Source organism: Pantoea sp. X-Soil-YNGN-844 (genome assembly GCF_059730595.1).
This window is the reverse complement of sequence record NZ_AP036007.1, coordinates 1606989-1662860: the sequence shown is the minus strand read 5'-3', so window position 1 is coordinate 1662860 and position 55872 is coordinate 1606989. Positions and strand designations below refer to the sequence as shown.

Annotated in this window: 58 protein-coding genes and 2 pseudogenes (2 of these 60 running past the window's edge); 30 read left to right on the top strand and 30 right to left on the bottom strand. The window is 55.2% G+C overall.

Annotated features, from left to right (window positions below):
* From tssM to exaC, 6 genes are all read right to left on the bottom strand, one after another.
* Nucleotides 1-3101 carry the 5' portion of a type VI secretion system membrane subunit TssM gene (gene tssM, locus AC6I8C_RS07735; RefSeq protein WP_497822081.1) on the bottom strand. 529 nt of this gene lie to the left of the window's left edge, so the window shows 3101 of its 3630 coding nt (coding positions 1-3101); its start codon is at nt 3099-3101; the stop codon falls past the left edge of the window.
* A 3-nt stretch (nt 3102-3104) separates the two neighbouring features.
* Nucleotides 3105-4343: a DotU family type VI secretion system protein gene (locus tag AC6I8C_RS07730; RefSeq protein ID WP_013357570.1), complete on the bottom strand. Its 1239-nt coding sequence runs from the start codon at nt 4341-4343 to the stop codon at nt 3105-3107.
* Nucleotides 4344-4360: 17 nt separating this feature from the next.
* Nucleotides 4361-5701: a type VI secretion system baseplate subunit TssK gene (tssK, locus tag AC6I8C_RS07725; RefSeq protein WP_161736259.1), complete on the bottom strand. Its 1341-nt coding sequence runs from the start codon at nt 5699-5701 to the stop codon at nt 4361-4363.
* Between the two features lie 5 nt (nt 5702-5706).
* Complete coding sequence (gene tssJ, locus AC6I8C_RS07720) at nt 5707-6201, bottom strand: type VI secretion system lipoprotein TssJ (protein WP_033732334.1); 495 nt, start codon at nt 6199-6201, stop codon at nt 5707-5709.
* A 23-nt stretch (nt 6202-6224) separates the two neighbouring features.
* A complete protein-coding gene (locus AC6I8C_RS07715; protein WP_033732333.1) occupies nt 6225-6821 on the bottom strand; it encodes a hypothetical protein in 597 nt (198 codons plus the stop codon).
* 1048 nt (nt 6822-7869) lie between these two features.
* Nucleotides 7870-9390: an acetaldehyde dehydrogenase ExaC gene (gene exaC, locus AC6I8C_RS07710; protein WP_013357566.1), complete on the bottom strand. Its 1521-nt coding sequence runs from the start codon at nt 9388-9390 to the stop codon at nt 7870-7872.
* 233 nt (nt 9391-9623) lie between these two features.
* Here exaC and AC6I8C_RS07705 point away from each other — a divergent pair, with 233 nt between their 5' ends.
* Complete coding sequence (locus tag AC6I8C_RS07705; RefSeq protein WP_135909155.1) at nt 9624-10187, top strand: class I SAM-dependent methyltransferase; 564 nt, start codon at nt 9624-9626, stop codon at nt 10185-10187.
* Here the strand turns inward: AC6I8C_RS07705 and AC6I8C_RS07700 are convergent.
* The gene (locus tag AC6I8C_RS07700) at nt 10175-10900 is read right to left on the bottom strand and encodes a glutamine amidotransferase (RefSeq protein ID WP_497822080.1); all 726 of its coding nucleotides are present in this window, start codon (nt 10898-10900) and stop codon (nt 10175-10177) included. The genes AC6I8C_RS07705 and AC6I8C_RS07700 overlap by 13 nt on opposite strands.
* Nucleotides 10901-11072: 172 nt before the next feature.
* On the opposite strand from AC6I8C_RS07700, the gene AC6I8C_RS07695 reads away from it, so the two are divergent.
* Both AC6I8C_RS07695 and AC6I8C_RS07690 read left to right on the top strand, forming a co-directional pair.
* Entirely contained in the window at nt 11073-11957 is an 885-nt protein-coding gene (locus AC6I8C_RS07695) for a DMT family transporter (protein ID WP_013357563.1), read from the top strand.
* A 46-nt stretch (nt 11958-12003) separates the two neighbouring features.
* A complete protein-coding gene (locus AC6I8C_RS07690) occupies nt 12004-13383 on the top strand; it encodes a CoA transferase (protein ID WP_497822079.1) in 1380 nt (459 codons plus the stop codon).
* Nucleotide 13384: 1 nt separating this feature from the next.
* On the opposite strand, the gene AC6I8C_RS07685 is transcribed toward AC6I8C_RS07690, so the two are convergent.
* The 3 genes from AC6I8C_RS07685 to ghrA are packed head-to-tail and all read right to left on the bottom strand — an operon-like array spanning nt 13385 to nt 15698.
* Nucleotides 13385-13951 (bottom strand): TorD/DmsD family molecular chaperone, encoded by a 567-nt coding sequence (locus AC6I8C_RS07685; RefSeq protein WP_497822078.1) that lies wholly within the window; start codon nt 13949-13951, stop codon nt 13385-13387.
* 28 nt (nt 13952-13979) lie between these two features.
* Nucleotides 13980-14717: a phosphatase gene (locus AC6I8C_RS07680; RefSeq protein WP_497822077.1), complete on the bottom strand. Its 738-nt coding sequence runs from the start codon at nt 14715-14717 to the stop codon at nt 13980-13982.
* A 39-nt stretch (nt 14718-14756) separates the two neighbouring features.
* A complete protein-coding gene (ghrA, locus tag AC6I8C_RS07675; protein WP_497822076.1) occupies nt 14757-15698 on the bottom strand; it encodes a glyoxylate/hydroxypyruvate reductase GhrA in 942 nt (313 codons plus the stop codon).
* A gap of 210 nt (nt 15699-15908) precedes the next feature.
* Between ghrA and treA the strand changes: the two genes are divergently transcribed.
* Together treA and AC6I8C_RS07665 are read left to right on the top strand one after the other, a co-directional pair.
* On the top strand, nt 15909-17594 hold the full coding sequence (gene treA / locus AC6I8C_RS07670) for an alpha,alpha-trehalase TreA (protein ID WP_497822075.1): 1686 nt from the start codon (nt 15909-15911) through the stop codon (nt 17592-17594).
* A 191-nt stretch (nt 17595-17785) separates the two neighbouring features.
* Entirely contained in the window at nt 17786-19885 is a 2100-nt protein-coding gene (locus tag AC6I8C_RS07665; protein ID WP_497822074.1) for a TonB-dependent siderophore receptor, read from the top strand.
* A gap of 66 nt (nt 19886-19951) precedes the next feature.
* Here AC6I8C_RS07665 and AC6I8C_RS07660 read toward each other — a convergent pair whose 3' ends face one another.
* A complete protein-coding gene (locus tag AC6I8C_RS07660; RefSeq protein WP_013357556.1) occupies nt 19952-20200 on the bottom strand; it encodes a GlsB/YeaQ/YmgE family stress response membrane protein in 249 nt (82 codons plus the stop codon).
* A 209-nt stretch (nt 20201-20409) separates the two neighbouring features.
* On the opposite strand from AC6I8C_RS07660, the gene AC6I8C_RS07655 reads away from it, so the two are divergent.
* On the top strand, nt 20410-21144 hold the full coding sequence (locus AC6I8C_RS07655; protein WP_497822073.1) for a flagellar brake protein: 735 nt from the start codon (nt 20410-20412) through the stop codon (nt 21142-21144).
* 96 nt (nt 21145-21240) lie between these two features.
* Nucleotides 21241-22371: a mechanosensitive ion channel family protein gene (locus tag AC6I8C_RS07650; protein ID WP_497822072.1), complete on the top strand. Its 1131-nt coding sequence runs from the start codon at nt 21241-21243 to the stop codon at nt 22369-22371.
* Nucleotides 22372-22434: 63 nt separating this feature from the next.
* Here AC6I8C_RS07650 and AC6I8C_RS07645 read toward each other — a convergent pair whose 3' ends face one another.
* From AC6I8C_RS07645 to AC6I8C_RS07635, 3 genes are read right to left on the bottom strand one after another with little or no spacing between them, the layout of a single operon-like run.
* The gene (locus tag AC6I8C_RS07645) at nt 22435-23922 is read right to left on the bottom strand and encodes an FGGY family carbohydrate kinase (RefSeq protein ID WP_497822071.1); all 1488 of its coding nucleotides are present in this window, start codon (nt 23920-23922) and stop codon (nt 22435-22437) included.
* A 2-nt stretch (nt 23923-23924) separates the two neighbouring features.
* Complete coding sequence (locus AC6I8C_RS07640; RefSeq protein WP_497822070.1) at nt 23925-24869, bottom strand: transketolase family protein; 945 nt, start codon at nt 24867-24869, stop codon at nt 23925-23927.
* Entirely contained in the window at nt 24862-25692 is an 831-nt protein-coding gene (locus AC6I8C_RS07635; protein ID WP_033732315.1) for a transketolase, read from the bottom strand. The genes AC6I8C_RS07640 and AC6I8C_RS07635 overlap by 8 nt, the downstream gene beginning before the upstream one ends.
* A 390-nt stretch (nt 25693-26082) precedes the next feature.
* Here AC6I8C_RS07635 and AC6I8C_RS07630 point away from each other — a divergent pair, with 390 nt between their 5' ends.
* Nucleotides 26083-27039 (top strand): sugar-binding transcriptional regulator, encoded by a 957-nt coding sequence (locus AC6I8C_RS07630; RefSeq protein WP_013357545.1) that lies wholly within the window; start codon nt 26083-26085, stop codon nt 27037-27039.
* Between the two features lie 10 nt (nt 27040-27049).
* Here AC6I8C_RS07630 and emtA read toward each other — a convergent pair whose 3' ends face one another.
* The gene (gene emtA / locus AC6I8C_RS07625) at nt 27050-27679 is read right to left on the bottom strand and encodes a membrane-bound lytic murein transglycosylase EmtA (protein WP_081093833.1); all 630 of its coding nucleotides are present in this window, start codon (nt 27677-27679) and stop codon (nt 27050-27052) included.
* Between the two features lie 166 nt (nt 27680-27845).
* Here emtA and ldcA point away from each other — a divergent pair, with 166 nt between their 5' ends.
* Both ldcA and AC6I8C_RS07615 read left to right on the top strand, forming a co-directional pair.
* Nucleotides 27846-28769: a muramoyltetrapeptide carboxypeptidase gene (gene ldcA / locus AC6I8C_RS07620; protein ID WP_497822069.1), complete on the top strand. Its 924-nt coding sequence runs from the start codon at nt 27846-27848 to the stop codon at nt 28767-28769.
* Nucleotides 28770-28791: 22 nt separating this feature from the next.
* Entirely contained in the window at nt 28792-29454 is a 663-nt protein-coding gene (locus AC6I8C_RS07615) for an MBL fold metallo-hydrolase (RefSeq protein WP_033782762.1), read from the top strand.
* Here the strand turns inward: AC6I8C_RS07615 and AC6I8C_RS07610 are convergent, their stop codons facing one another.
* The 3 genes from AC6I8C_RS07610 to AC6I8C_RS07600 all read right to left on the bottom strand — a co-directional run bounded on the left by AC6I8C_RS07610 (nt 29455) and on the right by AC6I8C_RS07600 (nt 30632).
* A complete protein-coding gene (locus tag AC6I8C_RS07610; protein ID WP_013357541.1) occupies nt 29455-29868 on the bottom strand; it encodes a GNAT family N-acetyltransferase in 414 nt (137 codons plus the stop codon). It lies immediately after the preceding gene.
* Nucleotides 29869-29882: 14 nt separating this feature from the next.
* Nucleotides 29883-30266 (bottom strand): hypothetical protein, encoded by a 384-nt coding sequence (locus AC6I8C_RS07605; protein ID WP_107319547.1) that lies wholly within the window; start codon nt 30264-30266, stop codon nt 29883-29885.
* Nucleotides 30267-30452: 186 nt separating this feature from the next.
* Entirely contained in the window at nt 30453-30632 is a 180-nt protein-coding gene (locus tag AC6I8C_RS07600; protein WP_013357539.1) for a hypothetical protein, read from the bottom strand.
* Between the two features lie 214 nt (nt 30633-30846).
* Between AC6I8C_RS07600 and AC6I8C_RS07595 the strand changes: the two genes are divergently transcribed.
* The 3 genes from AC6I8C_RS07595 (at nt 30847) to AC6I8C_RS07585 (ending at nt 32829) form a co-directional block, all read left to right on the top strand.
* Entirely contained in the window at nt 30847-31176 is a 330-nt protein-coding gene (locus AC6I8C_RS07595; RefSeq protein WP_497822068.1) for a hypothetical protein, read from the top strand.
* A gap of 61 nt (nt 31177-31237) precedes the next feature.
* Complete coding sequence (locus tag AC6I8C_RS07590; RefSeq protein ID WP_497822067.1) at nt 31238-31795, top strand: hypothetical protein; 558 nt, start codon at nt 31238-31240, stop codon at nt 31793-31795.
* A 23-nt stretch (nt 31796-31818) separates the two neighbouring features.
* Nucleotides 31819-32829, top strand: coding sequence for a Ppx/GppA phosphatase family protein (locus tag AC6I8C_RS07585; protein ID WP_497822066.1), 1011 nt, complete (start codon nt 31819-31821; stop codon nt 32827-32829).
* Nucleotides 32830-32848: 19 nt separating this feature from the next.
* Here the strand turns inward: AC6I8C_RS07585 and AC6I8C_RS07580 are convergent, their stop codons facing one another.
* Nucleotides 32849-33061, bottom strand: coding sequence for a DUF2767 family protein (locus AC6I8C_RS07580; RefSeq protein WP_013357535.1), 213 nt, complete (start codon nt 33059-33061; stop codon nt 32849-32851).
* A 180-nt stretch (nt 33062-33241) separates the two neighbouring features.
* On the opposite strand from AC6I8C_RS07580, the gene AC6I8C_RS07575 reads away from it, so the two are divergent.
* The 4 genes from AC6I8C_RS07575 to AC6I8C_RS07560 all read left to right on the top strand — a co-directional run bounded on the left by AC6I8C_RS07575 (nt 33242) and on the right by AC6I8C_RS07560 (nt 35570).
* Nucleotides 33242-33490, top strand: coding sequence for an ElaB/YgaM/YqjD family protein (locus AC6I8C_RS07575; protein WP_013357534.1), 249 nt, complete (start codon nt 33242-33244; stop codon nt 33488-33490).
* A gap of 163 nt (nt 33491-33653) precedes the next feature.
* Nucleotides 33654-33824 carry a hypothetical protein gene (locus AC6I8C_RS07570; RefSeq protein WP_013357533.1) on the top strand — a complete coding sequence of 57 codons (171 nt, stop codon included), beginning with the start codon at nt 33654-33656 and terminating at the stop codon, nt 33822-33824.
* A gap of 355 nt (nt 33825-34179) precedes the next feature.
* Complete coding sequence (locus tag AC6I8C_RS07565) at nt 34180-35241, top strand: glycosyltransferase family 9 protein (protein ID WP_497822065.1); 1062 nt, start codon at nt 34180-34182, stop codon at nt 35239-35241.
* A complete protein-coding gene (locus AC6I8C_RS07560; RefSeq protein WP_497822064.1) occupies nt 35241-35570 on the top strand; it encodes a DUF1493 family protein in 330 nt (109 codons plus the stop codon). The genes AC6I8C_RS07565 and AC6I8C_RS07560 overlap by 1 nt, the downstream gene beginning before the upstream one ends.
* Here AC6I8C_RS07560 and AC6I8C_RS07555 read toward each other — a convergent pair.
* The 5 genes and pseudogenes from AC6I8C_RS07555 to AC6I8C_RS07535 form a co-directional block, all read right to left on the bottom strand.
* Nucleotides 35564-36574 carry a glycosyltransferase family 9 protein gene (locus AC6I8C_RS07555; RefSeq protein WP_497822063.1) on the bottom strand — a complete coding sequence of 337 codons (1011 nt, stop codon included), beginning with the start codon at nt 36572-36574 and terminating at the stop codon, nt 35564-35566. The two genes, AC6I8C_RS07560 and AC6I8C_RS07555, sit on opposite strands and share 7 nt — an antisense overlap.
* 297 nt (nt 36575-36871) lie before the next feature.
* Nucleotides 36872-37072 (bottom strand): hypothetical protein, encoded by a 201-nt coding sequence (locus tag AC6I8C_RS07550; RefSeq protein WP_497822062.1) that lies wholly within the window; start codon nt 37070-37072, stop codon nt 36872-36874.
* 164 nt (nt 37073-37236) lie between these two features.
* Nucleotides 37237-37434, bottom strand: a complete 198-nt coding sequence (locus AC6I8C_RS07545) for a hypothetical protein (RefSeq protein WP_013357527.1) — start codon at nt 37432-37434, stop codon at nt 37237-37239.
* A 342-nt stretch (nt 37435-37776) separates the two neighbouring features.
* Nucleotides 37777-37956: pseudogene (locus tag AC6I8C_RS07540) on the bottom strand (NADP-dependent isocitrate dehydrogenase); the annotation flags it as partial.
* Between the two features lie 441 nt (nt 37957-38397).
* Nucleotides 38398-38562: a con-10 family general stress protein gene (locus AC6I8C_RS07535; protein WP_497823318.1), complete on the bottom strand. Its 165-nt coding sequence runs from the start codon at nt 38560-38562 to the stop codon at nt 38398-38400.
* 703 nt (nt 38563-39265) lie between these two features.
* Between AC6I8C_RS07535 and AC6I8C_RS07530 the strand changes: the two genes are divergently transcribed.
* Nucleotides 39266-39523, top strand: a complete 258-nt coding sequence (locus AC6I8C_RS07530) for a hypothetical protein (protein ID WP_497822061.1) — start codon at nt 39266-39268, stop codon at nt 39521-39523.
* Between the two features lie 380 nt (nt 39524-39903).
* Nucleotides 39904-40149: a hypothetical protein gene (locus AC6I8C_RS07525; protein ID WP_497822060.1), complete on the top strand. Its 246-nt coding sequence runs from the start codon at nt 39904-39906 to the stop codon at nt 40147-40149.
* 24 nt (nt 40150-40173) lie between these two features.
* Here the strand turns inward: AC6I8C_RS07525 and AC6I8C_RS07520 are convergent, their stop codons facing one another.
* Nucleotides 40174-40392: a hypothetical protein gene (locus AC6I8C_RS07520; RefSeq protein WP_266308265.1), complete on the bottom strand. Its 219-nt coding sequence runs from the start codon at nt 40390-40392 to the stop codon at nt 40174-40176.
* A 362-nt stretch (nt 40393-40754) separates the two neighbouring features.
* On the opposite strand from AC6I8C_RS07520, the gene iraP reads away from it, so the two are divergent.
* Entirely contained in the window at nt 40755-41099 is a 345-nt protein-coding gene (gene iraP / locus AC6I8C_RS07515; RefSeq protein WP_266308266.1) for an anti-adapter protein IraP, read from the top strand.
* A 318-nt stretch (nt 41100-41417) separates the two neighbouring features.
* Here iraP and AC6I8C_RS07510 read toward each other — a convergent pair whose 3' ends face one another.
* The 3 genes from AC6I8C_RS07510 to AC6I8C_RS07500 form a co-directional block, all read right to left on the bottom strand.
* Complete coding sequence (locus AC6I8C_RS07510; RefSeq protein WP_497822059.1) at nt 41418-43079, bottom strand: methyl-accepting chemotaxis protein; 1662 nt, start codon at nt 43077-43079, stop codon at nt 41418-41420.
* A 184-nt stretch (nt 43080-43263) separates the two neighbouring features.
* The gene (locus AC6I8C_RS07505) at nt 43264-43584 is read right to left on the bottom strand and encodes a hypothetical protein (RefSeq protein ID WP_497822058.1); all 321 of its coding nucleotides are present in this window, start codon (nt 43582-43584) and stop codon (nt 43264-43266) included.
* The gene (locus AC6I8C_RS07500) at nt 43581-45125 is read right to left on the bottom strand and encodes a methyl-accepting chemotaxis protein (protein WP_497822057.1); all 1545 of its coding nucleotides are present in this window, start codon (nt 45123-45125) and stop codon (nt 43581-43583) included. Before AC6I8C_RS07500 ends, AC6I8C_RS07505 begins: the two co-directional genes overlap by 4 nt.
* 251 nt (nt 45126-45376) lie before the next feature.
* Between AC6I8C_RS07500 and AC6I8C_RS07495 the strand changes: the two genes are divergently transcribed.
* Both AC6I8C_RS07495 and AC6I8C_RS07490 read left to right on the top strand, forming a co-directional pair.
* Entirely contained in the window at nt 45377-45871 is a 495-nt protein-coding gene (locus AC6I8C_RS07495; RefSeq protein WP_497822056.1) for a MarR family winged helix-turn-helix transcriptional regulator, read from the top strand.
* 72 nt (nt 45872-45943) lie between these two features.
* A pseudogene (locus tag AC6I8C_RS07490) lies at nt 45944-46249 on the top strand (tyrosine-type recombinase/integrase); the annotation flags it as partial.
* A gap of 109 nt (nt 46250-46358) precedes the next feature.
* Here the strand turns inward: AC6I8C_RS07490 and icd are convergent.
* Nucleotides 46359-47609, bottom strand: coding sequence for an NADP-dependent isocitrate dehydrogenase (icd, locus tag AC6I8C_RS07485; RefSeq protein WP_033782681.1), 1251 nt, complete (start codon nt 47607-47609; stop codon nt 46359-46361).
* Nucleotides 47610-47713: 104 nt separating this feature from the next.
* On the opposite strand from icd, the gene rluE reads away from it, so the two are divergent.
* The 8 genes from rluE (at nt 47714) to AC6I8C_RS07445 (ending at nt 55566) form a co-directional block, all read left to right on the top strand.
* The gene (gene rluE, locus AC6I8C_RS07480) at nt 47714-48376 is read left to right on the top strand and encodes a 23S rRNA pseudouridine(2457) synthase RluE (RefSeq protein WP_497822055.1); all 663 of its coding nucleotides are present in this window, start codon (nt 47714-47716) and stop codon (nt 48374-48376) included.
* A gap of 44 nt (nt 48377-48420) precedes the next feature.
* Entirely contained in the window at nt 48421-48894 is a 474-nt protein-coding gene (locus tag AC6I8C_RS07475; RefSeq protein ID WP_497822054.1) for an NUDIX domain-containing protein, read from the top strand.
* Nucleotides 48895-48936: 42 nt separating this feature from the next.
* A complete protein-coding gene (gene mnmA / locus AC6I8C_RS07470) occupies nt 48937-50049 on the top strand; it encodes a tRNA 2-thiouridine(34) synthase MnmA (protein ID WP_013357493.1) in 1113 nt (370 codons plus the stop codon).
* Nucleotides 50050-50091: 42 nt separating this feature from the next.
* Complete coding sequence (gene hflD, locus AC6I8C_RS07465; RefSeq protein WP_033732295.1) at nt 50092-50733, top strand: high frequency lysogenization protein HflD; 642 nt, start codon at nt 50092-50094, stop codon at nt 50731-50733.
* Between the two features lie 44 nt (nt 50734-50777).
* The gene (gene purB / locus AC6I8C_RS07460; RefSeq protein WP_497822053.1) at nt 50778-52148 is read left to right on the top strand and encodes an adenylosuccinate lyase; all 1371 of its coding nucleotides are present in this window, start codon (nt 50778-50780) and stop codon (nt 52146-52148) included.
* Nucleotides 52149-52252: 104 nt separating this feature from the next.
* Nucleotides 52253-52921: a two-component system response regulator PhoP gene (gene phoP, locus AC6I8C_RS07455; protein WP_003849836.1), complete on the top strand. Its 669-nt coding sequence runs from the start codon at nt 52253-52255 to the stop codon at nt 52919-52921.
* Nucleotides 52922-52923: 2 nt separating this feature from the next.
* Entirely contained in the window at nt 52924-54384 is a 1461-nt protein-coding gene (phoQ, locus tag AC6I8C_RS07450) for a two-component system sensor histidine kinase PhoQ (RefSeq protein WP_013357490.1), read from the top strand.
* Nucleotides 54385-54441: 57 nt separating this feature from the next.
* Nucleotides 54442-55566 carry a ribosomal protein uL16 3-hydroxylase gene (locus AC6I8C_RS07445; RefSeq protein ID WP_497822052.1) on the top strand — a complete coding sequence of 375 codons (1125 nt, stop codon included), beginning with the start codon at nt 54442-54444 and terminating at the stop codon, nt 55564-55566.
* A gap of 73 nt (nt 55567-55639) precedes the next feature.
* Here AC6I8C_RS07445 and pepT read toward each other — a convergent pair whose 3' ends face one another.
* Nucleotides 55640-55872 carry the final stretch of a peptidase T gene (gene pepT, locus AC6I8C_RS07440; protein ID WP_497822051.1) on the bottom strand. It continues 997 nt past the right edge of the window, so 233 of the gene's 1230 nt are visible here — the last part of the coding sequence; its start codon lies off the right edge, out of view; the stop codon is at nt 55640-55642.

The following is a 55872-nucleotide window of genomic DNA, read 5'->3' as shown; positions in this document are numbered from 1 at the left end:
AAGAAGCTGTCCATCATGCCGCTGCCGGGGGCGAACATCCGCGCCAGATCGTCTGGCGTCACCTCACTGCGCGCGGAGCGCACCAGCGGATAACGGCCGGCGATCGCCTGACGACAGAAACTGCCGACTTCCATAGTGATGCGTTTACGGACGTTATCCATGTCGCGACGCTGCGCATCGCTGCTGGCCCCGACCGCCATACTGGAGACCATATTCTGCAGCGAACCGGGCAGACGTCCGGCGCTGGCCTGCAAACGACTGATCGCATCGCTGGCCGGTGGCGGCATCCCGCTGTTGGCGGCATCCTGCACCGCCGTGAGGTAGCGATAGAGATCGTCAATCTGGTGCAGGAAATCATCCACCGCCAGCACCTTGCTGCCTTGCTGTAACGGCTGAGCCAGCTCAAGCACGGGCGCAAAATGCACGGCAACCGCCTGCTCCGGTGACGCCTGCGCTGCCGCCTGTCCACGCGCCGCAGCCGCTTCAGGCGAGGTAAACAGCGCTTCAAGGGTGCGGGTAGCGCTGTTATCCGACGGCTTTGCCGACTGCGCGGTTTTCTCATCGGGCTGCGCCCGGTTCAGCGTCAGCAGGTTACTGAGGTTGATGACCAGCTGGCGCAGCGGCGAGTGGTTGCCCGACAACAAGCGCGCGGTGTTAATACGCTGCGAGAGATCGGCGCTGCTGTTGAGCTGGATATCGCTCAGGAACTGCTCCCACTGGCGGATGTAGTCCTGCACATAGAGCTGACGCACCGCAAGATCGGTCTGCTCACTTTTCTGCTGCGGCGCAGCGCCGTCCAGCACCCAGAGATCGTCCTGATAAAGCGCCTGCGTCACCGGACCAATCTGCTTGTCCACATGCTGCCAGTAGCCGTCCGGCGTATAGAGACCTGCTACGCCATCATTCACCGATTTACCGCTTTTGCGGGAAAACACCAGCTCGCTCTGGGGACCGCCCAGCGCCGCCAGCGTCACGGTCTGCAGACTGTCATCACGTTGCAGCAGGCGCTTCAGGCGTCCATAGACGCGCTGTGACAGCGGCATCTGATTAATCAGCGCCTGCTCGCGCTTTACCAGCGCGTCATCCTTCGCATACGGCGACGAGTGAATCTGCGTCTCCAGCAGCTGTTGCAGATGCCACGCCAGCTGTTTTACCTGCTGCTGCGTCACGTTCTGCGGCAGCTCGCGCGACAGGTTAAGCATCAGCCACGCCTGCAGAAACTTGCCATCGTAGTGCTTCGGCTGGTAGAGCATCTGATACGCCTTCAGCGCTTCATAGCTGTAGTCAGCGTCGCTGCCATTGTCATTGCGCAGCCAGCGGGTGATGTTCTGCGCTACCTGCGGCAACAGCAGCTGCTTCAGCGCTTTGTCGTAGAGCGCACGCGTCGCATCGCTGACCTCGGTGCCACGATAAAGGCCCATACGACGCGTCAGCGGCGGCGATTCCAGCGAGAAGTCGGCGCTTTCCGGCAGGTGCAACAGGGTGTTGAGATAAGGCACCAGCGCAAAGAGATCGCCGTTGACCTGCTTCTGAAGCTGGTCGCCCAGCTGCTCCACCTGCGGCGCTTTAGCGGCCATCTCCTGCAGGTAGACTTTGTTCTTGCTGTAGCTGGTGAGCCACAGACCGCCCGCGACCAGTAGCAGCAACAGCAGCGCCAGATAGCCCGACCAGAGTCCGGCGCGATTGCGCAGCTCCCACCAGCGGTTACTGCCCGCCAGACCCGACTCCTGGAAAACCACGTTTTCCAGCACGCCTTTCAGGAAGAAACTCTGCCCTTTGTTCTGCGGAATCGGGGCATCCTTATCGACCTGATCCCAGCTGCCTGATTCGCCCGCCTGCTGGCCTGGCAGATTCAGGGCGCGGTTCAGCTCGCCCATTACCCGATCAAACGGCAGACCTTCCTGGGTGCCGCTGGCAAAGTAGATGCCGCGTGGCGCGAACTGGGTTTCAAAATCCGAGCGGGCGAACAGCGTGTCGAGCGCGTCGGCCAGCAACGGACGCAGCGCAGCAAACTCCTGCGGGAAGAGATAGCTTTCGGCACGCGCCTGCGCGTCGCTCTCCGTCAGCAGCCGATCGGCCAGTCCGGCATCGAGCCGCTGTTGCAGCAGGGAATACTCCTGCTGGAACTGGCTGTTAAGTTCGAAATCGGCGGCGGATGCCTTCGCCCACGGAAAGGTGAATCCCCAGATCTGCTCACGCTGCGCTTTATCCAGCGAGGCGAAGTAGCTGCGGAAGCCTTTGAGGAGGTCTGCTTTGGTGACCAGCACATAAACCGGGAAACGGATGCCGAGACGATCGTGCAACTCCATCAGACGCTGACGCAGCGCCAGCGCCTGGTTGCGCAGTGCCTCGGGCGACTGACTCAGCAGATCGGAGACGCTCAGGGTGACGATGACGCCGTTGATCGGCTGACGTCCGCGATATTTACGCAGCAGGTCAAGGAAATGGTGCCATTCGCTGGCATCCCGCTCCTGCTGACTCTCCTGGGTGCTGTAACGCCCGGCGGTATCGAGCAGCACGGCGTCGTTAGTAAACCACCAGTCGCAGTTGCGGGTGCCGCCAATGCCGCGCAGGGCAGACTTTCCAAACTTATCCGCCAGCGGGAACTGCAGGCCGGAGTTGACCAGCGCGGTGGTTTTACCAGCACCGGGTGCACCGATAATCATGTACCACGGCAGCTGATAGAGATACTGCCGACCAAAGCGCTGCGCCCAGAACGGCGTGCCTTTGCTGCTGTGGCGCTGGAAGTGCGCCTTTCTCAGCATTTCAGTAGCTTCGGAGAAACGGCCCGCCAGCACCTGCTCTTCACTGGTCAGACGCTGACGATCGGCTTCCGGCGCATCGCTTTTGCCGGTTTCCAGACTCGACATCAGCTTGCGGTTAAGCCAGTAATTGTAGAGCCGCGGGATCGCCTGCCCCAGTCCCCAGACCAGATAGAGCAGCGCGATACTGATCATGCGGTTTTGCTCTGGCTCAAGCGGCCGCGAATCAACGATAGAGAAGACCGGGCCAATCACCCAGATAATAAATGAGAGCGCAGTGATGCCGACAAAGCCCCACGCAAGGCGGCTGGTCAGCACCGCAAACAGAATATTCAGCATGGATCAGTTCCCTCTCGCCAGGCCGTTGAGTTCGGCATGCGTCGCATCCGGCGCCACCAGCAGTGTGATTTCAACACGACGGTTACGCGCGCGATTCTCTGCGCTGGTGTTTGGCACCAGCGGATTGCTCTCGCCGCGCCCTTCCGCTTTCACCCGTGACGGCTGCGCCAGCTGCTGTTGCAGCAGGGTCTGCACCGAACGGGCGCGCGCCAGCGACAGCTCAAAGTTGGAGGCGAAGCGCGCGCTGCGGATCGGCACGTTGTCGCTGTAGCCAATCACCTGAATCTGGCCGCTGACGTTGTTCATGGCCGCCGCGATGCGCCGGATCACGTCAATGTAGCCGCCGCGCACTTCGGTTGCCGCCGAAGCAAACAGCCCATCCCCTTTCAGCGTCACCACGCTGCGGTCCGCTTCATCACGCACCGCCACCAGCCCGGCATCAATTTCCGGCTTCAGGAAGGCGCGCAGATTCAGCGTGGCAGGCGGAGGCGGCGCCGGGTTGCCGATCTTCACTTCCGGCAGCGCCGTCTGATAGATGCGGGCCAGCACCGGCGAGGTGTAATCACCCAGACGCCAGTTGAGCACGATGTAGAACAGACAGGCGGCCAGCCCGGCCACAGCCGCACAGGCCCACAGCGGGATCATCGGCCGCCACAACTTGCGCAGCACCGGCTGGTCGGTGGGATGCGGTGACAGCGCTGCGGCGTAACTGCCGCGTACGCTTTTGATCATCTGCAGCAGGCGCTGTTTGATGGTCTCCAGCTGCGAGCGGCCATTGTCCAGCACCCGGTAGCGTCCTTCGAACCCCAGCAGCAGGCAGAAGTAGATCAGCTCCAGCATCAGAATGTGACGTCTTGGGTTTTGCGATAGCTTCGCCAGCAGCTGGAAAAACTTCTCGCCGCCCCAGGTTTCGTTGTGAAAGGTGACCAGCAGACCGTTGCTGGTCCAGACGCCGCGACTGCCCCACGGCGTCAGCGCCGCTGCCTCATCCAGCGCGGTACAGAGACAATAGCGCGCGCCGATGATCACTTCGTAGCCGAGGCCCGACTGCTGGCAGCTCAGCTCAAAGCGCCGAATCTGGTCGATCAGCTGCTGACGCAGTTGCGCCGGGTCTTCATGCGACACCGAATGGCGGATCTGTGGAATCGCGTTAATCAGGGGGTTGGCCGCCGCAACCAGCACATTCTGGTGGCTGGCATCCGGCGCAAGATCGCTGTGTGAATGTTGTTGTTCCTGCATCATGCTGCGTGCTCAGTTTATTATTCTGACTGACTGCGGATGGCCCAGAACTCCATGTTCAGGCCCGGAAACTCACCGGCAAGATGCAGCGCAAAAGCGCCCGAGCGCTCCATCTCTTTCCATAGCTCGCTGTTCTTATCCAGTTCGAAATAGCTGTATCCGGCATGCCACGGGATCTGCGGGGGCGCGCCGGGCATCGCCCGAAGTGCCAGACCCGGCAACTGCAGCTGCACCAGATCGCGGATTTTGCTGACCGGCGCGACTTTCATCTGTGCCGGGAAATGGGTTTTCAGGGTGTCGGCCGGCACGCTGGCTTTCACCGCCAGCACAAAGCCGAACTCATGCACCATGCTGCTCTCCGGCACGGTAGCGACGTTAAGGCCGTGCGAGCGCTGCGTCAGCGGCAGCTGAATGGCGCTCTCCTCCATCACCTGCGACAGACCCTGACGCAACAGCAGCGACAGACGGCTGAAGCAGTTATGCAGGTCGTCGTGATCGTAGAGCGGCAGTCCTTCCGGCGCGCGTGCGGGTGTCCAGGTACTCAGCTCTGCAGCCAGTTGCAGCCAATGGCTGTAGAGGGTTTCAGGATGCAGCAGCGGCAGATGTTGCAGATGGCTGTGCAGGCCAAGCTGACGATTGAGCAGCGCCAGCAGCATAAAATCGACCATATCGGCGCTGTTGAAGCGGCCGGTGCCGGGTGCACGCTGACTCAGCTGCTGGCTGCGCTGCTGAATCAGCCCGTGCAGGTCGTTAAACATGTTTTGCAGCGGACGGCTGCTGTTCAGAGTCAGCATCGGCGGGATGTAGTCGCTGTCGAGCCGGATATGGTTGTCGCTGCGTTTTTCAATCACCTGCGCAACGCCCATCGCGGTCCACTCGGCGGTCAGATCCTGCTCCAGCATCAGCCGCAGGCGCAGCTTGCCGAACTGTACCGTCGCGCTGCCCACGGCCTGGGCATTATCATCTTCCACGTCCGCTTCCCAGGCCAGATAGCGCGCCAGAGAATCCTGCGATTCCTGGAAGGCGACGGCTTCGCGGCCATTGCGACGGGTCGGTATCGCCAGCACCACTTTGCTGCGGTCAACAGAAGCTGGCAGATCAAGCGGTGCCGGGCCATGTTGCGGCTGGCTGAAGGCGAAAAACGTGCCGTCTGGCAGACAGCCGCTGGCTGCACTCAGCGCCAGTTTGCCCTGACGCAGCAGCGCTTCATCAAACTCCAGATCGTAAAAACCCCAGGTGTAGACGCGCTGTGACTGACCCCATTCACGCAGGGTGCTGAGAAGATAATTTTCTGACTGCTGGAAATGGTGAGGACGCAGAAACATCCCCTCGGTCCAGACGACCTTTTCGGCTCTGTTCATCGGCATCACTGTTTTTCCACGCGAAGGCCATTAATTCCCGCCACGATGCGCGCATTCAGCTCGCTATCGTCACGTTTCCAGAATGCCCAGAATGAGGGCGACTCCCCTTCGGGCACCGGCAGCGACAGTCGCCACACCTTGCCATCCAGCGCCTGATATTCCGCCATGATGCCGATGAAGCGCGCCTCAGGCAGGCTCTTAATCCGCAGCGTTTTGCTGCGCTGCTCTGGCGTCAGGAAGAATTGCTGGGTGTTAAGCTGCGCACTGCCCAGCACCGTTGCGGACTGGTTTTGCAGGGAGAAGAAGTCTGCTGACATGAACTCCGCATCGGAGCTCAGCAACACCACACGGACCTTCAGCGGCGCACCGCCGTTAAGCTGATTCTGCCCCTGAACGTCCAGGTTGTAGTAAGCCACCGGCGGCGTACTGCTGCTGCAGGCCGTCAGCAGCCACATCAGCAGCACGATCAGCCCACCGCGCAGTTGTGTTGTTCTCATCATCCAGCCCTCCCTGCTCAGTGCGATTAGTTAATGATCCAGGTTCCGTTGGTGCTGTTCTGACAGGCGGTGCTGTCACCGTTAACCGCGACGCAGGTTTTCTTCTTGCTGCTGCTGCGCACGCGGCGTTTCGGCTGATCGGCTTTGACGGTCTGATCGTAGAGTGCGCTTTTCACCACGGCGCGGAATGGCACATAGCCTGTCAGCTGAACGGTTGACTGCGGCGCGGCAGACTGAGGCGCATCTTTGACACTGGCAGTAGCGTTGTCCGGTTGAGGCTCTGCTGCCTGAGCCGGTTCACCCAGCGCCAGCCAGTTGTTCTCGACCTGACCAATCACGGTGTAGCTTTCGCCGGTTTTCAGCGTCTCCACCACCTTGCCGCCGTAGCCTGGCTGGCTCATTACCGAGCCGGGATAGAGCGCGCGATAGGTTTCATTGACCGGGCTGAACTGCGCTGGCGGTTTTACGGCATAACGGTGACTGATCGCCACACCGTCTACCGTGCTGGTGACCAGGGTGTCATCGGTCATTTTTGGCGGGGTTTTACAACCGGCGACTGAAAAAACAAACATCAGGCCTAACGCAACGCGGAGCTTCACCATTTTTTTCATGTTGTGTTCCATTCGTACCTTGGAGAGTGGCCAGAGGCCGGGTGTCAGTAATGAAAATCGGAGATGTCATCTGCACAGGAAGCCACTTAGTGCCAGATTAAAAAATAATCCTTAAACAAAAAGCGCCTAATCGTCTTGCTGCGAAACGTTAACCGATCAGCAAAAGTTAAGTATAAAAAAGCAACAGCGGGGACGTAAACGGGAAAAGGGAGGAATCTGACCTGGCAAACAACGATCAGAAACATGATCAATTTTTTCCCGGCAAATTTAAGAAGGTGGGGTAAACCCAAGCTTTCCTTATGCCATCCCTGGTCGAAAAACCGTCGGATTGAATTAAGCCGATAACAGTGAGTCAATTATCCGGCAGTAAGAAATGACACATTACGCTCGAATAATTTTCATTATATTGGTTTATTTTCAATACTTTATAACTTTAGCGAAATTTCATAGCTACCGCACGAGTCAGGTAGATCCTGCCCGTGGGTCTGAAATTACAATCCATGTGTAAATATTAGCTGCGAGTTTACAGAAGATTGACAAAATTTCAACGGCCCGCTTTCAGAAGAATTTACTTAAGTAAAGTTTAACTAATTAAGTTAATACAAATAGGTGTTACTTTTTAGCATGTAGTTAGGACTAATCTTAACAACATACGAAAATATGAAGTTTTTTTGCACATAAATAAGTTTGTTCTGAGAATGGCATTAAAAGAACTCATGTTTTAAATGGTTCTGATTTAAGCCAAATCAAAAGAAGTTCATATCGTGCAGGCAGCCATACTCAGCGCTTTTTCGTCAGTCAGCAGCGCGATAAATGCCTTATTATCAGATGGTTAAGCAGCCATGCGCCTGGCGTGGCGCAGACAGAGAAGGGATAGCGATTAAGACGCAATAAGCGAAGCGTGAACCCTGGCAGGCTCGCTTTAAGAACAGACTGATTAATTGTGCTTTACCGGCTCGCTTAGTCAGCAGCTCACAGCCCCGACAGAGCATAAAAAAACCACGCCGTAGCGTGGTTTAGCGATAGAGCGTGCCGCATTAAGCCGGCACGACTGAGACCATCAGAAGAAGCCCAGCGGCTCAATACTGTAGCTGACCAGCAGGTTTTTCGTCTGCTGATAGTGATCGAGCATCATTTTATGGGTTTCACGCCCGATGCCCGACTTCTTGTAGCCGCCAAAGGCAGCGTGCGCCGGATAGAGGTGATAACAGTTTGTCCAGACGCGCCCTGCTTTGATCGCCCTGCCCACCCGATAGGCACGGTTGATATCGCGGGTCCAGACGCCGGCACCCAGCCCATAAATCGAGTCGTTGGCGATGCTGATCGCTTCCGCCTCATCTTTAAAGGTGGTGATGCCGATCACCGGGCCAAAGATCTCCTCCTGGAACACCCGCATGCTGTTGTTACCTTTCAGCAGGGTTGGCTGGATGTAGTAACCGCTGTTGAGTGAGTCATCCAGCTTCTCTACGCCACCGCCTACCAGCACTTCTGCACCCTCCTGCCGTGCCACCTCAAGATAAGAGAGGATTTTATCGAACTGCTGCTGTGACGCCTGCGCGCCTACCATGGTATCGGTGTCGAGCGGGTCACCGCGTTTGATGGTTTTCACCCGCTTCATCACCGCCGCCATAAACGGCTCGTAAATCGACTCCTGCACCAGCGCACGCGATGGACAGGTGCAGACTTCACCCTGATTCAGGAAGCCCAGCACCACGCCTTCGGCCGCTTTCTCAATAAAGCTCTCCTCCGCCTGCATGATGTCTTCAAAGAAGATGTTCGGTGACTTGCCACCCAGTTCGACCGTCGAGGGGATCAGACTTTTGGCGGCCAGCTCCAGAATGTGCCCGCCGGTGGCGGTAGAGCCGGTAAAGGCGACCTTGGCGATACCGGAGTGGGACGCCAGCGCTTCACCCGCCTCTTTACCAAAGCCGTGCACCACATTCAGCACGCCCGGCGGCAGCAAGTCTTTAATCAGATCGACAAAGATTGTGATCGACAGCGGCGTCTGTTCAGCCGGTTTCAGCACCACGCAGTTCCCTGCGCCCAGCGCCGGAGCCAGTTTCCAGGCCGCCATCAACAGCGGGAAGTTCCACGGGATAATCTGCGCCACCACGCCCAGCGGCTCATGGAAATGGTAGGCAGCGGTGAACTCATCAATCTCTGCCGCGCTGCCCTCCTGCGCCCGGACACAACCGGCAAAGTAGCGGAAGTGATCGACCGCCAGCGGCATATCGGCCGCCAGCGTTTCGCGCACCGGTTTACCGTTATCCCAGGTTTCATAGACCGCCATGGTCTCCAGATGCTGTTCCAGCCGATCGGCAATTTTCAGTAGCAGCAGCGCGCGTTGTTGCGGTGAGGTTTTGCCCCATGCATCCGCTGCCGCGGCTGCGGCAGCCACCGCGTTATCCACATCGGCTGCATCTGAGCGCGGAAACTCACCGGCCGCCGAGCCGTTTACCGGCGAGGTGTTAGTAAAGTAGTTACCCTTCACCGGCGCGACGAATTCACCATTAATGAAGTTGCCATACTTCTTCTGTAGCGTAATCAGAGAACCCTGTTCTCCGGGGGCAGCGTAACGCATGATCATTCTCCTGACAGGTGACTGACGTAACAATGATGAAACTTATTATTAACATGAAGGATCATTGTGAGCCTGTCAGGTCTGTTAACCGGAAACTGTGACCGCTCCGAAGGAATAGGCGTTTACGCTGCGCTTAGAGAAAATTCCGACTTTTACCCGAAAGCATAGTCAGAGAGAAACTTGTGCGGCACAAAGGGGGTCAACCTGAGAATGAATTCATTCCGGAGATAAGCATGCTGGCTTCAGCTTTTACCCAGATGCGCGCTAAAGCCAATTTCGTGCATCAGTTTATCCGCAATCCGCGCAAGATGGGCAGCATTACCCCCTCGTCAGAGGCGTTGTGCCGGACGATGATTACGTCGGTGAAATGGCCTGAAGTGTCGCGCATAGCGGAACTTGGCGCGGGTGATGGCGTACTGACCCGACAGATACTGGCACAGATGGCACCCGACGCCACGCTGGATGCCTTTGAAATCTGCACTACGCTGGCAGACAAGCTAACCGCACTGGAGGACCCGCGCATGACCGTGCGTACCTGTTCTGCGGAGTATCTGAACGGCAACTATGACGTGATCTTCTCCGGCCTGCCGCTGCTCTCATTACCGCCCGAACTGCGTGAAGCCATTCTGCGAGCGGTCTATAACGCCCTTGGTCCGGACGGCGTTTTTGTGCAGTTCCAGTACACCTCGCTGACCCAGCCCGATCTGTCGCGTTACTTCACCTGGGAGCGCCAGCGGGTGCTGAAAAACGTGCCACCCGCGTGGGTCTATCGCTGCACGCGTCACTACGCGCCCTGAGCACGCTCCACTGCCGGGCGCGTCTGTTGCCAGAACGTCACCAGCAACTCGCGCGCCCAGTCTTTGCCCTCAATCTCGTTGGCCCCATCCTCTGTGCAGCCTGGCGGCGTACAGACACTCATAATGTGCCGTGAAAATTCGGGATGGAACTGTACCGAGAGTGCCTGCGGTGAATAACGCACAATCTGACAGCCATCGCGCGCAGAAGCGGCCAGCACCTGCGCCCCGGACGGCGCGCTGACGACCGACTGACGATGCGACAGCCAGACGCTGAAGTCGGCGGGCAGCTTCTGCAGCAGCGGGTCGCACTGGGCCTGATCAGAGCAGCGAATGGGTAACAGACCGCGTTCCCAGCCGTTGGGATTGTCTGCCACTTCACCGCCCAGCGCATAGGCCATCAGCTGATGGCCGTAACAGACACCGAGCAGCGGCAGGCCCTGATCAATCGCCGCTCTGACCCAGGCGGCGCTGCGCTCACTCCAGTCGGCGTGATCGGTGACCATCGCCCATGAACCGCTGAGGATCGCGCCGGAAATCTGATCAAAATCGGGTAAGGCTTCGCCCAGATGAGGCCGCACAATCAGGTACTCATCGGGTTGCAGATTCAGTGCATCAATAAACCAGCGCGGCTGTTCACCAATCTCTGAAACGACGTTTGCGGGTGGGACTTCAAGCTGAATCAACGCAAGGGGTAAGGCGGACGTATAGGTCATACCGAATCGGTTCCTTTAAGAAGTCGTTTCAAATCAGTCTGCCAGCATGACGCCCGAAAGTCTCATCGGGCTGCACCGCAATTGCAGAAAATTTCTTACTGCGATTGGCTGGAGTGCCGCAGTTCGTGCCATCATTAGCGGGCTAAGCAAAAATCATCGAAAGGATATTATCGTGGCTGTGCGGCATTTTTTTCTGATTCTGATGGTGGTTTCTATCTGGGCCTTCAACAACGTGGCGGTGAAATGGGGGCTGCTGGAGCTGCCGCCGCTGTTTCTGACGTTTATGCGCTTTGTGGTCGTCGCCATCGTGCTGGTGCCGTTCTGCCGTATTAACCGTCAGCAGTTGCCCTGGCTGCTGTTGCTGGCTTTTACCTTCGGTTTTATGCACTTCTCGCTGCTGTTTGTCGGCCTGCGTTACACCGATGCCGGTACCGGCGCGATTGTGGTGCAGCTGGGCACACCGATTGCGATGTTGCTGGCGATGGTGGTACTGAAAGAGAAGCTGAAGCTGGTGCAGCTGCTGGGCATTATGATTTCTCTGAGCGGCGTGGTGGTGCTCTCTGGCAGTCCGACGATTCCCTCGTGGTGGGTGCTCTGTCTGCTGTTGTGCAGCGCTACCGGCTGGGCCGTCAGTAACCTGATAGTGAAAAAGTCACCGCCGATTAAACCGCTGACCATGACCGGCTGGATTGCGTTTCTGGCGATTCCCATCGTCGGCGGCTCCAGTCTGGTGATGGAATCCCATCAGCTCTATGCGCTGCAGCATGCGGGCTGGCGCGGCTGGTTCGCCATACTTTACAGCGCCATCGCCTCGTCGATTGTGGCCTATACGCTGTGGTATATGCTGCTGAAGAAATATAACGTCAATCTGATCATGCCCTACTCGCTGCTGACGCCGGTTTTATCGGTGGTGATGGGGATTATCGTGCTGGGTGACAGCCTCAACAGCTTCAAGATTATCGGGGCCTCGCTGGTGATTCTGGGCACGGCTATCGCGGTACTCAACCTGCGTAACCTGCGGATGCATGCGCGCTTCCCGCGCCTGCGGCGGCGTTAATCCTGCGTGCTATGCTTGAGAAATCTCCCCTCTCAGGAAGCACAATATGGACTCACAGCTCGCCGCCGCGCTCTGGCAGCAGATGCAGCAGGGATTGCGGGGTCGCGACGACGCCTTGCCTCTTCCTGCCTTCCTTGATCGCGCCACCTTCGCTTCTGCTTTTGCCGTCAGTGAACTGGCGGCCATCAGCATCGGTCTGGCAACCCAGGCTACCGCCGCACTGATTGCCGCCTCCCACCCTGAATATCCCTCTCCGCCCGTTGCCGTCAATGTGCGCCTGGCGTCGCGCTGGTTTCAGCAGAGCTTTATCCCGCTGAACCGTGCTGCGCCCGCGATGTGGGATGCGTTTGCCGGTGACTATCGCAGCCGTGATGGCTGGATCCGCCTGCACACCAACGCCACGCATCACCGGCTGGCGATGGAACAGGTGCTGGGCGCGCACGCCGATCGCGCGGCGCTGGCACAGCAGGTGCAACAGTGGCAGGCCAATGAACTGGAGCAGGCGATTATTGATGCCGGTGGCTGCGCCGCTGAAATGCGCAGCGCCGCCGCCTGGCAGCTGCATCCCCAGGGCCAGGCCGTGCAGCATGAGCCGCTGTTTAGCTGGAAAACAACACTCGCGGCACCAGCTCCGGCGTGGCCGCTGGCCGAAGCGCGCCCATTACTGGGTATCAGGGTACTGGATCTGACATGGATTATTGCCGGGCCGGTCGCCACGCGGTTTCTGGCCAGCCTGGGGGCCAGTGTGCTGCGCATCGATCCGCCAGGCTGGCAGGAGCCGACGCTGGATGAGGAGATGAGCTGCGGCAAACGTCGTGCGGTGCTCGACCTGACGCAGCCCGCCGATCGCGATCAGTTTATCCGCCTGCTACGTGAGGCGGACGTGCTGGTGCATGGCTACCGGGCGGATGCGCTGGAACGGCTGGGGTTTGATGCGGAGACGCTTCAGTCACTCTCGCCCGGTCTGGTTGATGCCGGTCTGAATGCCTGGGGCTGGCAGGGGCCGTGGCGCAACCGCCGGGGTTTTGACAGTCTGGTGCAGATGGGATGCGGCATTGCTGAACGCGGCATGCAGTGGCAGCAGAGCGACAAACCGGTTCCGCTGCCGGTACAGGCGCTGGACCATGCCACCGGCTATCTGCTGGCGGCGGCGGTGCTGGAGGGATTGCGGCGACGCGTGACGCAAGGAGTTGGCAGCCAGGTGCGGCTGTCACTGGCACGCACCGCGTGGCTGTTGCAGCAACATCCCACCGGGCAGTGCGCGGGTTCCGGCATTACGCCGCAGGTTAAGGATAACCTGCCCTGTTACGAGTTAACGCCATGGGGGCTTGGGGTCAGGCTCAGGGCAGCCGCATGGCTACCCGGCACCCCGCAGCTTTGCGCAACACCAGGCTATGCGCCGGGTTCACACCCGGCGAGGTGGTAAATCAGGCGTCTGGCGCTTCTTCGCTGCTCTCGAGCAGTTCGTTGTACATCGCCTGAATCGCTTCCCGGCTCAGCATCGCCAGCGTGCGATAGAACGCCGTGGTTGCATGCGCTTCCACTTTGCCCAGGAACGTTCCGCACCACGGCAGCAGGAACTCCTCAAACAGCGCCAGCTGCGCCGCGCTCTCATCTTCCGCTGACTGATCTTCCAGCCATGACGCGGCCAGCAGCAGCACACCAAAATGGTCAGCAGGCGCATCGCTCAGCGGCATGCCGCGTGAGGTCAGGAACGCACGCACTTCCGGCTCCGTTTTGCCTTCCGGCCACTGTGAGGCGTAAGGCGGCACATTACAGTCGCTGCCGACAAACAGCGCATTGTAATCGGCGGCCAGCGCCTGCGGATCGCTGTTTTGCTGCAGGCGCGTCAGCAGCTCATCCTGCTCCAGCGGCCACTGCGACTGCAGTTTACCTTCACGCAGCAGCGTGAACAGCGGCACCAGCAGCGGGTCCTGCGGCTGACGATTAAACAGTGAGCCGATCACACGGCACAGAATGGAAAACTCATTCATGAGTCAGATTTCCTTGAGGCAAAATAAATTAAAAGTCAGCCAGTTCAGCAATATGTTTGCCGCTACGCATTTCCAGAAAGTCGAGCAGGCGACGCGGCGTGACATTTAACACCCGATCCTCAGGAAAATCCACCTCACGGGCAATCCGCAGGCAGTGATCGAAATGGCCCAGCGTAAACGCGGTGTGGGAATCGGAGCCGAATGCCAGCCGTCCACCCGCATCACGCACGGCAGCGGCGATAGCGCGGCAGTTAGGTTCACTACCCGGACGCGAGTGGGTAAATGAGGAGTTGTTCAGCTCCAGCGCCACGTCGTAGTGCGCTGCGGCCTCGGCAATCGCCGGGATATCGACCGGGAATTTCGGGTTGCCCGGATGGCTGATGATATGAACCAGCCCGCCCGCCATGACAGCGATCATCGCGTCTGTGTGATGCTTTCTGTCGCGCGGCGCATAAACCGGCTCGTGAAAACCGGCGACGATTAAATCCAGCGCATCGAGCATCGGGCCGGAACAGTCGATCTCACCCTGCTGGTTTTTAATGTTGGCTTCGATACCGCGCAGAATCCCCACGCCATCGATCACGCGCGGCCAGACCCGCATATTAATAAAGTGCCAGTAGTGCGGCGCATCAGCCATGTCGGGGCCGTGGTCGGTAATGGCAAACAGCTTCATGCCGGTTTGTTTCGCCTGGGTCACGTAGTCGTGCAGCGTGCTATAAGCATGCGTGCTGGCGATGGTGTGCATATGCAGATCTACCGGATACATCCTCTTCTCCTGCTGAGTGCCCCTGCCGGGGCCGGTTCATTAATAGCCGCGCTGACGGTCAACTCTGCCCTGCGGCGGCTCGCCTGCCTGATCCTGGGTGATGGCGCGGGCGATGTAATCGATAGCTTCGTCGATCAAGGTTACCGCCGCATTATGAGGCGTGATCGTGACGCGCGGATGTGACCAGAGCGGATGCGCTTCGGGCAGCGGTTCAACCTGAAACACATCCAGCGCCGCCGCTTTCAGCTGACCGCTATTGAGCGCGGCCAGCAGATCCGCTTCCACCACCTGTGCGCCACGCGCGATGTTGAGGAAGAACGCGCCGTGCGGCAGCTGCTGTAAAAAGTGCTGGTCGATGAGATTGATCGTCTCGTGCGTGCTCGGCAGCAGGTTGATCACCACACGCGTCTCCTGCAGGAAGGCGGACAAGGCATCGCGTCCGGCAAAGCTGGTCACGCCGTCGATTTCTTTGGGTGAGCGGCTCCAGACGCGTAACGGGAACCCCCAGTGCTTCAGGCTCTCCGCCACGCTCTGTCCCAGCACGCCCGCGCCCAGAATCCCGACGGTAAAGCTTTCACGCGGGTAAGCAGGCAGCGGCTGCCAGCACTGTTGCTGCTGCTGAAGACGGTAGTCGTCAAAACGACGGAACCAGTTCAGTACGCTATGGACGGCATATTCCTGCATCTGGCGCGCCATCCCGGTATCTTCCAGCCGGTAGAGCGGCACGCTGTCGGGCAGCATCTCAGGGTGCTGCTGCAGCTGTTTCAGAATCTCGTCAACGCCTGCACCCAGCGCAAAGACGCCGCGCAGTGTGGCACGCCCCTGCAGCATCTCTGCGGGGGGTGAACGGACCAGCGCATAATCTGCTGGTCCGTTGTCGCCTGGCTGCCAGGCACGCACGCGCGCATGTGGCAGACGCTGTTGTAAACCGTTAATCCATGCCGCTGCAGACTGCGACGGGTGATACCAGATGATCTCCATCCTGCTCTCCTTTTTTTCTTTCAGCGTCGGGGAAAAGTGAGGTGAGAGCAAGAAAAAACCCGCGTGAAAAAGCGGTTTTTTCCATAAAAATAATTCCCGTGGCTTCACATTTCCGGCTCGCTTCAGGGTGAAGTGGGCAGATAAGGTCTAAAGTTGGTCCTGTGGTCAATGCGTTACGCGCGGCCGCATTTCGGACAAGGAGAAAAACCGATGACAAAAATTGAGGTAAACGCCGACTCACGGCGTCAGCGTTATGCGCCCTTTCTGCTCACGTTGCTGCTGAGCGTACCTGCTTTCACCGCCCATGCCGACGACAACAGCCGCATGCTGAATAATCAGCCGCAGCCGCCGGATGTTCGTTTAGGGCCGCTGTTTAATGCCGTGCAGCAGGCGAAGTTCTATCCCGATCAGAAGACCTTTGCCGATGCGGTGCCGAAATTTGATCCCGCTTCGATTCTTGCCGACTGGCAGATGCAGAAGAAACAGCGCAATTTCGATCTCAAACGTTTTGTTGACGCTAACTTTACCCTGCCCGATGCGGGCGACAAATATGTGCCGCCCGCCGGACAAAACCTGCGTGAGCACATTGATGGCCTGTGGCCGGTGCTGACGCGCACCACCAGCAGCGCCGGTCAGTATGACTCGCTGCTGCCGTTGCCTAAGCCCTATGTGGTGCCGGGCGGGCGTTTCCGCGAAGTCTATTACTGGGACAGCTACTTCACCATGCTGGGGCTGGCCGAGAGCGGACACTGGGATAAAGTCCAGGATATGACGGATAACTTCGCCTCGCTGCTTGACCGTTATGGCCACATCCCCAACGGCAACCGCAGCTACTACCTGAGCCGTTCACAGCCGCCGTTCTTCAGCCTGATGGTCGACCTGCTGGCGACGCACGATGACGGCAAAGCTTATACCCACTACCTGCCGCAGCTGCAGAAAGAGTATGACTACTGGATGGCCGACAGCGATAACGTCGCGGCGGGCGCAGCCAGCAAGCGGGTGATTAAGCTGGCAGATGGCACCCTGCTCAACCGCTACTGGGATGCGCGCGATGTACCACGCACCGAATCCTGGATGGATGATATTGCCACCGCGCAGAAAGCACCGCAGCGCAATAAAGCTGAACTCTATCGCGATCTGCGTTCCGGTGCCGCATCGGGCTGGGATTTCAGCTCACGCTGGTTTACCGACGCGCACAACCTGTCGACGATCCGTACCACCCAATTGGCGCCGGTTGACCTGAACAGCCTGCTGTTCCATCTGGAGCAGACCCTGTCAAAAGGCTACCAGATGAACAAGCAGAGCGATCTGGCGAAGCAGTACGCCGATCGCGCGGAGAAGCGCCAGGCGGCGATCAACCGCTATCTGTGGGACAGTAAACAGAACTGGTATGCCGACTATGACTGGCAGAAAAAGCAGGTTCATCCGCAGCTGACGGCTGCCGCGCTGTTCCCGCTCTATCTGCAGGTCGCCAGTGATAAGCAGGCTGAAAGCACTGCCAGCGCAGTTGAAAAGCAGCTGCTCAAACCCGGCGGTCTGGTGACCACTACCGTGAACAACGGCCAGCAGTGGGATGCACCAAATGGCTGGGCACCGCTGCAGTGGGTTGCCGTGGAAGGCCTGGAGCATTACAACCAGCCAAAACTGGCGAAAGAGGTAGGCTTACGCTTCCTGCAAAACGTCCAGACAACCTATGACCGTGAGCATAAGCTGGTGGAGAAATATGTCGTCGACGGCAAAAATCTCGGCGGCGGTGGCGGCGGTGAGTATCCGCTGCAGGACGGCTTTGGCTGGACCAACGGCGTCACGCTGAAACTGCTCGATAAGTATTGCCCGAAAGAGAAGACCTGTAACAGCGCCCACGATATTCCGCCGGCGTCAGCCTCACAACCTTAACCCTCTTTGGATACCTCTGGCCTCACCGGAGGTATCCGCACGCCTTTTCAGCGAATTTTACTTGACCTTCTTACGTCAACAGGCAAAATTGCAGCCAATTTACAAAAGGTAATAATTCTCATTATGATAATGAGATTACCTATTAACAACTTTACTCACCTGCCTTAATTTTTGCTATGAAAGGAACTCCGATGAAACTGTCACTGTCGCTGAGAGGGTATATTCGCCTCTGCACCCTGGCGCTGACCGCGCCTGCTCTGAGTTTCGCTGCCGATATGGTGGTGACTGCACAACCGCAGGAAGACTCGACTTCACCGACCCAGGGCTATCTGGCGACGACCAGCCAGGGCGCAACCAAAAGCGATCGTTCGCTGATCACCACGCCGCAGTCGATATCCGTGGTCACCCGCCAGCAGATGCAGGATCAGGGCGCGCTGACCCTGAACCAGGCACTCGGCTACAGCTCCGGTGTCTTCACCAACTTTGGCGGTGCCGCGACCCGTTACGACACCATTGCGCTGCGCGGTTTCCACGGCGGCGATGTCGATAACACCTTCCTCGACGGCATGCGGGTGATGAGCGACGGCGGCAGTTTCAACGTATTGCAGGTCGATAACGCCTTCCTTGAGCGCATCGACGTCATCAAAGGCCCCTCTTCTGCCCTTTATGGTCAGACGGTGCCAGGCGGCCTGGTCAATATGGTGACCAAACGTCCGCAGTTCAGCGAAGAGGGTCACATCCAGCTGCAGGCAGGCAGTAATGCCACCACCGGCACGATGTTTGACTATACCAATGCGATCAACGACCAGTGGGCATTTCGCCTGACCGGCGTGACCCGCAACAGCGATACGCAGTACGATCACACCCGCGAAGAGAAATATGCGCTGATGCCGCAACTGATGTGGCAGCCGGATGAAGATACCTATCTGATCCTGAAAGCCTATCTGCAGAAAGATCCTTCAGGCGGTTACCACGGTTCCGTACCGGGCGACGGCAGCCTCACCGAACACAACGGCTATAAGCTGAGCAATGGCTTTTATGAGGGCAATAGCGACCTCGATCAGTTCAAGCGTCGCGAGCAGATCTACAGCTTCGACTTCGCCCATCGCTTTAACGACGTCTGGTCATTCTCCTCAACCGGCAGCTACAGCCACTCCAATGTCGATCTCGATCAGGTCTATCAGATTGGCTGGGACAGCGTGAATCCCGATCTGCTGAACCGCTACTACTCTGGCGAGCGTTCGTCGCTCTCCGCCTGGTCCACTGATAACCGTTTACAGGCGGAGTTTGCCACGGGTGAGCTGGAGCACCGCGTCACGCTGGGTGCCGAGTATCATCGCTATAAAAATGAGATCAGCGCGGCGGGCGGTTCGGCTAACCAGCTCAATGCCCTGACCGGCGAACAGGTGGGCGACATGCCGGATTACACCTGGGCGGATAAAACCCGTCGCTACTACCAGACCGGCCTCTATCTGCAGGATGAGATGAAGCTGGATCGCTGGCATCTGGATCTCTCCGGCCGTTACGATCGCATCGTCGCCAATAACAGCGGCAGCGATCGCCGTCAGGATGATCACATCAGCGGACGCGCAGCACTACTCTATGCCTTCGACAACGGTATCTCACCTTACGTGAGCTGGAGCCAGGCGATTACTCCGACCGCGCTCACCGATCCCAACAATAATCTGCTGAAGCCGACCACCGCCGAGCAGTATGAAGCCGGGGTGAAATATCAGCCCAATGGCACCCGCGATCTCTATAGCGTGGCGGTCTATGACCTGACGCAGAAAGATGTGGCGAACCGCAACGTGCTGACAGCGACCTATTCGCCATCGGGCAAAGTTCACTCACAGGGTATCGAACTGGAAGCACGTAATCAGCTCACCCCGCGTCTGAGCACCGTGGCGAGCTATACGCTGAATCATCTGCGCTTTAAAGATTCGGTGGATGGCAACAGCGGACATACGCCATACGTTACTCCCAACAGCATGGCGGCGCTCTGGGGTCACTATCAGTTTGATTACGGTCTGAGTGCGGGTGCAGGCGTGCGTTACATTGGCAAACAGTGGGCGGACAATGCAAACACCACACGTGTGCCGTCCGTGACGCTGTTTGATGCGTCAGTGCGGGCCGATCTTGGCGTCTGGAACAGCAGCCTGAAAGGGGCCTGGGTTCAGGTCAACGCCAACAACCTGACCGATCGTACTTATGTGGCGGGCTGCTACGGCACGGGCTACTGCTACTGGGGTGCGGAACGCAGCGTGATGGCGACCGTTGGTTACGATTTCTGATTAAAAGTAAAAGATAAAAAAAGGGGACGAATCGCTTCGTCCCCTTTTCTGTTGAAACCGTTACGGTTAACTGCGTACTTTGCGGTATACGAACAGCACCACGATGGCACCGATAACAGCGACCACAAAGCTTCCGAAGTTAAACCCATCGACGCGGCCGAAGCCAAACAGCGTACTGATCCAGCCACCCACTACGGCACCGATAATACCCAGAACGATAGTCAGAATGAAACCGCCACCGTCTTTACCCGGCATAATCCACTTCGCCAGAATACCCGCGATTAAGCCAAAGACGATCCAGGAAATAATACCCATCTGTTGCTCCTTCCTTTTTATGATTAAAGCGTGAACGCCTGATTTATCAAGCGGTTTACCGCGATAATTATAGCCAGCTTTTTGAAAAACGCCTCACGGGTCACACTATTTTTTAAGAATTCACCGGCTAAAGCTTTTTTTTACCGCGCCGATAACCGGGATGAGGCAAAAAAACAGCATAAATACAGTAACCCCTTGCGGAGCAGGACGTGAAAGAAGCCGACCAGGAACAATATTTAAAACGTGGCACGCTGGCGGTTCTGGGCGTAATGAAAGATCTGCTGCGCCTGCAGACGCCGCTACTGGTGCGCTTCGCGCGCGGGCAGTTTATCAGCCGGATGCTGGCTGCCGATGAAGATCGCCTGCTGTTTGACCTGGGCAGTAATAATCTGGATAACGAGTATGCCCTGACCAGCGACGATCTCAGCATTACCGCTGAAACCTATGGCGCGAAGGTAGAGTTCAGCCTTGCCTCACTGGAGAGGGTGGAGTTTGAAGGATTGCCCGCCTTCAGCGCGCCGTTGCCGGAGCTGCTGTGGCAGATTCAGCGACGTGAGTTTTTCCGCGTCTGCGCGCCGCTGGAGCCGCAGTTCTGGTGTCATACCCTGTGGCCGGATGGCAGTAAAACACGCCTGCGGTTACAGGATCTGTCACTGGGCGGCATCGGCGTGCTGGTGGATGAACCGCTGCCGGAAGGGTTACAGAACGGCGACAGCTTCAATTCGTTCCGGGTCGAGCTGGGCGAGTATGGCATTTTTGACGTGCCGGTGAAGCTGCTGCACATTGGCGAGCGTTGCGTGGTGACCCGCAAGAATGAAACCCGCATTACCCCCCGACTGAGCTTTCGTTTTGCCACGCTGAACCCGGCGCAGGAGCGGCAACTTCAGCAGATTATTTTTGCCCTTGAGCGTCTGGCTCGCGATAAATCAACCCGTTTCCAGTAACCGCTTTATGGATGCGCCACACAGGTGGGCCGCATCCAGGCTATGCTTCTTGCTTGTTTTCTTTTAAACCGGAAACCAGCAAGGAGATCTTCCCCAATGGAAAACTGGCTCTCTTCACGTCGTTTTCACTCCCTCTTTTTTAATCAGGAACTCTGGCTCAACAGCGCCATCGTGGTGGTTTCTACGCTGGTGATTTACTGGGTATTACGTACCCTGATTCGCTTTATCTCCAACCGGATTGCGCTTTACAGCGAACATCGTCATGTCCGCGCGACCGCGATTCTGGTGGAGATACTGCGCAGCACCAGCCAGACCCTGCTGCTGATCTTTTCACTGCTGATTGCCCTGAAGTTTGTGGACCTGCCCGAATCCTGGAGCGTGACCATCGCACACGGCTGGTTCCTGGCGCTGATCGTACAGCTCGCGCTGTGGATCGACTGCGGCATCCGGCTCTGGCTGAAAAGCCTGCTGCGCGACCCGCTGCATGTGCGTAACCCTGTGACGACGGTGATCCTCGGGATTCTGCTGCGGGTCGTGGTCTGGATCATGATGTTCCTGGCTATTCTGTCGAACATGGGCATCAATATTACCGCACTGGTCGCCAGCCTGGGCGTCGGGGGGATCGCGATTGCGCTGGCGATTCAGACCGTGCTGAGCGATGTGTTTGCGTCGCTAGCGATAGGCTTCGATAAGCCGTTCGAGCATGGCGATTTTATTGTCTTTGGTGATATAGCCGGTTCCATTGAACATATCGGCCTGAAAACCACCCGGCTGCGCAGCCTGAGTGGTGAGCAGATCGTCTGCTCAAACACCATTCTGTTGCAGCAGACCATCCACAACTACAAGCGTATGCAGCAGCGCCGCATCGTGTTTAAGTTTGGCATCAGCTATGCCACGCCTTCTGAGCAGGTGCGCCAGATCAGCCCGCTGGTGAAAGAGATTATCCAGGGCGTTGAGACCACCCGTTTTGACCGCGCCCACTTCCTGGCTTTTGAGGACTCAAAGCTGACCTTTGAAGTGGTCTATTTTGTGCTGGATGCGGATTACAACAAGTACATGGATATTCAGCAGGAGATTAACCTGCAGCTCATGGCGGCTCTTGAAGAGCGTAACATCCGCTTCGCCTTCCCGATTCGTCAGGTTGAGTTCAGCGGGGGTAATCTGCCGCCGGTGGATCTGGTTTCCGTGGAAAGTGACGATGGCGAAGTACGCAGAATGGCGCGCTAAATCCATGCCCGCCTTTGGGAAGACGGGCATGGAAGCTGGGGCCGTTGGGACGCCGGGAAAGGATTAATGTGGCTGATAGCGACAGCGTGCAACGGCGTCGATCCAGCCTTTATAGTTTTCCTGCATACGCTGCGCGTGCTCTTCACGCGGCATAATGACGCTGCCGCCCTGCAGCGCCTGCATATCACTGCCCTGCTGCCACCATCCCAGTACTTTGCCCGCCAGCAGCGCCGCGCCCAGTGCGGAAACTTCGGCGGTCGGCACCCGCTGCAGCGGCCGCTGTAACACATCCGCCTGTAACTGCATCAGCCAGCTGTTTTCGGTGGCGCTGCCATCCACACAGAGGGCCGGGAGCTGCTGGCCGCTGGCCTGCTCCATCGCAAAAAAGACGTCGGCGATTTGCCAGACGATCGACTCCAGCGCGACACGCGCCAGTACGTCGGGCGTGGCGGCGTCCGTCAGTCCGCATACCATGCCGCGCGCCTGCAGATCCCACCAGGGCGCGCCCAAGCCGGAGAGCGCCGGGACAAAATAGATGCCCTGATTGTCGTCGCAGCGCTGCGCCATGGCGGTCAGCGCACGCGGATCCTGCACGCCGAGCAGTTTGCCCAGCCAGGCGGCACCGGAACCTGTGTGGGTGATGTTGCCTTCAAACGCATAACGCAGCGTGCCGTCGTGCCAGGCCACGGTCGTGCTGAGGCCATTTTCCGTGAGCAGCGGCGTCGCCATCGACATCATCAGTGAAGAGCCGGTGCCGTAGGTGGCTTTCACCACTTCTGACTCGCCGCGCCGCTGCGCCTGCAGCGCAGCATGGGAGTCACCGATGCGTGCCAGAATGGGCGTGCCGGGTGCTAAGCCGGGAATGTCACGCACCGCGACCACGCCCTGTTCGCTGGCGGAGGAGGTAATACGTGGCAGTGCGGCGCGCGGTAGCCGAAACAGCGTCAGCAGCTCGTCGTCCCAGTCATTAAGATGCAGGCTGTAAAGTTGAGTGCGGGCGGCGTTGGCGTGATCGGTAACGAATATCTCACCTGCGCTGAGCTGCCAGCTGAGCCAGCTGTCGACGGTGCCGATGCAAAGTTCACCGGCTGCGGCCCGCGCCGCGCCGTCGGGAATGGCGGCCAGCATCCCGGTCAGCTTGGCGGCCGGAAACATCGGATCAACGGCCAGCCCGGTCAGGCCGGTAATACGTGGCGCTTTGCCCGCCTGATGCAGATCGCGACAGAATGCCTCTGAGCGTCGATCCTGCCAGCTCACCAGTGGCGTCAGCGGCTGACCATCACGCCGCTGCCAGATCAGCACCGACTCGCGCTGATTGCTGATCGCCACGGCCGCGACAGGCGCGCCATCACAGGCTGACAGACACTGGATGATTGCCTGCTTTACCGCCTGCCAGACTGCCATAGGGTCCTGCTCCGCCAGTCCGGGCTGAGGATGTTGCAGGGTTAAACTCTGGCTGCCGCGCGCCACGACGCGGCCACTGCGATTAACCGCAATCGCCTTGGCGTTGGTGGTGCCTTCGTCGATCGCCAGAATCAGGGGTCCCACCATGTTTATGCTCCTGCGCAGAGGCGTGCTACACTGTTGACTACGCTGCTGGCATCAATGCCATGACGGGCGCGGGTCGAGGCGCGATCGCCGGCAATCGCATATTCGCCATCCGGAATGCCGAGCCGTAACAGCGGGATGCCACAGCCGCCTTCCGCCAGCACTTCGGCCACCAGGCTGCCGACACCACCATTGACGTTGTGCTCTTCTACGGTAATCACCGCTGGGTAGTGATTTAACAGGTTGCGCAGCTGTTGGGTATCACAGGGACGAATCGATGGAACCGCGATCACACCGGCTGAAATGCCCTGTTCAGCCAGTTGCTCAGCGGCGTGAACCACCTCGTGAACCGTAGAGCCCATCGCCACCAGCGCGATGTCGCTGCCTTCCCGCAACAGGTCGATCGCACCCGGACTGAACCGGTAGCTTTCGTCGTGCAGCTGCGGCAGATCTTTGCCGTCCAGACGGATATAGACCGGGCCGACATGCTCAAGGGCGTAGTCGATGATCTGGCGGCACTCCAGCGGGCAGGAAGGCGCATAGATCTCGATATTGCCGAAACCGCGCATCACCGCGATATCATCAATGCTGTGGTGGGTGCTGGCTAACGGACCATAGCTGGCCCCGGCGTTCAGCCCGAACAGTTTGACGTTGGTGTTGTTGTAACAGACGTCAACTTTCACCTGCTCATTGGCGCGTGATACCAGAAACGGCGCGGCGTTACAGGTCACCGCAACTTTGCCGCCCAGCGCCAGCCCGGCCGCTGTACCCACCAGCGTCTGCTCGGCGATGCCGACGTTGATCAGCCGGTCGGGAAACGCCTTGATAAAGGGGGCGATTTTGGCGGTTGAGGTGGAGTCAGCCACCACCGGCACCAGATCCACGCCGCGATTCACCGCATCGATAAAGGCCGTCACCATGACGCTTGCTAAATGTTGTGCATTACTCATCTTTCAGTTCCTCCAGTGCCAGCGCGATCTCTTCGCCTTTCGGCACCCGGTGATGCCATTCGGCTTTGCTCTGAATAAAGGAGATACCAAATCCCTTTTCGGTATGCGCGACAATGACCTGCGGCTTGCCGTTCTTCGGCAGGTTTTCAATGGTGTCGACGACCGCCGCCATCTCATTGCCGTTGCATTCGGTGACCTCCAGCCCGAAGGCACGCCATTTTTCCGGCAGCGGATCGGTGTTCATGATGTCGCGGGTCGCGCCCGCCAGTTGCAGCTTGTTTTTGTCATTAATGATGATCAGGTTATCGAGGCCGTAATGCGCCGCGACCAGTGCCGCCTCCCAGTTGCTGCCTTCGGCCAGTTCCCCGTCGCCGGTCACCACAAAGATGCGGCGCGAGCTGTTATCTTTTTTCGCTGCGATAGCGATGCCCACCGCCACCGGCAGTCCGTGTCCCAGTGCGCCGGTGTTCAGCTCAACGCCAGGCGTTTTCTGCCGCACCGGATGGCCGGGCAGATGTGAGTCAGCATGCTGATAGGTTGCCAGCCAGTCGGTTGGAAAGTAGCCCGCTTCCGCCAGCACGCAGTAATACCCGCCCACCGCGTGTCCTTTAGACTGAATGTAGATGTCACGCTGATCGTCGTCGGTGCGATCCGGAGCGCAGTTCAGAATACGGAAGTAAAGCGCGGTGAGGATCTCCACCTGCGACAGATCGGCACCGGTATGACCGCCTGCCGGGCTGCCCGCATTGAGCTGGATGATGCGACGGCGGATAGCACGTGCCCGACGCTCAAGGTCTTCGACCGGAAGATTGAAAGGATTCATACACTACCTCTGAATTTTAAATCATATGTGAATATATATTCACAGTGTTTAAAAAAATTAAGTCTGATTACAACAAGTCTGACAGTCAGCTGTCTGCAACCTGTATCGGGAGTCACAGGACGCGTTGATAATCACTACCCGTTTCTGCTTTGACTCTGATATGGCTCTATTGAAAAGCCAGGGTAAAGACGATGACAGAATAGAGAATCACCTCTCACCACCTGAATATATATTCATAATCGATTTTATATGCATAATGACTATGCGCCTGCGCTGACGCGCCGTCCAATGCACGATCGTTAAAAAGCGAAAACGATCACAAATTAGACTGCGTTGTGATTTTGATCATCCTGGTTAACAATACCGGACAGATTCAGAGAGGGAAAACCGATGGCAAAACAGGATGAACAGCGACTGATGGTGAAGATTGCCACGCTTTACTATGTCGAAGGGCTGAAGCAGTCAGAGATCGCGCAGTCGCTGACCCTATCGCAGTCTTTTGTCTCACGCATTCTTAATCGCAGCGTGAAAGAGGGTGTGGTCAAGATTAGCGTGGTGCCACCAGCCAACGTCTATCCGGAACTGGAAAAGGCGATTGAGCAGACCTACAACCTGCCGCAGGCAATTGTGGTGGATGTGCCGGATCAGGCGTCGTCACTGCAGATTAAGCAGGCGATTGGATCGGCGGCCGCTCACTATCTGGAGACACGACTGCGTAACGATGAGCTGATTGGTATTTCGTCGTGGAGCGGCACTATCCGGGCGATGGTGGATGCGCTGCATCCGCTTAACAGCGCCTGTAAGGGCGTGATCCAGCTGCTGGGCGGCGTCGGAGCCAACGGCAACGTGCAAGCCACCATTCTGACCCAGAATCTGGCGGCGCTGCTGAACTGCCCCGCCTGGCTGCTGCCGTCGCAGTCGATTGAGCATTCGGTCAGCGATCGCCAGCGGCTGTCGGCCAATGCCGAGGTTGCCGAGGTGCTGAGTAAATTTGAGCAGGTCGATCTGGCGATTGTCGGCATCGGCGATCTGGAGCCGTCGGCGCTGCTGCGCAATTCTGGCAACTACTACGATGGCAAAATGCTGCAGACGCTGGCGGCACGCGGTGCGGTCGGTGATATCTGCCTGCACTATTTCGACGCCTGCGGCCAGCCGGTGTTGAAAGCGGAAGAAGATCCGGTGATCGGAATGGAGCTGGCGCAGGTGAAACAGTGTCCACAGGTCGTCGGGCTGGCTGGGGGACGGGAGAAAGCGCAGGCGATTCGCGGTGCGCTATTGGGCGGTTATATCAAGGTACTGATTATTGACTATCCCACGGCGCGGCTGCTGCTCACGCCGCAGGCGTAGTCAAAACCGGTCAGATGGTGCGGTAAGCGGTGGTGACTTTCCAGAGATAGCGCGGTGCCTGCGCCGCCGGATGCCTGTTCTGCACATGCTGATAGAACTCATCCGGTGACATGGCATTGATCATCGCAATGGCCCGATCGCGGTCGCGGGAAAATGTTCGCAGCAGCGCACCGGCACCGTTGGCATAAGAGACGATGGTGGCGTAGCGCAGGGTCAGCGGATCGCGGATGCCCGACAGCGCAGAGTCCTGCAGGATGCGGATATAGGCGGTGCCGATATCAATATTTTTGGCCGGATCGCGCAACTCAGCATTCGACGGCTGACCGCGGCGGCCCAGCGTGCGATAGACTTCGCGCCCCGCGGTCGACGCTTTAATCTGCATCAGCCCTACCGCATTGGAACGGCTCACTACGCCCGGATTTCCACCCGATTCGACACTGATAATGGCGCTGATCAACTTCTCATCAACGCCATAATGACTGGCGGCATCTTCGGTAAACATGGCCCAGGTTCCATTGACGCTGGAAGGCGGTGCCTGCGTTAGCGGCGTGTTGCGCTGCTTAACGGCATGGTGCGGTGGCTCGCTGGCACAGCCAGTCAGGAGTAAGGCCGATAGTATAAGGTGTCGGATTTTCAGCAATTTTTCGTCTCGTCGCGGTTGTGGCGAATGCTATCATACCCAGGCAGCCTGAGAGCAAAATTACCGTTTATCCTAAATACACGATTATGCGGCGTGCACCGTGACTTCAGCGGGGCTTTTCGCCATCATCGCCGTCAGTCATGAGCGCTAACAGCAGGAAAGTATGATGATTTCACGTTCAGTTCGTCTTATCTCCCCCTCCGGTTACTGTCATAATCAGCCTGCGGCGCTGCAGGGCATTGCACGACTGCGCGCGGCGGGCCATCAGGTGGAGAACGAGCAGGTGATCACCCGCCGTTTTCAGCGCTTCGCCGGAACGGACGCAGAACGCCTTGCGGATATCAACCAGCTTGCCAGCCTCACTGCGCTGCCTGACGTGGTGCTGGCGGTGCGCGGCGGTTACGGAGCCAGCCGATTACTGGCATCCATCGACTATGTTGGCCTGCAACGCCGACTGCTGAATCAGCCGCTGGCGCTGTGCGGCCATAGCGACTTCACCGCAATTCAGCTGGCGCTGCTGGCACAGGTTGGCCTGATTACCTTTAGTGCGCCGATGCTGGCGGGTAATTTTGGTGCCGCGACCTTATCTGAATTTACCCTTCACCACTTCTGGCAGGCACTGACATCACCTACAGTAGAGGTGAACTGGCAGAGCGAAACACCAGACCAGGGCGACTGGCAGGGTACGCTGTGGGGCGGAAATCTGGCGATGATCTGCTCGCTGATCGGCACGCCGTGGATGCCGCAGATTGAGAACGGCATTCTGGTGATAGAAGATGTGAATGAGCATCCGTTCCGCATTGAACGCATGCTGATTCAGCTGGAGCAGAGCGGCATTCTGGCGCGACAGCGGGCAATCGTCACCGGCAGCTTCACCAGCACGGCCCTGTCGGACTATGACAATGGGTTTGATTTCAGTACCGTCTGGCAGCGCGTGCGTGACACTACCGGTCTGCCGGTGATCTGTGGATTAGATTTTGGTCATGCCGCTGACACCGTCACACTGCCGCTGGGTGCCAGCGCACGATTAGCGGTCAGTCAGGGCAACGCCCATTTGCAGGCGACCGGGCATCCCGTCCTGCGGGATTAGAGAGCGTTTCAGGAGATCGACATTGAAGCCGTTGTATGACGATTTGTGGATCTCAACCCCGGAATTCCCGGTGGAAGATGCCGTTAATGACCTGATGATGCATGGCTTTATGCTGCGTCACCCGCGCGGTAATCTGCTGATTGGCCGCGTAGAAAATCCGCTCGATCATGAAGTGATTGCCGATACCGGCGGCGTGATCCGTCACTATCTGACCCACTGGCACGAATCCGCGCCTGGTGCGGCGGTGATCCAGCAGCGTTTCAGCAGCGCGCTTTACTGCCACAGCCGCTCATTGGGCCCCATCAGCCGTTTTGCGGAGCCTGATGACACCTTTTCGCAGCCGGAGACGCACTTCGGCGATTTCCATCTGCTGCCGACGCCCGGACACACGCCGGGCAGCTGCAGCTTTCTCTATACCTCACCGCTGGGGCTGACCTATCTGTTTGTCGGCGATACTGTGACCCGTTCTCATGACAACTGGATCACGGTGCTGGTGCCGGACAGTAATCCGGCTGAGCTGAGTCAGACGCTGGAATTTTACCGCTCGCTGCGCCCCGACGTGGTGCTGATGAGCACCACGCGTGGGCATCTTTCCTGGAAAAAAGTGACGCTGCAAAGCTGGCTGGCTGCCATTGATGAAGCTGAACAACATCCCCTGGATCTGCGTGAAAATCCGCTGTTCTGATTACAGTTCTTTGGTCAGATAGTGCCGCTGATGATGATCCATGTAGTTCGCCAGCGTGAGCCGCAGGGTGTAGCCAAGTTTTTCATAAAATGGCCGCGCCTGAAAACTGGCGGTATCCACCTGTGCATAGCGGCAGCCGCGATTCCGCGCCTCCTGCTCGGCAGCCTGTATCAGCTTACTGCCTGCCCCCTGCCCGCGAAGCGCCTCACTCACCCAGAGCATATCAATCCGCAGCCAGTTACCGGTGGTTGAGCCGGTCAGCCCGGCCAGCTTTTTGCCCTGCTCATCACGGATAAACACCCCAATTGACCTGATCGTATTCACATCAATAAATTTGCTGTTGAAGGCATTGAGGCCCAGCCTGACCTCATCCAGATCCTGCGCGGTAACGTTGTCGGTAATCTCAGGTTGCATAGTGGCTCCCGGGGTTAACTGTCGGAACGCTGACGATCGTCGTAGCGCTCCAGGGTCAGCGCATCGACATCGCGTTTTTCGCTGCGGCTGCAGGGCAGCAGTTTATCGCTGTCGCGGTATACAAAGAAGGTTGCCTGGCTGCGCTGGTTCACAATCAGCTGATCGCCATTGCGAAAGCGGGTAATCGCCACCTGATCGCCCGCTTCTAAGCGGGTTCGCTGCTGACCGGCGGCAATCTGGAAGTGATTATCCGGCCACATCAGGGTGGTTAAACCATATTCGGCACGCGAAACCGTCATGGTCGGCCGGCCGGGACAGTTAAGCTGAAATTCGGTTTCACTCCAGGCGGGTGCGATATGACAGGCCAGCAGGCCCAGGGCAATTAACGCTGCCTTCATGCTGTGTCTCCACTGATTTTATTGAGAATTTTCTTAGCTTAACATATAAAAACCAGAGGAGAGGCGTGAGGCGAGCGTGACTGAGACCATTAAAAGGTGGAATCGGTGTGCGAAAAAACCTGAAAGTTGAGAAAAGATAAAGTAATCCGGCCAGCCTGGCAGCGTGTCCGCCTGGCCGGATAGTGACTATTCGGCTGCCACCTCGGCGGCCACTAACATCAGCGCCAGCCCGGCATTTTCGCTATCATAAGCCTGCATGGCTGCACGAATATTCGCTGAGCAGGCGAGCACCTGTTGCTTCTTATCGGCTTCCAGCTCGTCAATCGCGTGGCGAATAATCATTAGACTTGCTTCTTCTTCTTTCATCATTTATCCCTGGATTTGCCTAAGTGGTGCGCAAAGGAGCCAAGAATACCGTTTATTGCTAAGCAAAGTCACCCCTTTACATTCCTGTTGCTTAACGATTAAACAAATCACAAACAGGAAGCGTAGCGGAAACTGCTATAATTAAGTGTTTGGTGGTGCAACAGGATAGACTCTGCGCCACAACACTCCCAGGGATTGAAGCAGGTAGAAAATCATGATGCGACTCAGCATTTTAATCCTCATTGCGATAGTGACTGGATGTTCATCTGGCCCGAAAGGGGTGGAATGTCCGGGTGAGGTCTCGACAATTTATGGCCAGTCGATGGGACAGACTCAGGGCGTGATTTTTGACCTGGTTAACAGCTTCACCGTGACACGGGACAATGTCAGCGTAAACAGTGGCCCGCTGCAGTCGCTGGATCGGTTTAAATATGTTCCCTCCGCCGTAACGCGTGAAGGCTACTATGCGCAGCGCCTGTCAGATAAGCAGTTCCGCCTGATTAATCCTTACCAGGACACCCAAATTACCTGGACCTGTCCATAAGGGATGAATCCTGCTGCCAGATGGTTTATTGTCAGGAAACGTCAAGCAGCAGGGCTCCCCGATGGAAAAGCGTCTGGATAACAACGGTTATATCGACTTCCCCTTCCCCGCTACGCGCAACGCGGATGGCTCTGTTAATCCCTGTGGCTTTGATTTGACGCTGGAAACCGGTCGCCTTGAAGAGATCGTCGTGCTGAATCGCTCAGCGAATCTGCGGCGACTGGTCGAGGAGGTTAACCTGCAGGAAGGGCTGTTTATGACCCTGGCCTGTGACTGGCAGCGGCAGGAAAAGGCGGTCTGTGGTTTTATCGATGTGGCTTTTCGTCCCGACCTGCCGCAGCACGACTTTGAGGAAGCCCTGCAGCTGGAAGCGAGCTTTCATCGCTACCTGACCGGACAGGAGCAGCAACATCAGCTGCCCGCCGGGACACTGGTTAACTATGCCCGTTCGGTGCTCGACTGGAGCTGGTCGCCGCTGCGTCAGCGTCAGCGTGATTACGAAAAAATTACCATCCAGTTCTATTGTCCGCAGGCCGATGACGCAGAATGGTGTTTTGACCATCTGCGTCATTTCCTGGTGAGCGTCTATCCGACCTGCATCGCCGCCCGTTCACTCTGATCCCCTCTGCCCCCGGAGTCGCTATGCGTCCTGCTGCGCTGTCTGTTTTTACGCTGTTCTGCTCGCTGTTTTTTATCGCATCGGCCCAGGCCGATCGCTGCCAGCAAATCCGCGCCGGTCTGGATATCGGTTCCGGTACCACCAAAATTGCCGTGGCGCGCGTCAATGTCTGCCAGCAGCGTATCGAAAAAGTGCTGTATCAGGATCAGCGCGCCGTGGCCTGGAACGACGCATTAGCCCATTCAGCGGATAACCAGCTGAGTCCGTCAGTAACCCATGAAGGTGCTGCCGCACTGCAGCAGCTGGTGGCGCACGTACAGCGCTTTCATCCGCAGCGAATCAGCGGCGTGGCGACGGCAGTGTTTCGCAACGCCAGCAACGGTCAGGCCGTGATTGAACAGTTGCAGCGCCAGAGCGGTGCGCAAATCAGCATTATTTCGCAGCAGCAGGAGGCGACACTCGGCTTTCTCTCTGCCAGAGCCGCGCTTAAAGATCCAATGGTCCGGGATGAGCAGTTGCTGGTCTGGGATATTGGCGGCGGGTCAATGCAGATGACTGCATGGCGGCAGCAGGCGGGCAAGCCGGTAGCGGATATTTATCAGGGCAGACTGGCTTCGGTGACGCTGAAAAACTTTATTCTGACGGTGCTGAAGAACAGCCCGAAGGCTGAATCCCCTAATCCCATTGGTTCATGGCGGCAGTCGGTGCTGCGCTTTGTGCAGTTTTACGCGACTAACGAAGTGAGCCCGCAGATCAAACAGGATGTGGCCGGTCGTCGGGTAATTGGCATCGGGGGCGTGCACGGTTTTTCGATTCGCAATCAGTTACCGGGCAAACCCGGCCGCTATACGCTGGCGACCCTGAGCCAGCTCTCGCAGCAGCAGGTCTGGAAAGGCGACAGTGAACTGTCTGGCGACTATCGCGCCACGGACGTGAGTAATCTGTTACTGGTGGAAGGATATATGCAGGCGCTGAAAATCAATGAGGTGGAGATTGTTGAAGCCAGCCTGATTCAGGGCGTGCTGCTACAGTAGCGCAACGCTTCCCCATTCGCTAAACGTCGGGCTTAACCAGCCGGATAGCGTGATCAAGCATTCGCTGCTCATCGCGTTCACTGTGGGCGCGCTGCTGCCGGGTCCGTTTAAGCAGGTCATAGATTTCGCCACGCCGGGTATCATGACCGCGCTCCATCAGCACAATGACTGCATCGCCAATAACGCGGCAGACTTCATCATAGTCATCATCATTCAGTGCATCACGTTTCATCGTTTCTCCTCCGGCTGTGACTCTCTTCTCAAAAGGCTAGACAGGAAATGGCTGGCCCGCAAACGCAGCGCTATTAACAGCCAGAAATGATTTTTTAACGCCTTATCGGGCGCTGGCGGAGCAGAACTCACTATCTTTGCTACGCTTTGAGAGTCTTACTCAAAACCAAGGAGCATTTAAATGTCAGGAAAAATCGAAGATAAAGTAAAAGAAGCCGCTGGCGCAGTTCAGGAACAATGGGGCGCAGCAACCGGTTCATCCGAGCATCAGGCTAAGGGCGCAGCGCGTCGTTACACCAACCAGGCAAGCTATGCTGCACGTGATGCTGCTGAGACCATTCGCGATCAGGTTCAGTCCAATCCTGCTGCCGGTCTGGCCATTGCTGCAGGCGTTGGCGTATTTATCGGCTTCCTGCTGGGTCGCAAGTAATACCGCCACACGTCAACAGAACGGGAGCCACTGGCTTCCGTTTTTTTTGGCTTTAGCTGACCGCATGCTGAGAAACATCTGAAAGGTAAGCCTTCACAGGCCAGCGCACGGTGAGTCTTCAGTTTTAATTACGTTCTCTTTCTGACAACATCAAGGTGACCTCATGAAAACGATTCCTGCTTTGCTGCTGGTGGCAGCGACCTTAACCTCTCTGGCGGGCTGCTCGCATAAGAGCGACGCGATTAAAGAAGATGGCCGTCCCCATGCGCCAAGTGGCCAGTCTTCTCCGGGCGGCACCCTGGGTTCAGGCCCGGTGGGGCAGCCTCAGTCGTAATACCCTGCCCCGGCACGCATGCCGGGGTTTGTTTCTTTTTTATATTCAATAGCTCCCGTAAAATAAATTCGCTAATAGTTAATCTGCTAGTAATTAAGGGCGGGATTAAAAAATCCTGAAATATTATTATTATAAGAATCATCCCAACTCTTTTCGAAAATTTCCTACCTCTTTTACACAATTCTGTATATATACCCTGAATAAACAACACTAAAATTGTGGAAACAGTTTAAACAAATATTCTACGGCGAATAAAAAACATTCCCCCCTGCTGAACTTTAGACGCAAGGATATTCTCTAATAATGCACGACACCTTTTGTTTAATATTATTGATACGTTCAAGAGAATTCAGACGTGAAGAAAAAAAAGATTTATCTGATAGACCGACTTTTAACGCTTTATTCTCGATTTTCAGGCAGAAAAGAACCACAAGCCCTGCAGGCGCTGACACCCGGCACAGTCGTGATTTACTCCACTACGGCATTGGGCGATTTTCTGATGAATACACCGGCTATCTGGAGCCTGAAGAATCGCTTTCCCACCAGCAAATTTATTCTGGTTTCCAGTAAGAAAAATAAGGACCTGGTCAGCCGTTATAACTGGTTCGATAAGATCTATATCTGGGATAACAAAGTGGCTAATTTCCTGCCGCTATTTTTCAAACTGCGTCGCCAGAAACCTGATTTGTCAGTGATATTACACGCCCATTTTCCCTACGATATTATGAGCTCAGTACTGACCGGCAGTAAGGCGATTGTGCGCGATCATTACGGCAGCGAATCCCCGGTGCTGAATAAATATCTTGATCACTATTCAGGCTATTTCGACGACCATACCATCAAGCGCAAGCTGAAGCTGATCGAAGCGCTGGGCGCAGAGACAGAGCAGACCCGGATGCATCTGCCCGCGGTAAATAGTCGCCCTGCTGCAACGGCCAGCCATCGCCGTATCGGTTTTCAGTTAGGCGCATCTAAAGATATTCGCCGCTGGCCACTCGCTTCGTTCAGCCAGCTGGCGACCGCGTTGCTCGAACGCTGGCCTGACGCTGAAATTATTGTTACCGGTACAGCTGCTGAGCAGCCGCTTGAGAAACAATTTATCGAAAGCCTGCCGCCGCACTGCCGTAAGCGTGTGACGCCAATGGCAGGCAAAACGAATCTCAGCGGCCTGATCACCCTGATCCGCTCGCTGGACCTGCTGGTCACCGGCGATACCGGTCCGCTGCACATCGCCGTGGCGGCACAGACCCCAACGGTCAGCCTGTTCTCTACCGCCAATCCACGCTATACCGGCCCCTGCCAGGACAGCGATCGCCATATTGTTATTCATCGCCCGGATAAAACGGCGTCACAGCATCCGATGGCGTCAATTAAGGCCGAAGAAGTCGAGCAGGCCGTGGCGAAACTGGTGGGGTAATGAACGATCTCTCTCACGCCATTATAGCGCTGATTGAATACCACAATCAGCCAACCGCCCTGGGCGGGTTCCGGAAAGTGGCTCGGGTAGGTTTTCATCTGCAGCAACTGCCGCTGAATGAGGTGGAGTTCGCGATTCTGATGAATGATTTTTTTGCCACGTTCAACGTCTGCTCTGAGCATTATGATGATGCCCGCTATTTTCCGCCGGCGCACCCGCGGCATATGACACCGATGAAGTGGTTTAAATCTGGCGGATATTGTCCCGTAACGGTCGCGATGCTGTGTGAAGCGGCCAGCCGTGGACGCTGGCCTGAAGCAGATTACTGAATAATCGTTTGGGCAAAGGCGTCATAGACCTCGCGGCTGCTCAGCGCGTTGACCTCACGTGAGGCCGGTTGCAGCACCTGATAGTTAACCTGCCACGGATGCCAGCACGCCGGATCGCTGTCACCAAACAGCGCCACCACCGGCAGGCCCAGTGCGGCACCGATGTGCATTGCCCCGCCATCACTGCTCACCAGCCCCTGACACAACGACATAGCCGCAATCAGCTGCGGCAGGCTGGTAGTCGCCACCGCCTTTATCGGCAGGTGCGGGCAAAGCGCCATGATTTCACGTGCTTTTTCATCATCCCCCGGATGACGCGGATTATCGCGGCTGCCAGGTGACCAGAGCAGCATGATCTGGCAGGGATGATGCGCCGCAATTTTCTCAGCCAGCCCGGCAAATCGGGCGGCGTCCCACTGCTGGCTTGGCTTACGGGCGCTGATCTGGAGTGCATAGACCGGAAGAGTGGAATCAATGGCGTGGGTGTCTCGCAGGCTGGCCGCCATAGCCGTATCCGGCCGCAGGGTCAGTTTGCCTGGCGCGGTGGTGCTGAGATGCAAATCCCGTCCCAGACTAAACAGGGTTTCGCTGATATGACAGGGTGACTGGCTGGGCGGTGGCAATAACTCTGTGATCAGCGGATGCGACTGCTGCCCCAGCGCGATTACTCTGGCGGGACGCACGATTTTAACCCACTTCAGGCCATGCTGATCCCAGCGGCTTTTAGCCAGAATCACTATGTCGTAACGCTGCTTTTTCAGATTCAGCATCAGCTTCAGTCGCTGTAACACACAGGCCAGTCGTCCCTGCCCTGCCTCACGGTGATGCAGCTTGGTGTAATAGAAGAGCTGCCGGATATCGGGATTATGCTGCAACACGGGCGCAGCGTAGTTGTTGGTCAGTACATCGACCTGATACTGGCCCGACTGCGCCAGCGCACTGATGAGTGGCGTGGTCAGCAAGGTATCGCCAATATTATCCCGACAAATAATTAAAACCCGCATGTCTGACATCCTCTGCGCACAGGCTACGCCGTTCTGGCTGAATAAAAGTGAGGCTCGCACAATTAACGTCTCTGAAGCGTTAACGTAACGGCATAAGTCAGCAAATTAGTCAGCGCAGATCGAGGTTGGTTCAATGATCGCCATGTTGCTGAAAGGCGATGGGCGCTTTTCAGGCAAGCGTTATGCCGGGCTCATTAGCCGGATGAATGATTAATAAAAACTTGTGCGGGGCGTCAGCGTGAGGAAGAGATAAAAGGCCACCTACGGCGGCCAGTGTCATCACTGCATTCAGCGGTATCAGCAGTGGACGTTATTTGACAGCAGGTTGATAGCCAGTCTCATAACAGGTTCAGGCTCAATACCGGTAAACATTTGATGAATTTTTTCAGAAATGGCTTCGCGGGTTACCAGCTTATCCTCAGCCACAATTTCCATAACAGCCTGACCAAATAGCAGTCGGCATGCCGCAATCGCATCGCTTAAAGCTTCATCGTCCATAATATTCTCCCTGTGTATTCGCAGAAGCGTACACCTCTGTGACAACGGGATCCTGTTCAACTCTTTTTTTTTGCGGCACGCGTTACAAAAATGAATCAGCTGTCACGTGCTGATAGCCAGGCCCGACATATTGAATGCCGGGCACTTATCAGACAGGCAGAAGATTAACTTAGCGTTTCATTTAACAGATCAAGAGCGACATTGTAAATCAGCGCAGGCTGCGCATCAGGTAACATCACCTTTATTTTTGCTTCCAGAGCGCGGTTAGTGACCGGCTGATTATCTGCTAATAATTCCAGCACAGCCTGCCCAAACATCAGGCGACAGATATAAATCGCGTCTTTTGTATAATTAGCGTCCATAAATCCTCCTTATGAGTGAGGTATTACAGTAACGATATTCAGTCACAAACAGATGCCAGTTTTGCGTTCACGGTTTCTTTTGTAGTGGCATCAGATAATGCAATTTGCAGAAATATTAAAATACTCAGTCGCAGGTAAGAATTTTTCTGGGTGCGGACAGGGAAATGCCATTCAGTCATACGTTGCAGAGGACGCTCATCGCCCGTTATTTTACTGAGTCAGCAGAGCATCAATGCCGAATACGTCATGGCTGAAGAGGCGAAGAAGAAGAGAATGGAAAAGTGCGAAAAGCGGATACAAAAAAGCCAGCATAGCGTTTAATGCTTTGCTGGCTTAAGCGGATTACATATTTTCGATGATCGCGTCGCAAAAATCTAAATATTTCATCAACTTAGCAACACCCATCAGGCGTTCGAAATCGTAAGTCACGGTCTTGTTAGCGATAGCGCCTTCAACACCTTTACCAATCAGGTCAGCCGCTTCGAACCACTCCAGATGACGCAGCATCATCTTAGAAGCAATGTGTTAAAATAATGATTTTATTAGATAAAACCGGGCCACCCCATTCATTTTACATCCCCAAACTAACAAGGAAAATCACTTATATTCCAGCGATTTAAATGTAGTTTTGGGGAAATACCTGCGCTTTAATATCGATTAATTTTTATACAAATTTAATAGGTCTGTCGGCCTGTAATTTTCTTATTAAAGTCGTTAAAAATGAGATGTAAGTAGAATAAAAAACTCAGTGCCGATAAGAGGCCACGCCTAATGAAAAACTGCTTCTTATAAATTAGATCATTGCCTTTGAGGTGTGATGAACGCCAGTAACAAGTTGATATCTAAAAATTAACAGTGACATGATTGATTGCAGAGGAGCGGGAAGAAGATTTGTGAATCATGAAAATGCTTATAGCTTAGATACCGTAGAGCATAGCCTCACAGTATCCTGCTTCTAAATGATTACTTTCTGCGGCTTTTTGTTCCACCTTTTCTTCCGGCGCTTACTGCACGTTCTGGATTGTTTTTAAAATTACCTCCCCTGATTGTACCGCCCTTACGCCCAGCCTCTGCTGCTCTTTCCGGATCTCCTGCAAAATTGCCAGCACCGCCTCCAGGTTTAGTCATGATAGTCTCAAATGAGTTAAGGTTTTTTAAGTATAATTCTTCATTCAAATCCTGCTGCTATGAGAGAGCTTAAAAGTTACATTTTACCCTGCCAGACTAATGAGTCAGCTTAATCAAAGACATACGCAACGAGAAAATTTGCCGCTTGCGCTTGCCATACTGATATGGTCCTTTAACATTAAACTTGTTGTGTGAAGGCAAAGCGCTCCTACCGCTACCTAAGATGATGTGAATATGATTAATGTCATCTTTTCACAACATGAAGAGGCCGCTTAAGAGTTTCTGAATCCCCACCGCAATTTATGCCTGCTGCCGTCCTCTGGTGCAGGTATTTTTTTCTTCGTCATATATCTTTTGAAAACTTAAGAGATACTTTAAGATTTTCATGCAATAATGCTTTAAGTCAAGGATTGTACCTGTTTCTGATTTTTAGACTTAGATGAATATTTTAGTCAAATCTCAGGATCTATATTTTTTAAAAACTTTTGTGGTGATTGCATTTTCATCATCACCCTGACGTAGTATTTTCATTTAAAACAACAAGTTAAAAGAAAGTCACTCGACCCTGAAGAATCATGTGTTAATATTTTTTGAAGTGTCCGACCGTGCCCTTTTTGCACGAATAATTACAAGAAATCAATTCTTAAACCAAATTTCTTGTACCTTTAGATGGTATTTTACTAACACGCAATAAAAGGATCGCATGTCCAGAAGTGAGCAAGAAAAAGTAAATATCATGATTGGTGAAGCTGTCTTATCGCTGCTTAATGACTATGTTGGTATCCGAAAAGATACTATTATTGAAAGACTTAAAAAAATGCTGAAAGAGGAGTCTGATAATCAGCGCCGCCAGATAATCAACAATGCCATTCAGCAGACACTCAAACTTGCAAGCAATGAATTCCAGCTAAAATTTAGCCCTGCTGAAGCAAAAAATCATCTGAATGCATCATTAAGATAACGAACATACGGTAGCACAGCCATTGACGCCAATTCAAAAATATGTGAAGTACTGTTTTAACTGAAAACTTAAGTTTTCCTTTTTGATTAATTTACTCATAGTTGTTAAATGAAATGTTGCTGGCAAAATTAATGTCATTTCCTTGAAAAATCCAGAGATCATAAATTTTTTCTTACAATCCTGAAATTTATGCCTGCTCCCAATCGCTGTTGCAGGTTTTTTTTTGCCCACCGCTTGGCTTCCATCAACTAACTAACATAATCTGATGGGGCCACGCGTCGGGACTGTGTTCAGCAGACTCATCCGTACCTATGACAGGGCTTTATTGTTGCTGTTTCGAACTGTTATACCGATCTTTACCTCATACAACTGGATGATAAATGTACAAAACTGAAAGTGAAACACTGCGTGATATTCTTCTTGGTGAGGCCATCTTTGAGTTACTTAATGAAAAAGTAAGTATCACTAACGCACTGCTTATTCAAAAATTGCAAGAACTCCAGATCATAGCTAGTGTGGCTTCTAGAAAAATAGCTATTCAGGCTGCCATTCTGCAAATCACTAAACCCGAACTGCGATGTACAGTCGCAACCGGCAATCTACCTATTAATCAGGTGATTCATTAGAATTTATAACAATTATCAGGTGTATTATTGTGATTGAGATTTCACTGGCCAACCATTAGCAACAATGAGAGCAGCATCACCGTAGAGTTTTTTCATTCCATCTACAGACTGCTCTTCAGACTTTCTCAGTTGCATCACTATGTTATCTTTCTCAACAGGTTTTCCCGACTCAAGTAAGCATGAGACGGCATGCCCGATGACTGCATAAATATCATACTTGTTTTCAGATTTATGAGCATCCATCCTAATAACCCTTTGATAGCATCAAAAATATCTTACCAGACAAACTTCCTATCAATTATTATTCAGTCTGGCAAGTTAGATTAATCAACTGTGAGGTTAAATAAAAAAAATCAATCAGCACTCTCTTAAAGATTGCATGCCAGAATCACTTTAATTTTAGTAAAACTACTCAAGTGAAACTTAACAGATGTCAAACCTTAAGCCTCTAATAACTACTAACATATTTTCATATTTTGGCATCAACCACCTTTTTTAGAGCGAAGCAGATCGACTGGTCATTGTTTGAGACCACTATTTTCAGATCGTTGAGGTTTTCAGAAATAAAAAGAAAGGTTAGGATCGAATTTTTGAGGGGATGGGCTATGAAGAACGTCGTACTAAGCATGCTTGCTAAAATTTCAAGCATCGATGCTAACATGAAACAACTAACAGCGCGTGTTGAGGCGCAATCCCTGCTGATTAGTGCTCTTGTTTTAGCTGTAAGTAAACAGGGAGGTGTGAACGAAATGATCGAGAGCGCTAACAAAGCTATCAATACTGTTATTGACTCGGCAGAATCAGATGAGCTGCTTAAGTCAGATGCGGCCATCCTTTTAAGTGAATTACAAAGCCTGCTAACTATTTCAACAGCTGTTGACAATGCAGATGAAGAAATTAACCATGAAGGGCTGGATAAGCTTAACGGTTTAACATCTCTTGATAGCTGATTGCTCAAGTAAGCGGGCTTTCAACAAAGCTTGTCCACTAAGCGTATGTTGCTTAGTGGACCTGGTGGAAGTTACGAAAAATCGCATGTGCCTGAAAATTCAAATTTCATCCCGTATTATTTAATGATTTTTTTCATTCAACTCATAGATTGCTCATGGCTGATTTCAGATTATTGGTCTTAAAAGTTCATGAGCCACCAAAATCGTCGCCCTCCCCTTAACTAAAAACTTATCCCCTGCCATCAATTGTCTCGCCATCCGTAGGAAAAGGGCTCGACTAAACCCTTTCCTTAATCAGAAAACTGGTCACGCCCGGTATCAGAAGTTTTGCCAGTTATCGTTGCCCGCAACCGCAATGGCAGGTCTGGTGCGTAAAACTGCTGCGGAGGGTATTGAACGGCTCACAGAGCTAGGTGCAGTCGAAGCAGACACTGACACAGAAACGAGCGTAAAAGTGTTCACCAAATGGTTGAGTGCTGCAGCCTGCTCCATGAGTGATCGGGAGGCTGCAGAAGCTTCTTCAACAAGCGCAGCATTCTGCTGGGTGACATCGTCCATCTGATCGACAGCCTGATGAACCTGTCCAATTCCCTGTGACTGCTCACTGGCCGCCACGGCTATTTCATCCACCAGGTCAGTTACCTGCCGAACGGCATCATTCATTTTTGAAATGTTTTCTCCCACACCTTCTGCCTGTGCGGAACCAGCCTGGACAAAGCCCATTGACGACTCAATAAGCTCTTTGATTTCGCGTGCTGAAGATGATGAGCGCTGTGCAAGATTGCGGACTTCACCGGCCACCACGGCAAAACCACGGCCCTGCTCTCCGGCACGGGCAGCCTCTACAGCAGCGTTCAGAGCCAGAATATTGGTCTGAAACGCAATCCCTTCGATCAGTGCAATGATATCGGTGATTTTCGCTGAGCTTCCTCTGATATCGCCCATGGTCGACAACAGTGTGCGAACACGACCGGCACTATCCTCGGAGATTTCATGCGCATTCTTCGCCAGTTGGCTAGCCAGTCGGGTGTTTTCAGCGGTCTGACGAACAGTTTCACTTAGCTCAGACATACTTGCCGCGGTCTGCTCCAGTGAAGCAGCCTGTTCCTCGGTACGCGATGACAAGTCTTCGTTACCTGCTGAGATTTGTGCCGAAGCGGAACTGACCGACTGTGCTGATGCCTCAACTTTTGACAGTGAATCTGAGACATTTTCAACAAGATGATTGAACGCGCGGGCCGTAAGGCCGATTTCATCCTGGCGCGACGCGTCTACCCGTAGGGTCAGATCAAGGTTTTTACTGGCACGTTCCATTGTTTCACGCATGCCATTCAGCTGACGGCGGATGCCGAAGAGGGTTCGGAGTGCAAAGAAAGCCAGAATAATCACAGCCAGCGCTGAGCCACCCACCAGGCTCCATACAGTAATATGATAAGTTCTGTCATTTTCTTTACGCAGAGCCTTGCCAATGTCGACGTTCAGCTTGCGCTGCTTCTGATAGCTCGTAATCAACTGACGGGCAGCCTCGCCAATGCCATCACTCCCCTGAAGTGCGCCCATAGCAACGGCATCATTCTGTGCACGCGAGCCTGCCAGAAAAGCAGGAAGGTTAGATTCAATCCGCCTGATGGTAGTAAACGCTTCCTCCGTCATCTTGCGGTCTTCTTCATCCGAAACGTCATTGTTAAGGTAATGCTGGTTAAGGGATTTAATATTACTGATAGCCCCGTTTATTTCTTTTTCAATGTTAGCCTGAATACGGGGTTCGGTCGCACTCTGATGGCGATATAGCCATATGATGAGTGAGTTACTGCTATCGACCATACTGCCAAGGTCCACGAGTGACGGAATGGTGTTCTCCTGCACATACTGAAAGCGGGACTGAAACCCACCGGCGACTACGACAGCCACAATGACCATCGCGACCAGCGCAGCAGAGAGAAGTGAAAAGGTGAGCAGCAATCGCTGTGTTATCGTCATGTGATATCCTGCCATTGTAAGTTACTGATGCTGTGTAAAATATGGAAAAAAAAGAAACCTGCAGTACATATATCGGCAAAAAAGCATTGAAAGTTCTTTCAAACATGTAAATTAGTGCGATGAGTTATACAAATGTCTGCTGGCTGGCAAACTTTTCTGCTTATACCTTTGTCCCGGTTTCCACCTACAGTCCGTCAGCATCCTGACCGGTTACGCAGACCAGAAAATTATTCATCATTGCAATCGCCCGGCCGGTGGCAATCAGGTCGGCGGCAAGCAGGACGTCTTCCCGAAGAAGCATGGCCATGACGCCGGGCACCGCCATCCGCGCCTGCACGGGCTCAAAGGCCCTGTTGAGATAAACCAGATTGTTGGCAAAGGTGGAGGTCGTCAGGTAACTACCCCGAATCAGCTGGTTTACCATGAAGTCCACGCCCTCCTTCAGGGCGTGAAGGGTCTTATACGTTTCCAATGAATCCTGTTCGCTTTCTGCGTCGTGACTCATACTTTAAATGTTCCTACCATGGTTCGCAGGTCATGGGCCTGCTCTGAAAGCGACTGAGAGGCAGAGGACGACTCTTCAACCAGCGCTGCGTTGTTCTGCGTCACGCCGTCCATCTGGCTCACGGCAATGCTCACCTGCGAAATGCCCTGCATCTGCTCAGAGGAGGCCAGGGAAATCTCGTCCATTGATTCGGCCAGTTCACCGACCATAGCCACGATTTTCAGGATGCTCTGTCCGGTTGATGACGCCACGGTGACGCCGCTTTCCACCTGTGTAACGGCCTGCTCAATCAGTGTCTTGATGTCCTTCGCGGCCGTGGCGCTGCGCTGCGCCAGCGTTCTGACCTCACCGGCGACCACGGCAAAGCCGCGCCCCTCCTCACCCGCACGAGCCGCTTCAACTGCTGCATTCAGCGCCAGGATGTTGGTCTGGAACGCGATGCTCTCGATAACGGAGGTGATGTCACGCACCTTCGTGGCACTCACGGAGATATCATGCATGGTGTCTGACATACGTTTCACGTCCGACTCACCGCTGCGGGCCAGCTGCGCCGTTTCGCGTGCCGAGTCGGCCGTCTGCCGGGCGCCGGCGGCGTTACTTTTTACGGTGGCAGAGAGCTGCTCCATACTGGCAGCAGTTTCCTGCAGGGCGGCGGCCTGCTGCTCGGTGCGTGAAGACAGCTCGGTGTTACCCTGTGAGATTTCGTCGGCGGCCAGAGCCACGGAGGCGGACGAATCTTTAATCTGCGTCACCAGGCCGCGCAGGTTTGCCTGCATGACGTCAAGAGAGGCCAGCAGGCTGGTCGTGTCATTACGGCGCAGCGTGACCGGCCCCGTGAGATCACCGGCGGCAATCGCGGCGGCAAGTGTCTGAGCCTGTGCAGGCTCTCCGCCCAGCTGACGCATCAGGCTGCGGCTTACAATCAGGCAGCCTGCTACTGCGGTGAGGACTGAGAGCAGAGTAAGCACGATAAGCACCGTTCTGGTCCGGGAAACGGTCTCACTGGTTTCGGTGACCGTCGCTACCGTCTGTGCCTTCTGAATGTCGGTGAGCCGGTTAAGGGCATCGAGCAGTTTTCGCTGCGCCGGACGTGCGGTTTTCATCAGGTAAGGCGTGGCCTCCTGTGGCCGGTTTTCCAGACCCAGCCTGCCCGCCGTCATCAGGGTTTTCATAGCATCCTTTTCAGCGGCCAGTATTTCGTCGAGTACGTTTTTACCCTGAGCAGTAACGCTGTGACTCATGCTGTCAACCAGTTGCTCGCGCTCGTGGATGTATTTCTGCTGCTGAGTCGTCAGACGCTCCCACTCCGGCTGCATTTCCTTCGGCTCGCTTAAGAGCGCGAGGTTGCGTACGGCGATGGCCATATCACGAATATCGCCCCGCATATCAAGTACAACTGACAACCGCTTCATCTTGTTATTCACGGCATCATTCATCCCACGCTCGGCCTCAGTCAGCGCGTGCAGAGCTGTGCCCGTACAGATAACCAGAAGCAGAACAAGTAAACCAAAACCGATAGCAAGACGTGTTGAGACCTTCATTATTTTTTCCCTGGATGTTGTATCACTGTCAGGGTCTATCGGCTGGAAAAGAGAGAAGTCCATTGCCTTTACAAAATAAATTGAACACAACTTAATTGATGTCGATATATTTGCCACCACGGTCGGTCTGGCAGCGGTCTGGGGCATTCAAGCCTGTCCGTGATAATCTGTTTATCCGGCACCCTGACGTCTGTCGCCCTTTACGTTCACCGAACGCCCGCCGACCATTATTAACCATCAGGAACCCCGGTATGAAAAACACACCTGAAGTGAGCAGGTCTGAAGACGCCCCATCCCAGAAGCTGGAGCAGCAACTTTGCTTCGCGCTGTACTCCGCTTCTCTGGCCATGACAAAGCTTTATCAGTCACACCTGAAATTACTCGGGCTCACCTATCCGCAGTATCTGGTAATGCTGGCACTGTGGGAAAAGGATGGTGTGACGGTCTCAGAGGTGGGACGGCGCGTACAGCTGGAGTCTGGCACGCTCAGCCAACTGCTGAAGCGGCTTGAACAGGCCTGCTTTATCAGCCGGGTACGCGACACCGGTCATGATGAACGTAGGGTCATTATCCGCCTGACCGAAGCAGGCCGGGAGCTCGAAAGCCGGGCTTCCGGCGTACCGGCTGCGATGACTGGTGAAATAGGCATTCAGTTTGAGACGCTGGCCGGCCTGCGTGACGGCGCAAAACACGTTCAGGAAAAGATTGTCCAGGCGCTATCGCGCAGGGGAAATGATAAGTCGTGATGCTCTGACCTTATTTCAGGTCAGCAGTCTGCGTAACCGGTATGATTTTAAAATCTGAACCGGGCTGTCGCCAAATGCCGCGATGCGGTTGTGAGTAAATATCTGGTCCATTTCCGTCACTCAACCTCGCAGGCCGTTAGGGGTGATAATGTTTCTGCCAGCGCTATTACAACGACGTTCAAAAAGGCCAGGAATCACTGTGGGCTGACATGGGCTGAATGTGCAGCACCTACCTTTCATGAGCAGCGTTCGCTGTCGGAACGTTTGTATCGTGAACAGGGTGTGGATACTCAAAAATTACTCGGCCATAAGACTCAGAAAATGACTGATCGCTATAACGATGATCGCGGGAAAGACTGGATTGTAGTTGCTGTGTGAAGGTGATTTTATAAACAGTTTTGGGGAAGAGTTTTGAGGAAAGAAGGCGTGAAATAAAAAGCCAACACGATTTTTACATTCGTGTTGGCTATATATTACGTAATGCGGATTACATATTTTCGATGATCGCGTCACCAAACTCTGAACATTTCAGCAGCTTAGCGCCATCCATCAGGCGTTCGAAATCGTAAGTCACGGTCTTGTTAGCGATAGCGCCTTCAACACCTTTAACAATCAGGTCAGCCGCTTCGAACCACTCCATGTGACGCAGCATCATTTCTGCGGACAGAATCACTGAACCTGGGTTCACTTTATCCTGACCGGCATACTTAGGCGCAGTACCGTGGGTTGCTTCGAACAGTGCACATTCATCACCGATGTTAGCGCCTGGTGCGATACCGATACCGCCAACCTGCGCCGCCAGGGCGTCAGAGATGTAGTCACCGTTCAGGTTCATACAGGCAATAACGTCATATTCTGCCGGACGCAGCAGGATCTGTTGCAGGAACGCATCAGCAATCACATCTTTAACGATGATCTCTTTACCGGTGTTCGGGTTTTTGAACTTCATCCACGGGCCGCCGTCGATCAGTTCGCCGCCGAACTCGTCTTTCACTAACTGGTATCCCCAGTCTTTGAAAGAGCCTTCGGTGAACTTCATGATGTTGCCTTTGTGAACCAGGGTCAGTGAATCACGATCGTTGGTGATGGTGTATTCCACTGCCGCGCGCACCAGACGTTTGGTGCCCGCTTCTGAACATGGCTTAACGCCGATACCGCACTGCTCAGGGAAGCGAATTTTCTTCACGCCCATCTCTTCGCGCAGGAACTTGATCACTTTGTCCGCTTCGGCAGAGCCCGCTTTCCACTCGATACCCGCATAGATATCTTCGGAGTTTTCACGGAAGATCACCATGTCGGTCTCTTCAGGGCGTTTAACCGGGCTTGGCGTGCCTTTATAGTAACGTACCGGACGCAGGCAGACGTAGAGGTCAAGCTCCTGACGCAGTGCTACGTTCAGTGAACGAATACCGCCGCCGACCGGGGTGGTCAGTGGGCCTTTGATAGCCACGCGATATTCTTTGATTAAGTCGAGCGTTTCCTGTGGCAGCCAGACGTCCTGACCGTAGAGTTCAACTGACTTCTCACCCGTGTAAATCTCCATCCAGGAGATCTTACGCTCGCCGTTGTAGGCTTTCTTCACCGCCGCGTCGACGACTTTCAGCATCACCGGGGAAACATCAACACCGATACCGTCACCCTCAATGTAAGGAATGACCGGATTGTTTGGCACTGTAAGCTTGCCCTGATTCAGGGTGATTTTCTGACCTTCCGCCGGAACTACTACTTTGCTTTCCATTAACCTCTCCTGGGCGTTTGTTAATGATTTGTAAGATGCGCGTCAATACTACTTGAATATTTCCGTCACGCCAATCACCGCAATTTCACGTTATAATGCGCCGAATGTTTCTGACTGCAAAGCCCATGCGAAAAACAACTCAACGAATTCACCAGGATAAACGATTCAGCCGCCCGACGCGTGATGCGCGACGTGCGCCTGCCCGCCCAGCTCCTCCACGACGTGTGATTCTGTTTAACAAACCGTTCGACGTTTTGCCTCAATTCACTGATGAAGCGGGCCGCCGCACCCTGAAAGATTTTGTCAGCGTCGCAGACGTTTATGCCGCGGGCCGCCTTGACCGCGACAGCGAAGGCCTGATGGTACTGACCAACGACGGTGCCCTGCAGGCCGCGCTGACGCAGCCCGGCAAACGTACCGGCAAGGTCTATTATGTGCAGGTGGAAGGCGAGCCACAGGAGGCGGCTCTTCAGCCTCTGCGGGATGGGGTTAATCTGAAAGATGGTATGACGCTGCCCGCTGGCGTGGAAAAAGTGGCTGAGCCTCAGTGGCTTTGGCCGCGTCAGCCGCCGATCCGTGAACGTAAAAACATCCCGACGCAGTGGCTGAAAATCACACTGTATGAAGGCCGTAATCGTCAGGTGCGCCGGATGACTGCGCATATCGGCTTTCCCACCTTACGATTAATTCGCTACGCCATGGGAAGCTATTCGCTTGACGCTCTGGCGCCGGGTACGTGGCGTGAAATCAGCGAGAGCCCCACCTGAAAATCGATTTTTTATAACCTCAGGTTAACAATTGCGGAGAAGTAATGTTTAAACCTCATGTTACTGTCGCCTGTCTGGTTGAGGCCGAAGGTGAATTGCTGGTGGTGGAAGAGACGATCAACGGTCGTGCCACCTGGAACCAGCCTGCCGGACATCTTGAAGCGGATGAAACGCTGCTGGAAGCTGCCGAACGCGAACTCTATGAAGAGACCGGCATTGCGGCGTCAATGCACTATTTCATCGGGATTAACCAGTGGATCGCGCCCGACAGTACGCCTTTTGTGCGTTTTCTGTTTGGTGTGGATCTGGCGGAAAAAGCGCCAACCCAGCCGCAGGACAGCGACATCGATTGCTGCTGGTGGCTGCCGCCAGCGCAGATTCTCACTGCATCTAACCTGCGTTCACCCCTGGTCGCGGAAAGCGTACGCCTCTGGCAACAGGGCACGCGCTACCCGCTACATCTGGTCAGCCCGTTCCAGTGGCCGTTTCACGAGGGTGCGCGCCTGCCTTCTGCATGATAGAATGCGCCGCCTGTTTTTTTATCGTAATGCGAGCGTGTCATGTCTGACAACAGCCAGAAAAAAGTGATCGTCGGTATGTCCGGCGGTGTCGATTCTTCCGTTTCCGCCTGGTTACTGCAGCAGCAGGGTTACCAGGTTGAAGGCCTGTTCATGAAGAACTGGGAGGAGGACGATGGCGAGGAGTATTGTACCGCCGCGGACGATCTGGCGGATGCACAGGCTGTGTGCGACAAGCTCGGTATGAAGCTGCATAAAGTTAACTTTGCTGCGGAATACTGGGATAACGTCTTTGAGCATTTCCTCGAAGAGTACAAAGCGGGCCGCACACCTAACCCCGACATTCTCTGCAACAAAGAGATCAAATTCAAAGCGTTCCTGGAGTTCGCAGCGGAAGACCTGGGCGCAGATTTCATCGCTACCGGTCACTACGTGCGCCGCAAGGACGTCGATGGTCAGAGCCAGCTGTTACGCGGTCTGGATGGCAACAAAGACCAGAGCTACTTCCTCTATACCCTGAGTCACGAGCAGATTGCACAGAGTCTGTTCCCGGTCGGCGAGCTGGAAAAACCGGAAGTGCGCCGCATTGCGGAACAGCTGGACCTGATCACCGCAAAGAAAAAAGATTCGACCGGCATCTGCTTTATCGGCGAGCGCAAATTCCGCGACTTCCTGGCGCGCTATCTTCCGGCTCAGCCTGGCGAGATAGAAACTACCGAAGGCCAGATCGTCGGTGAACATCAGGGGCTGATGTACCATACACTGGGACAGCGTAAAGGTCTGGGTATCGGCGGGCTGAAAGAGAGCAAAGATGATCCCTGGTATGTGGTCGACAAAGACGTGGCGCGTAACCGTCTGATTGTCGCCCAGGGTGGCGATCATCCGCGTCTGATGTCCGTTGGCCTGATTGCGCAGCAGTTGCACTGGGTTGATCGTCAGCCGATTACCGCCCCACTACGCTGCACCGTGAAAACCCGCTATCGTCAGACCGACATTCCCTGTGAGATTATTCCGCAGGGCGACGATCGGATTGAGGTGCGCTTTGACGAGCCGGTGGCTGCGGTCACGCCAGGCCAGTCTGCAGTCTTTTACCTTGGCGATGTCTGCCTCGGTGGCGGTATTATCGAACAGCGCCTGCCGTTAGTGGCGGAATAAACGGGCCCAGCCCGCGTTGATGACGCGTAAACAGGAGTAACCGTGGCGAAAAATTATCAGGAAATCACGCTGGCGCTGGCGGGCATCTGTCAGTCCGCCCATCTGGTGCAGCAGCTGGCTCAGCAGGGTCACTGCCAGCCCGAAGCGCTGACCGTGTCGCTGCGCAGCGTGCTGGACCTCAATCCTGGCTCCACGCTGGCGGTGTTTGGCAACAATGAAGCCAACCTGCGCCTCGGACTTGAAACCCTGATGGCGGTGCTGAACAGCAGCAGTCGTCAGGGTGCAGGCGCTGAACTGACGCGGTACACCCTGAGCATGATGGTGCTGGAGCGCAAGCTCAGCGCCAGTAAATCCGCCATGGCGACGCTGGCACAGCGCATTACGCAGCTGGATCGCCAGCTGGCACATTATGAACTGGAGTCAGACACCATCCTCAGCGCGATGGCGGGCATCTATGTGGATGTGATCAGCCCGCTTGGACCGCGTATCCAGGTTACCGGTTCGCCTGCGGTGCTGCAGAATACGCAGGTGCAGAGTAAAGTGCGTGCCACTCTGTTAGCCGGTATCCGCGCGGCCGTATTGTGGCAGCAGGTCGGTGGTGGCCGACTGCAACTGATGTTCTCGCGTCAGCGTTTGCTGCGTGAAGCGAAAACCCTCTTATCCCGGCTGCCACTGACTTACTAAGTCGGTGCAGCAAAACACTGCTAAATGATTCAGGAGTTGCACTGATGGAATTATCCTCTCTGACCGCCGTCTCACCTGTCGATGGTCGTTACGGCGATAAAGTCAGCCCGCTGCGTGCGATTTTCAGCGAGTTCGGTTTGCTGAAATTCCGCGTTGAGGTTGAAGTTCGCTGGTTACAAAAACTGGCCGCGACCGCAGAGATCAAGGAAGTTCCTGCATTTGATGCCGACGCAAACGCTTTCCTTGATGCAATTGTCGCCAATTTTTCAGAAGACGATGCCGCCCGCATTAAAACGATTGAACGCACCACCAACCACGATGTGAAAGCGGTTGAGTATTTCCTGAAAGAGAAAGTGGCCGATCTCCCTGCCCTGCACGCCGTCTCTGAATTTATCCACTTCGCCTGCACCTCTGAAGATATCAACAACCTGTCGCACGCCCTGATGCTGGAAACGGCCCGCCGTGACGTGATCCTGCCTTACTGGGACCAGCTGATCAGCGCCGTGAAAGGTCTTGCCAGCGAATACCGTGACATTCCGCTGCTCTCACGCACCCACGGCCAGCCGGCGACGCCATCGACCATGGGTAAAGAGATGGCCAATGTCGCCTACCGTCTGGAGCGCCAGTTACGTCAGCTGAAGCAGATTGAAGTGCTGGGTAAAATCAATGGCGCAGTCGGTAACTACAATGCCCACATTGCCGCCTATCCCGAAGTGGACTGGCATGTACTGAGCGAGAACTTCGTCACCTCGCTGGGGATCACCTGGAACCCGTACACCACGCAGATCGAGCCGCACGATTACATCGCTGAGATGTTCGACTGTATCGCCCGTTTTAACACCATCCTGATCGATTTCGATCGCGATATCTGGGGTTATGTGGCGCTGAACCATTTCAAACAGAAAACCATCGCGGGTGAAATCGGCTCCTCAACCATGCCGCATAAAGTGAACCCGATCGACTTCGAAAACTCCGAAGGCAATCTGGGCCTGGCGAACGCCGTGATGCAGCATCTGGCCAGCAAACTGCCAGTCTCACGCTGGCAGCGTGACCTGACCGACTCCACCGTGCTGCGTAATCTCGGCGTGGGCGTGGGCTATGCGCTGATCGCCTATCAGGCGACGCTGAAAGGTGTCTCCAAGCTGGAAGTGAACCGCGATCGTCTGCTGGACGAGCTGGATCATAACTGGGAAGTGCTGGCAGAGCCGATTCAGACGGTGATGCGTCGTTACGGCATTGAGAAGCCGTATGAGAAGCTGAAAGAGCTGACGCGCGGCAAACGCGTAGACGCTGCCGGCATGCAGGCCTTTATCGACAGCCTGGCGCTGCCGGAAGAGGAAAAAGTGCGTCTGAAGCAGATGACGCCTGCAAACTATATTGGCCGCGCTATCCAGATGGTTGACGATCTGAAATAATGCCCGCCGCAGACCGGCTCAGTCCGGTCTGCGTTAACATCTTGTTTAATACATTTCGCGTATACTTTCTGCAGGTTGACTCAAACAGAGTGTAAGGAATTTCTATGCGTGTTCTGGTTGTTGAAGACAATGCCCTGCTGCGCCATCATCTCGCCGTCCAGTTACGTGACATGGGCCATCAGGTCGATGCCGCCGAAGACGCCAAAGAAGCTGACTATTTTCTCCGCGAACATCTGCCCGATATCGCGCTGGTGGATCTCGGCCTGCCGGATGAAGATGGCATGTCGCTGATTCGCCGCTGGCGCAGTGATGCCGTGCGTCAGCCGATTCTGGTGCTGACCGCCCGTGAGGGCTGGCAGGCGAAAGTCGAAGCGCTGGAAGCCGGTGCGGATGACTACGTCACCAAACCGTTTCATATTGAAGAGGTCGCGGCACGCCTGCAGGCGCTGATGCGCCGCAACAGCGGTCATGCGTCGCAAATCATCGATATGGCTCCGTTTCAGGTTGATCTCTCACGCCGTGAGCTGACGGTGAATGAAGAACCTGTGAAGCTCACCGCCTTTGAGTACACCATTGTCGAGACGTTGATCCGTAACGCGGGCAAAGTGGTGAGCAAAGACTCGCTGATGCTGCAGCTCTATCCTGACGCTGAACTGCGCGAAAGCCACACCATCGACGTTCTGATGGGCCGTCTGCGCAAAAAGATTCTGGCGTTGCATCCTACTGATGTCATTGCCACCGTGCGTGGCCAGGGTTACCGCTTTGATCTCTGACCATGTCCTGGTTTAATCGTTACCGCCCTATTTCGCTGCGCGCCCGCTTTCTGCTGGCCTCCGCAGCGATAGTTCTGTTCCTCTCTCTTTCTTACGGCATGGTCGCAGTGATTGGCTATGTGGTGAGTTTCGATAAAAATACCTACCGGGTGATGCGCGGCGAGAGCAATCTGTTCTTTACGCTGGCGCAATGGCATGACAACAAGCTCACCATCGCGCAGCCGGAACGCATGACGCTGAACTTTCCGACGCTGGTCTTCATCTACGATGAGCACGGCAAGCTGCTGTGGCAGCAACGCGACGTGCCGGATATTCGCAAAAAGATCCGCCGCGAATGGCTGCTGAAGCCCGACTTCTACGAGATCGATACCAGCAACCGCACCAGCATGGTCGCGATGGGCAATAATCTCAATGCGAAGCAACGGCTTAATGACTGGGACACCGACAGTAACGACACCTTTACCCACTCGGTGGCCGTTAACCGTTACGATGCCACGACGAATCTGCCCGCGCTCACCATCGTTGTGGTTGACTCTATTCCGCAGGAGTTGCAGCACTCTGATGTGGTCTGGTCGTGGTTCAGCTATGTACTGGCGGCTAACCTGATACTGATTATTCCGCTGCTGTGGCTGGCGGCGCACTGGAGTCTGCGGCCAATTGGTGCGCTGACACAGCAGGTGCGCGAACTGGAGACAAGTCAGCGTGAGAATCTGGCGGATAATCCGCCGCAGGAGCTGCGCAGTCTGGTGCGCAACCTCAATCTGCTGCTGACCAATGAACGGCAGCGTTACACCCGCTATCGCACCACCCTTTCGGATCTGACCCACAGCCTGAAAACGCCGCTGGCCGTGTTGCAGAGCACCCTGCGATCGCTGCGCAATGGTAAAGAGCTGACGGTGGAACAGGCTGAGCCGGTAATGCTGGAGCAGATAAGCCGCATCTCACAGCAGGTGGGATACTATCTGCATCGCGCCAGTATGCAGGCCGATCACAATCCGCTGCAGCGCGATCTCCATTCCGTTTCTGGTCTGCTCGACAGTCTCTGCTCGGCACTGAATAAAGTTTATCAGCGCAAAGGCGTGGCGATAACGCTGGATATCTCACCGGAGCTGACCTTTGTGGGCGACCAGAATGACTTTATGGAAGTGCTGGGTAACGTACTCGATAACGCCTGCAAGTACTGCCTGGAATTTATCGAAGTCAGTGCTTATCAGAGCGAAAAGGCGCTGCATCTCTATATCGACGACGATGGCCCGGGTATTCCTGAGAGCAAGCGCGATTTAGTGTTTGTGCGGGGGCAGCGCGCCGATACGCTGCGTCCGGGCCAGGGATTAGGTCTGGCGGTGGTGCGCGATATTCTGGAACAGTATGAGGGTAACGTCATCGCCACCAGCAGTGCGCTTGGCGGAACACGTATGGAAGTGGTTTTTCAGCGCCAGGAAGTTGAACATCGTCGCGAGTAGAAAACCGTCCGGGCTGTTATACTAGCTGGCATTTACAGCCCTAAGCGGAACCCTTGTATGGACTATCAGCTCGATATTAACTGGCCCGATTTTATTCAGCGCTACTGGCAGAAACGCCCGGTCATGCTGAAGCGTGGTTTTAAAAACTTCGTTGATCCTCTTTCACCGGATGAACTGGCCGGACTGGCAATGGAAAACGAGGTGGACAGCCGCCTGGTCAGCCATCAGGACGGCAAATGGCAGGTCAGCCACGGCCCGTTTGAGAGCTATGATCACTTGGGAGAGAACAACTGGTCGCTGCTGGTCCAGGCGGTCAATCACTGGCATGAACCCTCTGCCGCGCTGATGCGCCCTTTCCGCTTCCTGCCTGACTGGCGTGTCGATGACCTGATGGTGTCGTTTGCCGTGCCTGGCGGCGGCGTCGGTCCCCATTTTGATCAGTATGATGTCTTCATTATTCAGGGTACGGGCCGCCGTCGCTGGCGCGTCGGTGAAAAAGTGGCGCTGAAGCAGCACTGTCCCCATCCGGACCTGCTGCAGGTTGAACCGTTCGATGCCATCATCGATGAAGAGCTGGAGCCGGGCGATATTCTCTACATTCCGCCAGGATTCCCGCATGAAGGCTACTCGCTGGAAAACGCCCTGAACTACTCCGTTGGTTTCCGCGCCCCCAGCGGTCGTGAGTTAATCAGCGGCTTTGCCGACTACGCCCTGGCTAATGAGCTGGGCAGCCTGCGCTTCAGCGATCCGGATGTGCCTGCACGCGATTGCCCGTCACAGATCCTGCCGCAGGAGATTGAAGGCGTGCGCCAGCTGATGCTGGATGTGGTCAATCAGCCGGAGCAGTTTGAGCAGTGGTTCGGCGAATTCATTTCGCAGTCACGCCACGAACTCGACGTTGCGCCGCCGGAACCGCCTTATCAGCCTGATGAAATTTATGATGCGCTGCAACAGGGCGATGCCCTGAGCCGGCTGGGGGGCCTGCGTGTCCTGACGATTGGCAGCGCGGTTTATATCAATGGTGAGCGGGTTGAGTGTTCACGCCCCGATGTGATGGCGGTTCTGGCGAATCACTATCGCATCACGCTCGATGACCTGGGTGATGCACTGGATGATCCGGCCGTGCTGGCGCAGATCGCCGGTCTGGTGAATGCTGGTTACTGGTACTTCGGCGAGGAATAACCCGCAGCGCGGAACCGTGCGCTGCGGCCGAAACAGGCTCTCTGGCTTTTACTGGCAGAGAGCCTTTTTTTATTTAATCCTTCTTCTGTGCTGCCAGTTCTGACAGACGCACAATCACTTCCACTGACTTCGCCATAATATTCAGCGACGCGAACTCATGCTTGCCGTGATAGTTATAGCCTCCGGTAAAGATGTTCGGGCAAGGTAATCCTTTCCACGACAGCGATGACCCATCGGTGCCGCCGCGAATCGGTTTCACCACCGGTTCAATGCCGCAGTCACGCATCGCCTGCAAAGCCAGATCAA

Coding starts and splice junctions, on each gene's coding strand:
- AC6I8C_RS07730 (WP_013357570.1), bottom strand. CDS start 4,343: ATGATGCAGGAACAACAACATTCACACAGCGATCTTGCGCCGGATGCC.
- tssK (WP_161736259.1), bottom strand. CDS start 5,701: ATGAACAGAGCCGAAAAGGTCGTCTGGACCGAGGGGATGTTTCTGCGT.
- tssJ (WP_033732334.1), bottom strand. CDS start 6,201: ATGATGAGAACAACACAACTGCGCGGTGGGCTGATCGTGCTGCTGATG.
- AC6I8C_RS07715 (WP_033732333.1), bottom strand. CDS start 6,821: ATGGAACACAACATGAAAAAAATGGTGAAGCTCCGCGTTGCGTTAGGC.
- exaC (WP_013357566.1), bottom strand. CDS start 9,390: ATGCGTTACGCTGCCCCCGGAGAACAGGGTTCTCTGATTACGCTACAG.
- AC6I8C_RS07705 (WP_135909155.1), top strand. CDS start 9,624: ATGCTGGCTTCAGCTTTTACCCAGATGCGCGCTAAAGCCAATTTCGTG.
- AC6I8C_RS07700 (WP_497822080.1), bottom strand. CDS start 10,900: ATGACCTATACGTCCGCCTTACCCCTTGCGTTGATTCAGCTTGAAGTC.
- AC6I8C_RS07690 (WP_497822079.1), top strand. CDS start 12,004: ATGGACTCACAGCTCGCCGCCGCGCTCTGGCAGCAGATGCAGCAGGGA.
- AC6I8C_RS07685 (WP_497822078.1), bottom strand. CDS start 13,951: ATGAATGAGTTTTCCATTCTGTGCCGTGTGATCGGCTCACTGTTTAAT.
- AC6I8C_RS07680 (WP_497822077.1), bottom strand. CDS start 14,717: ATGTATCCGGTAGATCTGCATATGCACACCATCGCCAGCACGCATGCT.
- ghrA (WP_497822076.1), bottom strand. CDS start 15,698: ATGGAGATCATCTGGTATCACCCGTCGCAGTCTGCAGCGGCATGGATT.
- treA (WP_497822075.1), top strand. CDS start 15,909: ATGACAAAAATTGAGGTAAACGCCGACTCACGGCGTCAGCGTTATGCG.
- AC6I8C_RS07665 (WP_497822074.1), top strand. CDS start 17,786: ATGAAACTGTCACTGTCGCTGAGAGGGTATATTCGCCTCTGCACCCTG.
- AC6I8C_RS07660 (WP_013357556.1), bottom strand. CDS start 20,200: ATGGGTATTATTTCCTGGATCGTCTTTGGCTTAATCGCGGGTATTCTG.
- AC6I8C_RS07650 (WP_497822072.1), top strand. CDS start 21,241: ATGGAAAACTGGCTCTCTTCACGTCGTTTTCACTCCCTCTTTTTTAAT.
- AC6I8C_RS07645 (WP_497822071.1), bottom strand. CDS start 23,922: ATGGTGGGACCCCTGATTCTGGCGATCGACGAAGGCACCACCAACGCC.
- AC6I8C_RS07640 (WP_497822070.1), bottom strand. CDS start 24,869: ATGAGTAATGCACAACATTTAGCAAGCGTCATGGTGACGGCCTTTATC.
- AC6I8C_RS07635 (WP_033732315.1), bottom strand. CDS start 25,692: ATGAATCCTTTCAATCTTCCGGTCGAAGACCTTGAGCGTCGGGCACGT.
- AC6I8C_RS07630 (WP_013357545.1), top strand. CDS start 26,083: ATGGCAAAACAGGATGAACAGCGACTGATGGTGAAGATTGCCACGCTT.
- ldcA (WP_497822069.1), top strand. CDS start 27,846: ATGATTTCACGTTCAGTTCGTCTTATCTCCCCCTCCGGTTACTGTCAT.
- AC6I8C_RS07610 (WP_013357541.1), bottom strand. CDS start 29,868: ATGCAACCTGAGATTACCGACAACGTTACCGCGCAGGATCTGGATGAG.
- AC6I8C_RS07605 (WP_107319547.1), bottom strand. CDS start 30,266: ATGAAGGCAGCGTTAATTGCCCTGGGCCTGCTGGCCTGTCATATCGCA.
- AC6I8C_RS07600 (WP_013357539.1), bottom strand. CDS start 30,632: ATGAAAGAAGAAGAAGCAAGTCTAATGATTATTCGCCACGCGATTGAC.
- AC6I8C_RS07595 (WP_497822068.1), top strand. CDS start 30,847: ATGATGCGACTCAGCATTTTAATCCTCATTGCGATAGTGACTGGATGT.
- AC6I8C_RS07590 (WP_497822067.1), top strand. CDS start 31,238: ATGGAAAAGCGTCTGGATAACAACGGTTATATCGACTTCCCCTTCCCC.
- AC6I8C_RS07585 (WP_497822066.1), top strand. CDS start 31,819: ATGCGTCCTGCTGCGCTGTCTGTTTTTACGCTGTTCTGCTCGCTGTTT.
- AC6I8C_RS07580 (WP_013357535.1), bottom strand. CDS start 33,061: ATGAAACGTGATGCACTGAATGATGATGACTATGATGAAGTCTGCCGC.
- AC6I8C_RS07575 (WP_013357534.1), top strand. CDS start 33,242: ATGTCAGGAAAAATCGAAGATAAAGTAAAAGAAGCCGCTGGCGCAGTT.
- AC6I8C_RS07570 (WP_013357533.1), top strand. CDS start 33,654: ATGAAAACGATTCCTGCTTTGCTGCTGGTGGCAGCGACCTTAACCTCT.
- AC6I8C_RS07560 (WP_497822064.1), top strand. CDS start 35,241: ATGAACGATCTCTCTCACGCCATTATAGCGCTGATTGAATACCACAAT.
- AC6I8C_RS07555 (WP_497822063.1), bottom strand. CDS start 36,574: ATGCGGGTTTTAATTATTTGTCGGGATAATATTGGCGATACCTTGCTG.
- AC6I8C_RS07550 (WP_497822062.1), bottom strand. CDS start 37,072: ATGGACGATGAAGCTTTAAGCGATGCGATTGCGGCATGCCGACTGCTA.
- AC6I8C_RS07545 (WP_013357527.1), bottom strand. CDS start 37,434: ATGGACGCTAATTATACAAAAGACGCGATTTATATCTGTCGCCTGATG.
- AC6I8C_RS07535 (WP_497823318.1), bottom strand. CDS start 38,562: ATGACTAAACCTGGAGGCGGTGCTGGCAATTTTGCAGGAGATCCGGAA.
- AC6I8C_RS07530 (WP_497822061.1), top strand. CDS start 39,266: ATGTCCAGAAGTGAGCAAGAAAAAGTAAATATCATGATTGGTGAAGCT.
- AC6I8C_RS07525 (WP_497822060.1), top strand. CDS start 39,904: ATGTACAAAACTGAAAGTGAAACACTGCGTGATATTCTTCTTGGTGAG.
- AC6I8C_RS07520 (WP_266308265.1), bottom strand. CDS start 40,392: ATGGATGCTCATAAATCTGAAAACAAGTATGATATTTATGCAGTCATC.
- iraP (WP_266308266.1), top strand. CDS start 40,755: ATGAAGAACGTCGTACTAAGCATGCTTGCTAAAATTTCAAGCATCGAT.
- AC6I8C_RS07510 (WP_497822059.1), bottom strand. CDS start 43,079: ATGACGATAACACAGCGATTGCTGCTCACCTTTTCACTTCTCTCTGCT.
- AC6I8C_RS07505 (WP_497822058.1), bottom strand. CDS start 43,584: ATGAGTCACGACGCAGAAAGCGAACAGGATTCATTGGAAACGTATAAG.
- AC6I8C_RS07500 (WP_497822057.1), bottom strand. CDS start 45,125: ATGAAGGTCTCAACACGTCTTGCTATCGGTTTTGGTTTACTTGTTCTG.
- AC6I8C_RS07495 (WP_497822056.1), top strand. CDS start 45,377: ATGAAAAACACACCTGAAGTGAGCAGGTCTGAAGACGCCCCATCCCAG.
- icd (WP_033782681.1), bottom strand. CDS start 47,609: ATGGAAAGCAAAGTAGTAGTTCCGGCGGAAGGTCAGAAAATCACCCTG.
- rluE (WP_497822055.1), top strand. CDS start 47,714: ATGTTTCTGACTGCAAAGCCCATGCGAAAAACAACTCAACGAATTCAC.
- AC6I8C_RS07475 (WP_497822054.1), top strand. CDS start 48,421: ATGTTTAAACCTCATGTTACTGTCGCCTGTCTGGTTGAGGCCGAAGGT.
- mnmA (WP_013357493.1), top strand. CDS start 48,937: ATGTCTGACAACAGCCAGAAAAAAGTGATCGTCGGTATGTCCGGCGGT.
- purB (WP_497822053.1), top strand. CDS start 50,778: ATGGAATTATCCTCTCTGACCGCCGTCTCACCTGTCGATGGTCGTTAC.
- phoP (WP_003849836.1), top strand. CDS start 52,253: ATGCGTGTTCTGGTTGTTGAAGACAATGCCCTGCTGCGCCATCATCTC.
- phoQ (WP_013357490.1), top strand. CDS start 52,924: ATGTCCTGGTTTAATCGTTACCGCCCTATTTCGCTGCGCGCCCGCTTT.
- AC6I8C_RS07445 (WP_497822052.1), top strand. CDS start 54,442: ATGGACTATCAGCTCGATATTAACTGGCCCGATTTTATTCAGCGCTAC.